Source organism: Paenirhizobium selenitireducens ATCC BAA-1503 (assembly GCF_000518785.1).
Taxonomy (GTDB): domain Bacteria; phylum Pseudomonadota; class Alphaproteobacteria; order Rhizobiales; family Rhizobiaceae; genus Allorhizobium; species Allorhizobium selenitireducens.
In genome coordinates this window covers 57414-112102 of sequence record NZ_JAEG01000007.1, presented here as the reverse complement: position 1 = coordinate 112102, position 54689 = coordinate 57414, and the positions used below count along the sequence as shown (strand labels likewise).

The 54689-nt window shown below is 64.0% G+C and carries 58 protein-coding genes (2 of these 58 cut by a window edge); 22 read left to right on the top strand and 36 right to left on the bottom strand.

Annotated elements, in window-relative coordinates; translation table 11 throughout:
• Together L867_RS0110255 and L867_RS0110250 are read right to left on the bottom strand one after the other, a co-directional pair.
• Positions 1 to 237: the beginning of a potassium transporter Kup gene (locus L867_RS0110255; RefSeq protein WP_028736798.1), read on the bottom strand. The gene continues 1665 nt to the left of window position 1, outside the view; 237 of the gene's 1902 nt are visible here — the first part of the coding sequence; its start codon is at positions 235 to 237; its stop codon lies beyond the left edge, outside the window.
• Positions 238 to 252: 15 nt separating this feature from the next.
• Entirely contained in the window at positions 253 to 1230 is a 978-nt protein-coding gene (locus tag L867_RS0110250) for a magnesium transporter CorA family protein (RefSeq protein ID WP_084638515.1), read from the bottom strand.
• A gap of 259 nt (positions 1231 to 1489) precedes the next feature.
• Between L867_RS0110250 and L867_RS25005 the strand changes: the two genes are divergently transcribed.
• On the top strand, positions 1490 to 1963 hold the full coding sequence (locus L867_RS25005) for an Hsp20/alpha crystallin family protein (protein WP_037173087.1): 474 nt from the start codon (positions 1490 to 1492) through the stop codon (positions 1961 to 1963).
• A gap of 63 nt (positions 1964 to 2026) precedes the next feature.
• On the opposite strand, the gene L867_RS0110240 is transcribed toward L867_RS25005, so the two are convergent.
• Positions 2027 to 3184 carry an Mrp/NBP35 family ATP-binding protein gene (locus L867_RS0110240; protein WP_028736796.1) on the bottom strand — a complete coding sequence of 386 codons (1158 nt, stop codon included), beginning with the start codon at positions 3182 to 3184 and terminating at the stop codon, positions 2027 to 2029.
• A gap of 493 nt (positions 3185 to 3677) precedes the next feature.
• Entirely contained in the window at positions 3678 to 4415 is a 738-nt protein-coding gene (locus L867_RS0110235; protein WP_037173084.1) for a helix-turn-helix transcriptional regulator, read from the bottom strand.
• A gap of 398 nt (positions 4416 to 4813) precedes the next feature.
• Between L867_RS0110235 and L867_RS0110230 the strand changes: the two genes are divergently transcribed.
• Positions 4814 to 5701: an SMP-30/gluconolactonase/LRE family protein gene (locus L867_RS0110230; RefSeq protein WP_028736794.1), complete on the top strand. Its 888-nt coding sequence runs from the start codon at positions 4814 to 4816 to the stop codon at positions 5699 to 5701.
• A gap of 221 nt (positions 5702 to 5922) precedes the next feature.
• Positions 5923 to 6498, top strand: coding sequence for a PRC-barrel domain-containing protein (locus tag L867_RS0110225; protein ID WP_028736793.1), 576 nt, complete (start codon positions 5923 to 5925; stop codon positions 6496 to 6498).
• 93 nt (positions 6499 to 6591) lie between these two features.
• Here L867_RS0110225 and L867_RS0110220 read toward each other — a convergent pair whose 3' ends face one another.
• Positions 6592 to 7953, bottom strand: coding sequence for a putative bifunctional diguanylate cyclase/phosphodiesterase (locus L867_RS0110220; protein WP_028736792.1), 1362 nt, complete (start codon positions 7951 to 7953; stop codon positions 6592 to 6594).
• Positions 7954 to 8078: 125 nt separating this feature from the next.
• Positions 8079 to 9713, bottom strand: coding sequence for a response regulator (locus L867_RS0110215; RefSeq protein ID WP_232363917.1), 1635 nt, complete (start codon positions 9711 to 9713; stop codon positions 8079 to 8081).
• A 380-nt stretch (positions 9714 to 10093) separates the two neighbouring features.
• Between L867_RS0110215 and mutL the strand changes: the two genes are divergently transcribed.
• Together mutL and L867_RS0110205 are read left to right on the top strand one after the other, a co-directional pair.
• Positions 10094 to 11917: a DNA mismatch repair endonuclease MutL gene (gene mutL, locus L867_RS0110210; RefSeq protein WP_028736790.1), complete on the top strand. Its 1824-nt coding sequence runs from the start codon at positions 10094 to 10096 to the stop codon at positions 11915 to 11917.
• A gap of 75 nt (positions 11918 to 11992) precedes the next feature.
• Entirely contained in the window at positions 11993 to 12220 is a 228-nt protein-coding gene (locus tag L867_RS0110205; RefSeq protein WP_028736789.1) for a DUF2093 domain-containing protein, read from the top strand.
• Between the two features lie 16 nt (positions 12221 to 12236).
• Here L867_RS0110205 and lpxK read toward each other — a convergent pair whose 3' ends face one another.
• From lpxK to L867_RS0110175, 6 genes are all read right to left on the bottom strand, one after another.
• Positions 12237 to 13274: a tetraacyldisaccharide 4'-kinase gene (lpxK, locus tag L867_RS0110200; RefSeq protein ID WP_028736788.1), complete on the bottom strand. Its 1038-nt coding sequence runs from the start codon at positions 13272 to 13274 to the stop codon at positions 12237 to 12239.
• A 112-nt stretch (positions 13275 to 13386) separates the two neighbouring features.
• A complete protein-coding gene (locus tag L867_RS0110195; RefSeq protein ID WP_028736787.1) occupies positions 13387 to 14094 on the bottom strand; it encodes an HAD family hydrolase in 708 nt (235 codons plus the stop codon).
• Positions 14095 to 14119: 25 nt separating this feature from the next.
• Positions 14120 to 15445, bottom strand: coding sequence for a lipid IV(A) 3-deoxy-D-manno-octulosonic acid transferase (waaA, locus tag L867_RS0110190; protein WP_104368056.1), 1326 nt, complete (start codon positions 15443 to 15445; stop codon positions 14120 to 14122).
• A gap of 151 nt (positions 15446 to 15596) precedes the next feature.
• Positions 15597 to 15845 carry a DUF4170 domain-containing protein gene (locus tag L867_RS0110185; RefSeq protein WP_028736785.1) on the bottom strand — a complete coding sequence of 83 codons (249 nt, stop codon included), beginning with the start codon at positions 15843 to 15845 and terminating at the stop codon, positions 15597 to 15599.
• 61 nt (positions 15846 to 15906) lie between these two features.
• A complete protein-coding gene (locus tag L867_RS0110180; RefSeq protein WP_028736784.1) occupies positions 15907 to 16716 on the bottom strand; it encodes a 3'(2'),5'-bisphosphate nucleotidase CysQ in 810 nt (269 codons plus the stop codon).
• Positions 16717 to 16755: 39 nt separating this feature from the next.
• Positions 16756 to 18102, bottom strand: a complete 1347-nt coding sequence (locus L867_RS0110175; RefSeq protein ID WP_028736783.1) for a TldD/PmbA family protein — start codon at positions 18100 to 18102, stop codon at positions 16756 to 16758.
• A 108-nt stretch (positions 18103 to 18210) separates the two neighbouring features.
• Between L867_RS0110175 and L867_RS0110170 the strand changes: the two genes are divergently transcribed.
• Positions 18211 to 20022, top strand: a complete 1812-nt coding sequence (locus tag L867_RS0110170) for a monovalent cation:proton antiporter-2 (CPA2) family protein (protein WP_028736782.1) — start codon at positions 18211 to 18213, stop codon at positions 20020 to 20022.
• A gap of 8 nt (positions 20023 to 20030) precedes the next feature.
• On the opposite strand, the gene L867_RS0110165 is transcribed toward L867_RS0110170, so the two are convergent.
• From L867_RS0110165 to L867_RS0110155, 3 genes are read right to left on the bottom strand one after another with little or no spacing between them, the layout of a single operon-like run.
• Positions 20031 to 20915, bottom strand: a complete 885-nt coding sequence (locus L867_RS0110165; RefSeq protein ID WP_037173078.1) for a patatin-like phospholipase family protein — start codon at positions 20913 to 20915, stop codon at positions 20031 to 20033.
• A gap of 25 nt (positions 20916 to 20940) precedes the next feature.
• Positions 20941 to 21501: a 16S rRNA (guanine(966)-N(2))-methyltransferase RsmD gene (gene rsmD / locus L867_RS0110160; protein ID WP_028736780.1), complete on the bottom strand. Its 561-nt coding sequence runs from the start codon at positions 21499 to 21501 to the stop codon at positions 20941 to 20943.
• A 6-nt stretch (positions 21502 to 21507) separates the two neighbouring features.
• Entirely contained in the window at positions 21508 to 23592 is a 2085-nt protein-coding gene (locus L867_RS0110155) for a pseudouridine synthase (protein ID WP_028736779.1), read from the bottom strand.
• Positions 23593 to 23662: 70 nt separating this feature from the next.
• Between L867_RS0110155 and L867_RS0110150 the strand changes: the two genes are divergently transcribed.
• Positions 23663 to 24112: a nucleoside deaminase gene (locus L867_RS0110150; RefSeq protein ID WP_028736778.1), complete on the top strand. Its 450-nt coding sequence runs from the start codon at positions 23663 to 23665 to the stop codon at positions 24110 to 24112.
• 7 nt (positions 24113 to 24119) lie between these two features.
• On the opposite strand, the gene L867_RS0110145 is transcribed toward L867_RS0110150, so the two are convergent.
• The 12 genes from L867_RS0110145 to soxR all read right to left on the bottom strand — a co-directional run bounded on the left by L867_RS0110145 (position 24120) and on the right by soxR (position 35858).
• On the bottom strand, positions 24120 to 24920 hold the full coding sequence (locus tag L867_RS0110145) for a GGDEF domain-containing protein (protein WP_028736777.1): 801 nt from the start codon (positions 24918 to 24920) through the stop codon (positions 24120 to 24122).
• Positions 24921 to 24993: 73 nt separating this feature from the next.
• Positions 24994 to 25473, bottom strand: a complete 480-nt coding sequence (locus tag L867_RS0110140; protein WP_028736776.1) for a GNAT family N-acetyltransferase — start codon at positions 25471 to 25473, stop codon at positions 24994 to 24996.
• An 87-nt stretch (positions 25474 to 25560) separates the two neighbouring features.
• On the bottom strand, positions 25561 to 26187 hold the full coding sequence (locus tag L867_RS0110135; protein ID WP_028736775.1) for a hypothetical protein: 627 nt from the start codon (positions 26185 to 26187) through the stop codon (positions 25561 to 25563).
• Positions 26188 to 26322: 135 nt separating this feature from the next.
• Entirely contained in the window at positions 26323 to 29283 is a 2961-nt protein-coding gene (gene ileS / locus L867_RS0110130) for an isoleucine--tRNA ligase (RefSeq protein ID WP_028736774.1), read from the bottom strand.
• Positions 29284 to 29522: 239 nt separating this feature from the next.
• Entirely contained in the window at positions 29523 to 29762 is a 240-nt protein-coding gene (locus tag L867_RS0110125; protein WP_028736773.1) for a BrnA antitoxin family protein, read from the bottom strand.
• A gap of 102 nt (positions 29763 to 29864) precedes the next feature.
• The gene (locus tag L867_RS25000) at positions 29865 to 30152 is read right to left on the bottom strand and encodes a hypothetical protein (RefSeq protein WP_051438917.1); all 288 of its coding nucleotides are present in this window, start codon (positions 30150 to 30152) and stop codon (positions 29865 to 29867) included.
• A gap of 41 nt (positions 30153 to 30193) precedes the next feature.
• Positions 30194 to 31108 (bottom strand): 4-hydroxy-tetrahydrodipicolinate synthase, encoded by a 915-nt coding sequence (dapA, locus tag L867_RS0110115; RefSeq protein ID WP_028736772.1) that lies wholly within the window; start codon positions 31106 to 31108, stop codon positions 30194 to 30196.
• Positions 31101 to 31526 (bottom strand): hypothetical protein, encoded by a 426-nt coding sequence (locus tag L867_RS0110110; protein WP_028736771.1) that lies wholly within the window; start codon positions 31524 to 31526, stop codon positions 31101 to 31103. The genes dapA and L867_RS0110110 overlap by 8 nt, the downstream gene beginning before the upstream one ends.
• Before the next feature lie 246 nt (positions 31527 to 31772).
• Positions 31773 to 32753, bottom strand: coding sequence for a bifunctional riboflavin kinase/FAD synthetase (locus tag L867_RS0110105; RefSeq protein WP_028736770.1), 981 nt, complete (start codon positions 32751 to 32753; stop codon positions 31773 to 31775).
• A gap of 243 nt (positions 32754 to 32996) precedes the next feature.
• The gene (locus L867_RS0110100) at positions 32997 to 33848 is read right to left on the bottom strand and encodes a TIGR01459 family HAD-type hydrolase (RefSeq protein ID WP_028736769.1); all 852 of its coding nucleotides are present in this window, start codon (positions 33846 to 33848) and stop codon (positions 32997 to 32999) included.
• Positions 33849 to 33954: 106 nt separating this feature from the next.
• Positions 33955 to 35328, bottom strand: coding sequence for a chromate efflux transporter (chrA, locus tag L867_RS0110095; protein WP_028736768.1), 1374 nt, complete (start codon positions 35326 to 35328; stop codon positions 33955 to 33957).
• A gap of 50 nt (positions 35329 to 35378) precedes the next feature.
• Entirely contained in the window at positions 35379 to 35858 is a 480-nt protein-coding gene (gene soxR / locus L867_RS0110090; protein WP_051438916.1) for a redox-sensitive transcriptional activator SoxR, read from the bottom strand.
• Between the two features lie 55 nt (positions 35859 to 35913).
• Between soxR and L867_RS24995 the strand changes: the two genes are divergently transcribed.
• The 5 genes from L867_RS24995 to L867_RS0110065 all read left to right on the top strand — a co-directional run bounded on the left by L867_RS24995 (position 35914) and on the right by L867_RS0110065 (position 40615).
• Positions 35914 to 36294, top strand: coding sequence for an antibiotic biosynthesis monooxygenase (locus L867_RS24995; protein ID WP_037173073.1), 381 nt, complete (start codon positions 35914 to 35916; stop codon positions 36292 to 36294).
• Between the two features lie 212 nt (positions 36295 to 36506).
• A complete protein-coding gene (gene groES, locus L867_RS0110080; RefSeq protein WP_028736766.1) occupies positions 36507 to 36803 on the top strand; it encodes a co-chaperone GroES in 297 nt (98 codons plus the stop codon).
• Positions 36804 to 36869: 66 nt separating this feature from the next.
• The gene (gene groL, locus L867_RS0110075; protein ID WP_028736765.1) at positions 36870 to 38510 is read left to right on the top strand and encodes a chaperonin GroEL; all 1641 of its coding nucleotides are present in this window, start codon (positions 36870 to 36872) and stop codon (positions 38508 to 38510) included.
• 1018 nt (positions 38511 to 39528) lie between these two features.
• Complete coding sequence (locus tag L867_RS0110070; RefSeq protein WP_028736764.1) at positions 39529 to 39975, top strand: hypothetical protein; 447 nt, start codon at positions 39529 to 39531, stop codon at positions 39973 to 39975.
• A gap of 196 nt (positions 39976 to 40171) precedes the next feature.
• Positions 40172 to 40615, top strand: coding sequence for a DoxX family protein (locus L867_RS0110065; protein WP_028736763.1), 444 nt, complete (start codon positions 40172 to 40174; stop codon positions 40613 to 40615).
• A gap of 62 nt (positions 40616 to 40677) precedes the next feature.
• Here L867_RS0110065 and L867_RS0110060 read toward each other — a convergent pair whose 3' ends face one another.
• From L867_RS0110060 to L867_RS0110045, 4 genes are all read right to left on the bottom strand, one after another.
• Positions 40678 to 41277, bottom strand: coding sequence for a class I SAM-dependent DNA methyltransferase (locus L867_RS0110060; protein ID WP_028736762.1), 600 nt, complete (start codon positions 41275 to 41277; stop codon positions 40678 to 40680).
• Positions 41278 to 41284: 7 nt separating this feature from the next.
• Positions 41285 to 41977 carry an ATP phosphoribosyltransferase gene (hisG, locus tag L867_RS0110055; RefSeq protein ID WP_028736761.1) on the bottom strand — a complete coding sequence of 231 codons (693 nt, stop codon included), beginning with the start codon at positions 41975 to 41977 and terminating at the stop codon, positions 41285 to 41287.
• Positions 41974 to 43095 (bottom strand): ATP phosphoribosyltransferase regulatory subunit, encoded by a 1122-nt coding sequence (locus L867_RS0110050; protein ID WP_028736760.1) that lies wholly within the window; start codon positions 43093 to 43095, stop codon positions 41974 to 41976. The genes hisG and L867_RS0110050 overlap by 4 nt, the downstream gene beginning before the upstream one ends.
• Positions 43096 to 43512: 417 nt before the next feature.
• Complete coding sequence (locus L867_RS0110045; protein WP_028736759.1) at positions 43513 to 45183, bottom strand: histidine--tRNA ligase; 1671 nt, start codon at positions 45181 to 45183, stop codon at positions 43513 to 43515.
• A 144-nt stretch (positions 45184 to 45327) separates the two neighbouring features.
• Here L867_RS0110045 and L867_RS0110040 point away from each other — a divergent pair, with 144 nt between their 5' ends.
• The 6 genes from L867_RS0110040 (at position 45328) to L867_RS0110015 (ending at position 48831) form a co-directional block, all read left to right on the top strand.
• Entirely contained in the window at positions 45328 to 45510 is a 183-nt protein-coding gene (locus L867_RS0110040) for a hypothetical protein (protein WP_156951559.1), read from the top strand.
• A gap of 33 nt (positions 45511 to 45543) precedes the next feature.
• Positions 45544 to 46299 carry a hypothetical protein gene (locus L867_RS0110035; protein ID WP_028736757.1) on the top strand — a complete coding sequence of 252 codons (756 nt, stop codon included), beginning with the start codon at positions 45544 to 45546 and terminating at the stop codon, positions 46297 to 46299.
• A gap of 78 nt (positions 46300 to 46377) precedes the next feature.
• The gene (locus tag L867_RS26400; protein WP_051438915.1) at positions 46378 to 46767 is read left to right on the top strand and encodes a hypothetical protein; all 390 of its coding nucleotides are present in this window, start codon (positions 46378 to 46380) and stop codon (positions 46765 to 46767) included.
• A gap of 71 nt (positions 46768 to 46838) precedes the next feature.
• Positions 46839 to 47219, top strand: coding sequence for a CopM family metallochaperone (gene copM, locus L867_RS0110025; RefSeq protein ID WP_028736756.1), 381 nt, complete (start codon positions 46839 to 46841; stop codon positions 47217 to 47219).
• A gap of 221 nt (positions 47220 to 47440) precedes the next feature.
• Entirely contained in the window at positions 47441 to 48148 is a 708-nt protein-coding gene (locus L867_RS0110020; RefSeq protein WP_028736755.1) for an HAD family hydrolase, read from the top strand.
• Between the two features lie 14 nt (positions 48149 to 48162).
• Complete coding sequence (locus L867_RS0110015; protein ID WP_028736754.1) at positions 48163 to 48831, top strand: DNA-3-methyladenine glycosylase I; 669 nt, start codon at positions 48163 to 48165, stop codon at positions 48829 to 48831.
• Positions 48832 to 48842: 11 nt separating this feature from the next.
• On the opposite strand, the gene L867_RS0110010 is transcribed toward L867_RS0110015, so the two are convergent.
• Positions 48843 to 49472, bottom strand: a complete 630-nt coding sequence (locus tag L867_RS0110010; protein WP_028736753.1) for a DNA-3-methyladenine glycosylase I — start codon at positions 49470 to 49472, stop codon at positions 48843 to 48845.
• 206 nt (positions 49473 to 49678) lie between these two features.
• Between L867_RS0110010 and L867_RS0110005 the strand changes: the two genes are divergently transcribed.
• The 4 genes from L867_RS0110005 (at position 49679) to L867_RS0109995 (ending at position 52180) form a co-directional block, all read left to right on the top strand.
• Entirely contained in the window at positions 49679 to 50434 is a 756-nt protein-coding gene (locus tag L867_RS0110005) for a L,D-transpeptidase (protein WP_028736752.1), read from the top strand.
• 133 nt (positions 50435 to 50567) lie between these two features.
• The gene (locus tag L867_RS0110000; RefSeq protein ID WP_028736751.1) at positions 50568 to 51251 is read left to right on the top strand and encodes a L,D-transpeptidase; all 684 of its coding nucleotides are present in this window, start codon (positions 50568 to 50570) and stop codon (positions 51249 to 51251) included.
• On the top strand, positions 51252 to 51515 hold the full coding sequence (locus L867_RS27335; protein WP_146086605.1) for a hypothetical protein: 264 nt from the start codon (positions 51252 to 51254) through the stop codon (positions 51513 to 51515).
• The gene (locus tag L867_RS0109995; RefSeq protein WP_037173069.1) at positions 51512 to 52180 is read left to right on the top strand and encodes an outer membrane protein; all 669 of its coding nucleotides are present in this window, start codon (positions 51512 to 51514) and stop codon (positions 52178 to 52180) included. Before L867_RS27335 ends, L867_RS0109995 begins: the two co-directional genes overlap by 4 nt.
• Positions 52181 to 52204: 24 nt before the next feature.
• On the opposite strand, the gene L867_RS0109990 is transcribed toward L867_RS0109995, so the two are convergent.
• The 4 genes from L867_RS0109990 to glcE form a co-directional block, all read right to left on the bottom strand.
• Positions 52205 to 52672: a hypothetical protein gene (locus L867_RS0109990; RefSeq protein ID WP_028736749.1), complete on the bottom strand. Its 468-nt coding sequence runs from the start codon at positions 52670 to 52672 to the stop codon at positions 52205 to 52207.
• Positions 52673 to 52811: 139 nt separating this feature from the next.
• Positions 52812 to 54113 carry a glycolate oxidase subunit GlcF gene (gene glcF, locus L867_RS0109985; protein WP_028736748.1) on the bottom strand — a complete coding sequence of 434 codons (1302 nt, stop codon included), beginning with the start codon at positions 54111 to 54113 and terminating at the stop codon, positions 52812 to 52814.
• 68 nt (positions 54114 to 54181) lie between these two features.
• Positions 54182 to 54559, bottom strand: a complete 378-nt coding sequence (locus L867_RS0109980; protein WP_028736747.1) for a DUF4870 family protein — start codon at positions 54557 to 54559, stop codon at positions 54182 to 54184.
• Positions 54556 to 54689: the final stretch of a glycolate oxidase subunit GlcE gene (gene glcE, locus L867_RS0109975; protein ID WP_028736746.1), read on the bottom strand. The gene runs 1078 nt beyond the window's last position; the window shows 134 of its 1212 coding nt (coding positions 1079-1212); the start codon falls outside the window, past its right edge; its stop codon occupies positions 54556 to 54558. The genes L867_RS0109980 and glcE overlap by 4 nt, the downstream gene beginning before the upstream one ends.

Sequence of the window (54689 nt, the reverse complement as noted above, 5' to 3'; positions counted from 1 at the left end):
GAGCACATATTTGAGCGTCACGATGATGGTGAGCGTCCAGATGATCAGCGAGATCAGGCCGATGATCTCCTCGCGCTCGATGCCGCCGTCGGCGATCGGCTTCAGCGCCTCGCGGAAGGCGTAGAGCGGGCTGGTGCCGATGTCGCCGTAGACGACGCCGACCGAGCCGAGGCTCAGCCAGACGAGGCTGCGGAAATCCTTGGGTGCTTCCGGAATTTCAGAGGTTTCTTGGGCCATGGGACATCTGGCTTCTCAGAGCCAGCCTTTCCAGCGAAAGAAGAGGAATGGGATGATCGCCGACAGCAGCATCGCGCCAATGGCAAGCGCGTAGCCGAACTGCCAGTGCAGTTCCGGCATGAACTCGAAGTTCATCCCGTAGATCGACGCGACCAGGGTCGGCGGCAGGAAGACGACGGACGCGATCGAGAAGATCTTGATGATGGCATTCTGCTCGACATTGATTAGCCCCAGCGAGGCGTCGAGCAGGAATGTGATGTTGTTCGAAACGAAGCTGGCATGCTCCGACAGCGACTGGATGTCGTGGGCAACGATCCGGCACAGTTCGTCGGCCTCGTGATCCTTGCGGATCAGCGGCAGCGAGCGGAGGAACGTGGCCAGACGCGACAGCGACATCAGGCTGTCGCGCGCCTTGCTCACCAGGCGATGGTGGCTCGCAATGTCGAGCAGCTTGTCCTCGAGGAAACGGGGAGGTCGGCGCTTCGCCGCCTTGCTGTCGACGAAGACCTCGGCCGACAGGGCGTCGAGACGGGCAACCGCGATCTCCAGCACTTCCGCCGTCCGGTCGACGACGGTCTCGAGCAGGCGGGCCATCATTTCCGCGCCGGTCTGGTACTTGCCGGGGACCCGCAGAAGTGCTGCACTGAACAAGGCGAATGCCCGTGGTTCGGCATAGCGGATGGTGATGAGACGGTTGTCGCTGAGGATGAAAGCCACGTCGGTCAGTTCCGGAAGGTCGGTCTCGACGTGGTAGACCAGAGAGCCGGTCATGAATACGACAGAATCCTCGACATAAAGTCGGCTGGACGGTTCGATGTCCTTCAGGTCGTCGCGGGTCGGCAACGGGATTCCGAGAAGCCGCTCTGCGAGTGCTTCCTCGGCGCGGTCGGGATTGACGAGATCGAGCCAAAGGATAGCGGAATCGAGCGAGGCGCGCGGATCACTCGCGAGGATGAGTTCCACCGTTCCGTCGGGTCGGTAGGCCTTGATCAAATTCGAAACACTCTCATGGCGCCCCGTGTCACGGCCGCTGCTGGTCACAGCGGGCGACCAAACACCTCGCCGCCGAAAAATGCAAGAGCCTTGTTACGGCGGCGGCAGGGCACAGGGGCGTGTTATCGCCTTCTCTCCGGGCGCATGTAGATGGCTCCGACCAAATGCCAGGGTTGACTCCAATCAAGGCGAGGCTAGCCAACGACACTAGTATCCTGGCTGTTCCGGCCATCGGGACATCAACACCTGTGAGGATATCATGGCAAACAAGTCACCAAATATTCTTCCCAGCCTGTGGTCCGACAATCCCTTCGCCGATTTGCGCAAGGAAATGGATCAGGTTGTTGAGAACTTCTTCGGCAAGAACAAGCTGCTCTCCGCATCCGAAGGCGATGGCTTCCTTGCGCCGTCAATCGACGTTGTCGAGAAGGACGACCAGATCCTGTTGACCGCCGAGCTTCCCGGAATTGCCGAAGACGATATCGACATCTCGATCCAGAAGGGCGTGCTGAGCCTCAAGGGCGAGAAGAAGATGGAAAAGAAGGACGACAAGGACAATTTCCATGTCGTCGAGCGGCGCTATGGCAGCTTCCAGCGCTCGATGAGCCTGCCGGCGAGCGTCGACGACGCTGCAGTCACCGCCACGTTCGACAAGGGCGTGTTGACCATCACCATGCCGAAAAAGCCGGGCACTGTTCCGGCGGAACGCAAGGTCGCGATCGAAAAACAATAAAGGATCGCGCTATCCCGCCGCCCTTTCCGCCCGGGGCGGCGGTCGATTCTTTCGCTGTCGCGCCTACTCGAAGACGATCGAAGGGGCTGCCCGCCCGGAGCGCGCCTGCACCTGCGCCCATACCTTCTCGGCAATTTCGCGATAAACTCTGGCCTGCGGCCCCTGCGGATCGGAAACCACGACCGGGGTTCCCGCATCCGACGTCTCGCGAATGGCGATGGTCAGCGGCACCTCGCCGAGGAAGGGCACGCCGATCCGTTCGGCCTCCGCCCGCGCCCCGCCATGACCGAAGATGTCGTAGCGCGCGCCCGTGTCCGGGGCGATGAAATAGCTCATGTTCTCGACGATGCCGAGGACGGGTACCTCGACCTTGTTGAACATATTGAGTCCCTTGCGCGCATCGATCAGCGCCAGATCCTGCGGCGTCGAGACGATCACGGCGCCGGACAGCGGCACCTGCTGGGCCATGGTCAACTGCGCATCGCCGGTTCCCGGCGGCATGTCGACCACCAGCACGTCGAGATCGCCCCAGGCGACTTCGCGCAGCATCTGCATCAGCGCCGACTGGACCATCGGACCGCGCCAGATCATCGCCGTGCCCTCGTCGACCAGGAAGCCCATCGACATGACCTTGATGCCGTAATTTTCCATCGGCACGATGATGCGGTTCTCGATCTGCTGCGGCCGGCCGGAGATGCCCATCAGGCGCGGCATGGACGGGCCGTAGACGTCGGCATCGAGAATGCCGACCTTGAGGCCGTTGGCCTTCATGGCCAGTGCAAGGTTCACCGCCGTCGTCGACTTGCCGACGCCGCCCTTGCCGGAGGCAACCGCAATGATCGCCCCGATGCCGGGAATGTTCTGCTTGGCCGGGCGCTGGCCCGAAGGCGCCTGGGCCGGCGCATGGGAATGGGAATGCGAATGGCCCTGCGCTGCCGGCTGCGGCTTTGCCGCGGGTGCGGCCCCTGCCTTGCGTTCGGCGGTCAGGCTGACCAGAGCGCCCTTGACGCCGGGCATCGCCTTGACCGCCCGTTCGGCGGCTTGGCGCAGCGGCTCGAGTTCGTTGGCGCGCTCGGCGGGAACGGTGATGGAAAAATACACCTTTCCGTCGGAGATGAAGACATCGGAGACCATGCCGAGAGCTATGATATCGCCCTCGAAATCGGGACCGCGAACGGCCTTCAGCGTCTCCAGAACCTGCTCTCTCGTGACTGCGCTCATTCCACCCTCTCAGAGTTCCGCTCCGCTGGGGAGCCGACTGAGCCCTAGATAGTGGACCGGGACGGGTTCGCCAACCGGAAAAGCGCGCGCAGGGACTGCCCGACCTGCGGCGGAAAGACCGGGCGGCAGCGGTCGCTGCCCGTTGGATATCAGTGAAAGAAAAGAAAACCGCCGCCAATAATGTCCGGAGTGGCAGACATTTTCGACGACGGCTTCCCTTGCCGCACCTTTTTCAGGTGACTTGCAACGTCCCCTCTGGACTTGTTTCTATCAATGCAGAAACCGTGCCAGACTCGCCTTTCCGACGTTTTTCTTATTATTTCAACGGGATATCATGCCGATGGGTCAAAGCCTGTTGAAGGCCCGGAATCCTCTGCCCTTGTTTTGGGCGCAGCAACAGCCGGAAGAACAAATTTGAGGCAGACGCTGCCGCGGACGGCCCGCAGGAAAACAGGCGAAAATCTGAAAAGCCTGTTGAATTCGGGAACCGGTCTTACTTGATCAGCCCGAGCCGCAGTGCCTTCGCGACCGCCTGCGTGCGGTTCACGGTATCGAGCTTCTTGGTGGCGCGGTTGAGGTAGTGGTTGATGGTGTGCTCGGACAGCCCCAGGATCTCGGCGATCTCGACGCTGGTCTTGCCGGCGGCGGTCCAGTTCAGGCAATCGATTTCCCGCTCGGTCAGCATGTCGGTCGCGCGGTTGTCGAGTTCGCGGATCTCGGCCAGCCGATTGTAGACATGGATCGACAGGTACATCAGCTCCATCATCTCGGTGGGCGAAAACGTCGCCCGGTCGCCGGCAAAGGACACGGCGCCCCGCATGCCCGAGGCGTCATGGACCGGGAAATAGGCACCGCGCGGCATGCGGTAACGCTCGAACATCGACTTAGAGATCTCGGTCGTGCGGGCATCACGCTGCTTGGCGACATGCTCGATGTCAAAGGTAAACGGTGCCGTCGCCGTCCGCAGGCGGATCAGGATGGGGCTGGAGGACAAGAGGGCGACCTGGTCATACTCGGCGATGAGGTCGGCCGGCCAGTTGGTGATGATCGAGTTGCTCGACAGATCGAGCGACGTCGCCGACGGCAGGTTCAGCACCATGAACGCACGCGCGCCATAGTGCTCTGTCAGCCGCTTCATGAAACGGAAGACATCGAACTGGGTCTTGAATCCACCAATGTCGGCGACGTAGTCCGCAATGCGGTTGGTGCCGTCAGTCTCAATCACGCTCATCGTATAGTTTTTTCTTCGCAAAGCCCCAGAATCGACAAGCGGCAAATTCTACCGACAGCAGGCCAGGACCTCGACTTCAATCGAAGGCGTGTCCGTCGCCGCTGGGCCGCTTCCCCCTGAAACACAATCGAACCACAAATGACAATCGTCAGACAACTCTTCCGCATGTCGCGTGAAACGTCGCGACCAAACTTTGTTGACACACAATGGAAGAGTCATATCGATTGCGGTAGACCAACATGCCGGATCGCCCGCGAATCCAGCCTGCCGACGCTTCGGACCATAGCCGCAGAAACATGGTGCAGTCCAGCAACTAACTTTATTTTACGGTAAACCCCTGTCAACAAGGGGGCGGATGCCGGCTTGCCCCGGGGCAAGATCAACGGGAAGGAGACCACATGCCGTCACACCATTCGTTTGCTGGATCGATCCTCGATGAAACCCGGCTGGAACTCGGGGAGGGGCCTGTCTACGATCCCGACCTCGATTGCCTCTGGTGGTTCGACATTCTCGGCCGGAGCCTGCGTCGGCTCGACCTCGCGTCCGGGGCAACGAGCGCCCATGCGCTGCCGTTCCTGGGCAGCGTGATCGCACGCATCGACGGCAGTCGCCACCTCATCGCTTCCGACCAGGGCCTGTTCCTGCGCGACCTCGCCTCGGGCGACCTCAGCCACCATTGCGAACTGGAGCCGGAGAGCCGCGGCAACCGCTCCAATGACGGTCGGGTGCATCCTTGCGGCGCGCTGTGGATCGGCACGATGGGCAAGACGGCGGCAACCGGCGCCGGCGCGATCTACCATGTGGCCGGCAAGACGGTAACGACGCTGTTCGACAAGGTCAGCATTCCCAACGCCATCTGCTTCTCGCCTGACGGTGCCACCGGCTACTTCGTCGATTCCAGGGTCAACACGCTGATGCGCGTACCGCTGGACCCTGCGACGGGCCTTCCGACCGGTGCGGCCAGCGTCCTCGTCGACGGGCGTGACCGGCCGGGGGATTTCGACGGCTCGGTCTGCGACGCCAAGGGCGACATCTGGAATGCACGCTGGGGCGGCGGCGGGGTGGATCGATATGATGCGCAGGGTCGCCACCTTGCCCGCTACGACATGCCGGCACAGCGCGTGACCTGCCCCGCGTTCTTCGGACGCGATGCCGACCGGCTGATGGTGACGTCCTGCTGGGAGGGGCTCGATGCCGCCGGACGGGCTGCGGATCCCTTGGCTGGCGCCACCTTCGAACTCGGCGTGGCGGTCGAAGGCCGCATCGAACCGGCCTTCAAACTCTGACGGAATGGGCCGGCGCCAACAGCCGGCCAATGCCGCCATAGGACCACCAAACGCAAAATTGTTCCCTGCAAAGGAAAAAATTTACCCGACAAGGCCACGGGAACGAATAGCGGCGACATGCATTTTCCTCTCGAACCGACGCGATCGGCTCCGCCCAATCCAAGACGGGCCAAGCCGACCGCGTCTTTCGCAAGACCATCTCGAGGAAAGGTAGGTCCACCATGAAGAAGACCCTCAACGCTTTCGCCGCCGCTGTGCTGCTCGGCTCCACCGCAATCGCACCGTTTGCCCATGCACAGGATGCGACCGCTCCTGCCGCGGGTACCCAGGCTCCAGCCACGGGCACCGAAGCTCCGGCCGTCGCTCCGATGACCGACACCGCGCCGGCTGCCACCAATTCGACCATGGCTGCCACGACCGACACTTATCTGACCGAGCAGAGCGCAAGCCAGATCAGCGCCAACAACTTCATCGGCCAGTCGGTCTACACCTCGGGCGATGACTCGATCGGCGAGATCAACGACCTGATCATCGAAGAAAAGGGCGGCATCGTCGCTGCCGTGATCGGTGTCGGCGGTTTCCTCGGCATCGGCGAAAAGGATGTCGCGGTTCCGATGAGCAAGATCACCGTGACCCGTGATGCCGACGATGCGGACGAACTCCGCCTGACGACCATGGAAACGGCCGAAACGCTGAAGGCCGCTCCGGAGTTCAAGAAGCTGGACGCCCGGGCCGATGCGAGCTCGACCATGGTGCCGACCGACAACACCACCACCTCGTCGACGGTTACCAAGTAACCCGGAACGCGGGACGTGTTTAAACCATCGAGGGCGATGCTTCGGCATCGCCCTTCTTGCGTTGTTTATGGTGGTGAACCGACCTGAAACGTTTCAGGCGATAGCCCGTTCAACCAGGGCGAACTCATGATGATGTTCGTCGAGATAACGCAGCGTGGCTGCCGCATCGGCAGGCTTGCCGAAATAGTAGCCCTGCCCCATGCCGCAGCCGAGGCGACGGAGTTTTTCGGCCTCGGAAGCCGTCTCGATACCCTCGGCCACCACTTCGAGATCCAGCCCTTCGCACATCGTAACGATCGCCTTGATGATGTGCTCGGAGGTGCGGTCGGTGGTGATGGCGGAGACGAAGGCACGGTCAATCTTTACCTTGTCGAAGGTGAAGTCGCGCAGGCGACCGAGACTGGACTGGCCCGTGCCGAAGTCGTCGAGCGAAATGCGGATACCCGCCTCACGCAGCTCGCCGATGATCCGGCGCGCCGTGTCGGCCGAAGTCATGACCGCGGTCTCGGTGATCTCGAGCTCGAGGCGGCGCGGATCGAAGCCGACCGCCGACAGGATCGACAGCGTGTTGAAGGTCGTGCGCGGGTCCATCAGCTGGGCCGAGGACAGATTGAACGACAGGAAAAGTTCGTGCGGCCAGGCGAGCGTCGCTTCCGCCGCCTTGCGCAGCAGGGTTTCCGACAGCATGTCGATGAAACCGCGCTCCTCGGCCAGCGGCACGAAGATCGCCGGCGAGACGAAGCCGAGATCGGGGTCGTTCCAGCGGGCCAGAGCCTCGAAGCCGACGACGCGGTTGTCGGCGAGCGAGACGATCGGCTGGAAGTGCACATCGACATTGTCGGTGATGATGGCGTGGCGCAGCGCCTGCTCAAGCTGCGTGGCGCGCTTCATCTCCTGCGCGATCTCCCGCGAGTAGACGGTGATCTGGCCACGGCCGCGACGCTTGGAGCGGTAGAGCGCGGTCTCTGCGCTTTTCATCAGCTCCTCGAAATCGGCACCGGCAAAGGGATAGACGGCAAAGCCAAGCGAGGCGGACAGGCGCACGTTGCGATCGCCGAGGTCATAGGGCGCCGATAGCACGTCCTTGATCATCTGCCCGGTGCGCTCGGCGCCGAGCCGTTCGAAAACCAGCGGCAGGATGATGGCGAATTCGTCGCCGTCGTGGCGCGTGACGGTGGCGCCGTCGGGCACGCAGGCCTTCAGCCGATGCGCGACCTGGCAGAGTATTTCGTCACCGGCAACCGAACCGAAAAGGTCGTTGATCGGCTTGAATCCATCGAGATTGACGATGCCCACGGTGAAGGGTGCCGGATCCGCGGCCCGCTCGCCCGCCAGCAGCCGCACCTTGTCGCGCAGCCGGTACCGGTTGCCGAGGCCGGTCAACTGGTCGGTATAGGCCATCGCCTGAAGCTCGTTCTGGCTTACCTGAGGCAATGTGGTTCCGGCAGAGCCCATCGGCGCATCCTGGATAGAATCCTCTCACAGGCCTACAGGATGAGATCCAAACATTAAAAAATAATAGAAATTTCTGAGCGTTGGCTATGGATTGTAACCCGTTATTTAGGGGGTTGACAGGACCTTCAGCCAGCCGAAACGCCCTTCAGCTGCGGCGCTACACGCTCCAGAACGGCCTCGATGGCGTCCGGGCTCAGGGGTTTCAGGATCACATCGTTCATCCCGGCGGCAAAGCACTCGTCACGATCGCGCTCGAAAGCCTGGACCAGCACGCCGACCACCGGCGTATTCCGTCCCGTGCCGCGTTCCTCTTCGCGAATGCGACGGCACGCCTCGAAACCGTTGAGAAGGGGGAGCGTGACGTCCATCAGGACGATGTCGGGCCGAAGCTCCCGGCATAGCCGCACGATCGCCTCGCCGTCCGCAGCGATGCGGTAGCCGTAGCCCAGACCTTCCAGGATCTGCGAGAAGACGATCTGGTTGATGTCATTGTCCTCGGCGACCAGCACCAACGGCGCTACGGCACGCGGGGGCTTGGCACGCGGCTCCGCCTCCCCGGTACTGATCTCCCAGTCGTCCGGTGTTACCGGCGGTTCGTAATCGGCCAGCTTCTCCATGACCAGGAAGGCAAGCTCGGTATCGAGCTGGAATCCGTCGAGCGTGATGGTGCCGATGTCGTAGTCATCGGCCACTTCCAGGCATTTGACGTCCATTTCGGTGTCGACCACGATCAGGTCGATCACGACACCGACCGAGCGGGCGACGCTCAGGAAAGCTTCCTGCTCAACGGCATCGCGCACGCAGCAGGCGTCGAGACCGAGTTTCTGCAGCGTCTTCAGGCTCTTGGCCTCGAAATCCGTATCGGAGGTGACAAGCAGCGTCTTGCGCCCCTGATGGACTGCAGGGGCATGGGTCTCGGCCCGGGCCAAATCCTTGTTCCGCAGCAGCGGCGTGTAGTCCGCGGACGCTGATGTGGCGATGGCGGCGCCTTCGGATGCCGAGCCCACGGCATCGGCAAAACTGGTGACGATGAAATAGCGGCCCGGCTTGCCGACCCGCTGGCTCCGAAGGACGACCCGACGGGAACCGGTGGGAGCGGCCGGAAGCTCCACCGCCATGGCCGATGAGGTGCCTGTCTCCAGCACGTGGCGAGTGACGCCCATCAGTTGCCCGGCAATCTCGTCTGGGAAAGCGCTGGCAAGCGCGCCGCCCAGAACGCTTTCGGGCGGAATGTCCATGAAACTGCAAAAGGCCTTGTTGACCGCCACCATGCCGAGATTGCGGTCCTGGACGAAGACCGGCTGCGGCAGGTTGTCGAGGATCTCCTCGGTCAGTTGCACGCGCTCCATGTCGGCGCGCCACTGCTCCTCGCGCTTCTTCTGGTCGGTGATGTCGGTAATGACGCAGATGCCGTGACCGGAGGGAAGCCGGCGCTTGTTCAGCCGGGTCCAGCGGTTCTGCCCGTCGCATTGCTGCACTTCGGAACGTTCGCGCCAATGGGCGGAGATATGCTCGGCGATCCACTCTTCCCGGCTCTGGGCCGTGTCGCCGCTGCCGCCCGTTGCGACCCCGCGCCAACCGGTGTCGTAGAGCGCGCCCAGATAGTCGCGCAATCGCGTGCCGGGCGTCAGGAACTGGGGAGGGACGGGAAAATAGTTGCGGATCAGACGGCTGGCATAGATCAACTCGTCGTTGCGGTCGTAGACGAAGAATGCCACCGACAGCACTTCGGAGACGGCGTCAAGCATGGTCGTCTGCATCGTTGCATCCGATACCTCGCTGACCATCCGCCATTCCTCTTCAGCCTGTCCACCGGGGACTGGTGCACACTCGTTCACGCTGGCGTCTTGAAACACTGGGCGTTAGGCGACCAGCCGAAAATCACTCGTATTTCTCAACGCAACTGGACATGCCGAAGGAAAAACCTTGATTCGACGAAAGGGGCGGAATGAAAGACGCTTCGGCACCGTCTTTCCCCCTGCTGGCAGGCCAGCTTTGCCGGGAAAACATTTCAAGTCTGCGATGAAACTATCGGGCTAAGCTTAAGGCGAGCTTAATATCCAGTGCAAGTTGTACCGCATTCGCGCAACCGGCGCACTTCCCGCTTCCCTCGGAGCGACGAATCCACGAAAATGAAAAGATGAACATCAAGCAGCTCTCCGAAACGCTCGTCAACCAGATCGCCGCCGGCGAGGTCATCGAACGGCCGGCCAGCGCCGCCAAGGAATTGATCGAGAACGCCATCGACGCGGGTGCCACGCGTATCGAGATCGCCACCGCCGGCGGCGGCAAAAGCTTGCTCCGGGTCGCCGACAACGGCTCCGGCATGGAAGCGGAAGATCTCGAACTGGCCATCCGCCGCCACTGTACCTCGAAGATCAGCGACACGCTGTTCGACATCCGCACGCTCGGCTTTCGCGGCGAGGCATTGCCGTCGATCGGCTCGGTCGCAAAGCTCAGCATTGCCAGCCGAAGGGCCGGCAGCCCGGAAGGAGCGGAGATCGTCGTGGCCGGCGGAAAGGTCTCGCCCGTCAGGCCGGCCGCTGCCAACCCCGGCACGACGGTCGAGGTGCGCGACCTGTTCTTCGCCACGCCCGCCCGGCTGAAGTTCCTCAAGACCGAGAAGGCGGAAGCAGCCGCAATCACCGAGGTGGTGAAGCGCATGGCGATCGCCTTCCCGGCGATCCGCTTCGTGCTGTCGGGCAGCGACCGCTCGACGCTGGAACTGCCGGCGACCGGCGACGACCATCTGGCGCGCATCGCCCAGGTGCTCGGCACCGACTTCCGCGACAATGCGATCGCGCTGGATGCCGAGCGCGAGGACGTGCATCTCGGCGGCTTTGCCGGCCTGCCGACCTTCCATCGCGGCAACTCCGCCCATCAATACGCCTTCGTCAACGGCCGCCCGGTGCAGGACAAGCAGATCCTCTCGGCGATCCGCGGCGCCTATGCCGAGACCATGCCGCAAGGGCGCTACCCGGTCGCGGTGCTGTCGCTGACGCTCGATCCGGCCCTGGTCGACGTCAACGTGCATCCGGCGAAATCGGATGTGCGCTTCCGCGATCCGGGCCTGGTGCGCGGGCTGATCGTCGGGGCCATTCGCGAGGCGCTGAAGCGCGAGGGCGACCGCGCCTCGACCACCGGGGCCGGCGGCATGCTGCGCGCCTTCCGGCCCGGCTTTCGCCCGACGCCCTCCCCCGCCCCCGGCGGCAACTGGAGTTTCCAATCCTCGCCCTATCGGCCGTTCGAAAGCCCTGCCGCCCCCGCCGCTTCGGCAAGGGGTTTCGCCGAAACGGCGCAGGCGGCCTTCGGCGAGACCGAAATGCCGACCGCCCGCGCCGAAAGCTTCGCACCGCGCGAGACCACCGTGCAGGAGCCAGCCTCCTTCCCGCTCGGGGCGGCCCGCGCGCAGGTCCATGCCAACTACATCGTGTCGCAGACCAGGGATGGGCTCGTCATCGTCGACCAGCATGCCGCCCATGAGCGGCTGGTGTTCGAGCAGATGCGCAAGGCGCTTTCCGGTCGCCGCCTGCCGTCGCAGGGCCTGCTCATCCCGGAGATCGTCGACATGCCCGAGGAGGACTGCGACCGCCTGATGGTGCATGCGGAGGCGCTGGAGCAGCTGGGGCTTGCCATCGAGCGGTTCGGACCAGGCGCGATCGCGGTTCGCGAGACACCGGCCATGCTGGGCGAGATGGACGTTCCGGGACTGGTGCGCGAACTCGCCGACGAGATTGCCGAATGGGACACGGCACAGGGGCTTTCGGCGAAGCTGGAGCATGTCGCCGCCACCATGGCGTGCCACGGATCGGTGCGCTCGGGGCGCCAGCTGAGGGTCGAGGAAATGAACGCGCTGCTGCGCCAGATGGAGGAGACGCCGGGCTCCGGTCAGTGCAATCACGGCCGGCCGACCTATGTCGAATTGAAGCTCTCCGACATCGAACGCCTGTTCGGCCGAAGCTGACACCCACTGAAAAGGCTGGAAATCGCGACGATGGCGCGTTATGGCAGTTTTGTTACTCGCAGGAGACCGAGCCGCATGAACCGTTTCGAAGGTGGAAGCCGGGAAGCCAAGATCCGTTACCTCGACGCGGACTTCCAGATCCTGTCGCCTGGCTCCTACGTGACCTGTGCGATCACCGGCCAGCCGATCATGATCGACGAGCTGAAATACTGGAGCGTTGCGCGGCAGGAGCCCTATGTCGACGCCACGGCCTCGCTGGAAGCCGAAAAGCGCGCCGGCGCCCTTCCCAACCAGAAGCGCTGATTGCGCAAATTGCCCTTCAGGGCGCGGACTTCTTCAGCCGCCGCGTCCGACAGGCCTCCACGGCCCGATCGATGACGAGCCCCGGGGCATGGGGATCATCGAACGCCATCTCCACATCGACGACGCTGACTCGGCCGAGCAGTTCCTCCGAGCGGCCATGGCCGCCGATCAGCCGAACCATGTCCTTGGCGGTGGTCGCAAGGGTCAGGCCGCCGGCTTTGGCATGGGCAATCAGGTCATCGATCTCGTCGTCGCTCAGGTGATGGTGATCGGGGAAATCGCGCGTCTCGACGACCTCCGCGCCGATCGTCTCCAGCGTGCGGTAGAATTTTCCCGGATCGGCGATGCCGGCAAAGGCGAGCACGCGGCTCCCGGACAGGCCTGAATCACCGCGCGGCCTGAGCGTGGCCACCAGGACCTGCTTGCCGGCCCTTGCCGCCTGCCGCACCAGCCGATCGGCGGCGTTGCCGTCACCGACCTTGAGGATGGCATCGAGCTGGCGCATCTGCACGGCGATCGGCGCACGCACCGGGCCGCCGGGAACGATGTGGCCATTGCCGATGCCGCGCTGGGTGTCGACGACGACGAGGGCGAAATCGACCATGAGGCGGGCACTCTGGAAGCCGTCATCCATGATGATGAGGTCCACGCCCTCCTTGACCAGGCGCTCGGCACCGGCGACGCGGCGCCTTGAAATGACGGTCAGCGCCTCGCGGGCCAGCAGCAGCGGCTCGTCGCCGACATCGACGGCGCGATGATGCTCGGGATCGACCACCGTGGTGACATCCAGCGAACCGCCATAACCACGGCTGAGGAAGCCGGGCTTCATTCCCTTGGCCTTGGCGGCACGCGCGATCATCAGCGCGGTCGGGGTCTTTCCGGCGCCGCCCACGGTGAAATTGCCGACGCAGATAACCGGGACGGGAGGTGCGTGGCGCCGCTTGCGGCCCATGCGGTAGCCCGCGACCTTACCGTAGAGGAAGGACAAGGGCGCCAGACTCCAGGCGCGCCAGTCGGCCTTCAACCACCAGAACGGCGGCGCTTCCGATACCATTGAGCAGTCTTCCCTATTGCCGCGGGTCCTGCCCCGCAATCTCGCGTGACGAACAGAGAGCCGAAGAGCCGGGCATTCGTCAAGTCGGCTGTCCCATTGCGGGACGGACCGCTCAACCCAGGACGGCTTCGAGCTCGGTGATGTCGTTGAGAATGATATCGCAGGCTTCTTCGAGCGACTGGCGCGAGCCGGTGCCCGACAGGACCGCGACCTTGAGGCCGGCGCCGGCGTTGTGGCCCATGTGCAGGTCGTGATTGCTGTCGCCGACGACCGCCACCTGATGCGGCGCGAGCCCCGTCTCGGCGCAGAAACCCAGCACCATGCCCGGACCCGGCTTGGCGCCGTGGCCGCTGTCATAGCCGGCGACGAAGTCGACATAGTCGTCGATGCCGAAACGCCGCACGGTCACGCGGATCGACCGTTCGTTGTCGCTCGAAGCGATGCCTAACCTGAGGCCCCGTTGACGCAGGCGCGCAAAGAGCGGCTGGAGTTCGGTCACCGGCACCGACATCTCCGCCGCACCGGCGAAGAGATCGTCGATCAGGGGAACGAGCGTTTCCGGATCAAAGGGGGCACCGGCGGCAATCAGTCCCTCGGCGATTTCGCGCGTATTGCCGGCGGCGAGCAGGCTGTCCGGCACGATATGGCCCGAAACCGGGTCCATGCCGCAGGCGACAAGCAGCCGGTCGGCCAGTTCCGCATCACCGGCGGCGGCGACCAGCGACACCTGACGGTTCACCGGCTCCCAGCTCGCGTCGAAATCGAGCAGCGTGCCGTCCTTGTCGAACAGAATGCCGGCAATCTGCGATGGCACAGACATGAACCACTCCCCCTGGAAACGATTTTCAGCCGCGGCGCGCCGCGCGCGGCTCAAGCTTGGCCTTGACGGTCAGCGGATTGATGTAGGGCTCCAGGCCCTTGACCGTGGCCATCAGCGCACCGCGCATTTCCTGCATGCTCTCCATGCCGGCATCGATCATCTTGTGGCGGGCGAGGTCGTTGGTCATCAGGAAATGCACGGCCTTGGCCAGCATTTCGGCGTCGCGCACGATGCGGGCGCTGCCGCTGCGCACCAGCCGCTGGTAACTCTCGCGGAAATTTCCGACCTTGGGGCCTGCGAGCACCGCGCAGCCCAGCATGGCCGGCTCCAGCGGGTTCTGCCCACCCTCGCCGGTCAGCGAGCGGCCGACGAAGGCGATCTCGGTCAGGCGGAGATAGAGGCCCATTTCGCCGATCGTGTCGCCGAGCAGCACGTCGACGTCCGGCGTGACAACATCGTCGCGGGTGCGCCGCGCGACCTTCATGCCTCTTTCCACCATCATCGCCTCGATCTCGTCGGCGCGTTCCGGGTGGCGCGGCACGACGATCGACAAGAGACCGGTATGCGCCTTGAGCGCCCGGTGCACCATGGTGGCGATCTTCTCTTCGCCATCGAAAGTCGAGATGGCGGCCCAGGTCTTGCGATCGCCGATCTGCTGGCGATAGCGCTCCAGGACCGCGTCGTCGCAAGGGGGCGCATCGCCGTCGACCTTGATGTTGCCGGAGACGTTGACCGGCCAGGCGCCGAGATCGCGGAACCGCTCCGCATCAAGGTCAGACTGGGCGATTACCAGCGCGAGGCGCGAGAACAGCGCCTCAGCAATGGACGAATGTCGACGCCAGCGGGCAAAGGAGCGATCGGAGATGCGCGCGTTGACCAGGATTTGCGGAATATGCCGCTTGTGAAGTTCCATCAGCGTGGTCGGCCAGATCTCGGATTCCACCGAGATCGCGACATCCGGCTGCCAGTAGCTGAGGAAGCGCCGCACCGCCGGTTTCACGTCGAGCGGCACGTATTGGTGCAGGATCTCGCCGTCCAGCCGGAAGCGGGCTAGCTCGGCGGAGGTGACGGTACCGGTGGTGAGCAGGACATTGATATCGCGGCGGCGCAGTTCCCGCATCAAGGGCACGATGGCGAGCGTCTCGCCGACGCTGGCGGCATGCATCCACACCAGTGGACCGGACGGCCGGTCGATGGCCGGGTAACCGAAGCGCTCGAGGCGGCGGGTGCGGTCTTCCTTGCCCTTGGCCGCGCGCAAGGCCAAGAGCGGCCCCGTCAGCGGATAGGCAGCAATGCCCGCCCAGCCGTAGGCGGCAATGACCAACGATGCCAGACCGTCGCTCAGCGCCATTGTTCGGAACCGTTTCTGTTCACCATGAACGCCATTTCGCCCTTTCCGGGGGTGGCTACGCAAAAACTCTGATGCTTCAAAACTACGTTTTAAAAGTGACATGCGGCAACGACCCGGGACCTCTTCCACAGGCCGTTACCGAAAAAAGTCCTCAGCTCTCGATCGTTTTGCCACCTGGGGTAAGCAGGCGATGCATATGCACGATGAAATACCGCATATGGGCGTTGTCGACGGTCTGCTGGGCCTTGGCCTTCCAGGCTGCGAGGGCGCTCGCGTAGTCGGGGAACATGCCGACGATGTCGAGTGCATTGAGGTCGCGGAACTGAACGTCTTCCAGGCTCGACAATTCGCCGCCGAAGACGAGGTGAAGAAGCTGCTTGTTATCGCTGGATTCCGTCATTTTCGGTTTCTTTCCATTCGGATTTTCTCCCTCCTTCCTCTGCTCGATTTCGCAGAAAAGGTCAACCGCGCGGCAGAAGCAGGAGATGTTTCAAGAGGTCAGGCAGTTCGGCGTCGGTGGCGGCGCAAAGCTCGCCGTGGCTCACGTCGGCACGGTTGTAGCACAGCGGTTCGCCGGCAAGATCGACAAGCCGCCCGCCGGCACGCTCGAGGATGAGGTCGGCGGCGGCGAGATCCCAGTCATGCGAATTGCGCTTGACCAGGGTGGCGTCGATCCGACCTTCGGCGACCATGGCCAGGCGATAGGCGAGCGACGGGATATGCTCGACCCGCTCGATACGCGCGCGGATCTCGGCGTCGAAGGCAGAGACGATGTCCTGCGGGGTGGCGACGCGCAGGCGCTCGTCCGGCCGGTGCGGCGCAACCGTGATCGGCTGGCCGTTCTTCAAAGCAGGCCCGCCGAAGCAGGCCGCAAATTCCTCATCGAGCGCGGGCGCGACCAGCACGCCGGCGACCGGCCTGCCCTGATGCACGACCGCGACGCTGACGCACCAGGTCTTGCGGCCATTGATGAAGGCGCGCGTGCCGTCGATCGGATCGACCACGAACAGCGTTTTGCAGGCGAGCCGCGCCGGGTCGTCGTCGGTTTCCTCCGACAGCCAGCCATAGCGCGGGCGGGCCTTGCGCAGTTTCTCCTCAAGGCAGCGGTTGGCCGCATAGTCGGCGGCGCTGACCGGCGAATGGCCCTCGTTCTTCCACCACACTTCCGGCGACTGACCGAAATAGCTGAGCGCCACCGCGCCCGCTTCGCGCGCAGCGGTGACGATCAGTGTCATATCCGCCTGCCAATCAAAAGTCGTCTTGCCCGTCATATCCGCCTCTTTCGGCCCGCCGCTTCGTTCGTCCGACATTCAGCGTCCGGCAAGGGTCATGCCCTCGATGGCGAGCGTCGGAGCGGCGACACCGAACTTGCGGTCGATGTCGCTTGCCGGTGTGACGCGCATGAACATGTCCTTGAGGTTCGAGGCGATCGTCACCTCGGAAACCGCATAGGTGAGCTCGCCGTTCTCGATCCAGAAGCCGGTGGCGCCGCGGCTGTACTCACCGGTGATCATGTCGACGCCCTGGCCGATCAGTTCGGTCACGTAGAAACCGTTGCCGACCTGGCGGATCAGATCCTCGGGCGAGATCGTCCCGGGCTCGAGCGCGAGGTTGGTCGAAGTCGGAGAAACGGAGGTTCCTCCACGCGCGCCTCGGCCGTTGGTGTGCAGCCCGAGTTCGCGGGCTGCCGAAGAGGAGAGGAACCAGTGCTTGAGCACGCCGTCCTCGATCATCGTCAGTTTCTCGCCGCGCACGCCCTCGCCGTCGAACGGACGCGAGGCCGAGCCGCGCACCTTCAGCGGATCGTCGGTGATGTTCAGTCCGGCTTTCAGCACCTGCTCGCCCATGCGGTCGCGCAGGAAGGAGGTCTTGCGGGCAACCGAGGCGCCGTTGATGGCACCGGCGATGTGACCGACGAAACCGCGCGCGACGCGCGGGTCGAACACCACGGTCACGTCTTTATCCGTCGGCACCTGGCGCGGGTTGATCCGTTTCACCACGCGCTCGCCTGCGCGACGGCCGATTGCCTCCGGCGTATCGAGTTCGCGGAAATACAGGCGGCTGTCGAAGTCATGGTCGCGCTCCATGCGCGTGCCCTCGCCGGCGATCACGCCGACCGAACGGCTGAAGCGGGAGGCCATGTAGCTGCCGGAAAAGCCGTGCGAGGTGACCAGCACCATGCCGCCCATGCCGGCGGAGGCACCTGCCCCGGCCGAATTGCTGACACCCTCTACGCCAAGAGCTGCGGCTTCCATCGAAAGGGCCGCCTCGCGCAGCATGTCGCTCGACACTTCAGTCGGGTCGAACAGGTCGAGATCGATCATCGTGTGGGCAAGATCGGCCGCGTCGGCAAGGCCCGCATAGGGATCTTCCGGCGAGACCCTCGCCATGGCGACGGCGCGTTCGGCCAGCACCTTGAGGTCGAAGCCGGGATTGGCCGAGACGCTGGCAACCTGCTTGCCGATGAAGACCCGGAGCGAGAAATCGTCGCCTTCCGAGGCGTCCGTCTGCTCGACCTTGCCGAGGCGGACGCTCACCGAGGTGGAGCGGGAGCGCACGACCACGGCGTCGGCACTGTCGGCGCCGGCTTTGAGGGCAAGCGCGACAAGTTCCTCGGCACGGGAGAGGAGGCTGGCGGAATCGATCTGGCTGGACATGATTTGGCCTTTCATTCCCGCTCCATTTATTGTGCATTACGAAAGGCATCAAGGGTCCGCGGCGATTCACCGGCCCTATAGCGATCACAAACACAGGAGAGCATGCGATTGTCGACCGGAGCCGAGGCGCTTTTCGCGGAAACGCTGCTGTTGCTGGGCGGCGCCATCGTCGCGGCCCCGGTCTTCCGCAAGCTCGGACTGGGCACCGTGCTCGGCTATCTGGCCGCCGGCGTGATGATCGGCCCGATCGCCCATCTGATTACCGGCACGGAGGATATCCTCTCCGTGGCGGAACTGGGCGTAGTCTTCCTGCTGTTCATCATCGGGCTCGAACTCAAACCGACGCGCCTCTGGCACATGCGCCACGACATATTCGGGCTCGGCACGGCGCAGGTCGTGCTGACGGGCCTCGCGCTGACCGCGGCCTGCGTCGTGACCGGGCTTGCGGACTGGCGCGGCGCGATGGTGGCCGGCTTCGGACTTGCCCTTTCCTCGACCGCCTTTGCGCTGCAGATACTCAACGACAATGGCGAGGTGAACAGCCGGCACGGCCAGCGCGCCTTCTCGATCCTGCTGCTGCAGGACATCGCCATCGTGCCATTGCTCGCCATGGTCTCGATCCTCGACGGCGATAGCGGTGGCGACGGACAGTCCGCGCTCGTCGACATCGCCGTCTCGATCGGCGCAATCATAGCGACGGTCGTGGCCGGGCGTTTCCTGCTGACGCCGCTGTTCCAGGTCATCGCCCGCACCGGCGCCCGCGAGGTGATGATCGCCGCCGCCCTGTTCGTCGTCATGGGGTCGGCCATGCTGATGCAGGCGGCCGGGCTGTCGATGGCCATGGGCGCCTTCCTTTCGGGCGTGATGCTGGCGGAATCGTCCTACCGGCATGAACTCGAGGCCGATATCGAACCGTTCCGCGGCCTGCTGCTGGCGCTGTTCTTCATGGCCGTCGGGCTGTCGATGCAGCTCGACGTCATCTGGGGCAATCTGGCCCTCGTGCTGATCGCCGTGCCCGCGCTGATGGCGATCAAGGCCGCCGTGCTCTACGGGCTCTGCCGGATGACCGGCTCCGGCCCCGCCGACGCAATCCGCATCGCGCTGCTCCTGCCGCAGGGCGGCGAGTTCGGCTTCGTGCTCTTCACCACCGCTGCCGTCGGTGGGCTGATCAGTGCCAGCACCTCGTCGCTGCTGATTGCCATCGTCACGCTCTCCATGGCGCTGATGCCGTTCGGCTCGCTGATTACCCGCCGCCTCACCAGCGAGACGGAGCGTGAAGAGATGGAGGAGGACTTCGAGGGCGCCGGGTCCGACGTTCTGATCATCGGCTTTTCGCGCTTCGCCCAGATCTCGGCGCAGATCCTACTCGCCAGCGGCCGGGACGTGACGATCATCGACGATTCGGCAGACCGTATCCGCCAGGCCGCAGCCTTCGGCTTCCGCATCTATTTCGGCGACGGCACGCGGCTCGACGTGCTTCGCGCCGCCGGCATCGAACGGGCAAAGATCGTCGCGGTCTGCACCCAGAAACGCGAGATCACCGACCGGATCGTCGAGATGATCCGCGCCGAATATCCCGAAGCGCGGCTGTTTGTGCGCGCCTATGACCGGGTACACAGCATCTGGCTCAGAAAGCAGGATGTCGAATACGAGCTGCGCGAGACGCTGGAATCGGGCCTGCTTTTCGGCCGGCGCGCGATCGAGGCGCTCGGCGTCAGCGAGGATGAGGCCTATGCGATCGGCGAGGACATTCGCCGCCGCGACGAGGAGCGGCTGAAGATCCAGGCCACCGAGGGATTGCAGGCGGGTCGCCACATGCTGCACAACCGTCCGGTCCGGCCGGAGCCGCTGGTCAAGCCGAAGCGTGCGGCGCGACTGCCGGAGGCCGAGACGGTCGCGCCCGACGACCACGCCGCCTGAGCCAAACGTCAGCGGCGGTTGAAATCCTCGATCCGCGCTTCGAGATCGCGCTTGAACTGATCCTTGATCACCTCGTTGACCTCGATGATCTGGCGGGCCTTCAGGAGATCGAGCACGCGAAAGGCGTTGACCTCGGGCCGCAGGTAGATGTCCGGCTGGCAGAGTTTCATCTTCAGCGCGACATTCGACTGCATGAGCAGTTGGGTCGCGCCGAGCAGGCTGTCGATCCGGTTCGGCACGAAGCTGCCCGCCGTGTCCGGCCCGCCGATGACGTCGACGCCGACGATGATGTCCGCGAGACCGCTCAGGTGGTCATAGGGCACGGGATTGAAGATGCCGCCGTCGACCATCAGCCGCCCGTCGCGGTGAATCGGCATGAACAGCGCCGGAATGGCGGCCGAGGCCGCGAGCGCCTCGTAGAGGTCGCCGCTGTCGCAGACCACCTCGCACTGCCCGTAATAGTCCGTGGCAATCGCCTTGAACGGGATCTTCAGCTCGACGAAGTCGCCCGGGATTTCCTTGGGAAGAAACGCCTTGAGAATGCGCTCCAGGTTGAACTGGCCGAGCTTGAAGCCCCCCAGCGCGTCGCGCATGGTCGAGGGTCCCAGACCCCACAGCCGGCTGACCACCGTGGCGCGGTGGCCGATGGTTTCCACCGTGTAGTCGCGGATTTCCCGGCCCGTCATGCCCGCCGCCATGCCGGCGCCCAGGATGGCGCCCATGGAGGAACCAACGATCACTGCCGGCTTGAGGCCCAGTTCGTCGAATGCTTCGATGACCGGGATCTGCGCGAAGCCCCGCGCCCCGCCGGCGCCGAGCGCCAGTCCGATCGACGGCCCGCCTGCCGCCCGCACGGGCGGTACGGCGACGGTCAGAGCATTCTCTTCTTGCATGGCGAACTTTTCCCCGGGTGACGTGTCAGGCTGGCCTATAGGAAAAGAAGTACATTTTCGTGTCGCCGAAACTGCGTTCCTCGATGAATTTGAACACGGGATCGACGATGACCTCGGCGTCTGCCCGCTCCTCGAGAATGGCGATGCCGCCCGGCGCCAGCCAGCCGCCGGCATGGGCGGCGAAAAGCGCCTTTTCGCCGAGCCCCTTGCCATAGGGCGGGTCGGCGAAAACCAGATGGAACGGCTCGATGTTGGAGGCGGGGCCGAGATCAGTCGCGTCGCGGCGCAGGATGCGGGCACGGCCATGCAGGCCGAGCGCGTCGATGTTCTCCCACAGCAGGCTGCGGCCCTCGACGCTGTTCTCCACGAACAGGGCGGACTTGGCGCCGCGCGACAGGGCCTCTATGCCGACAGCGCCGGTGCCGGCGAAAAGATCGAGGACCCGGGTTGCGTCGAGCACGCCCGGATGGGCGTGCGCGAGAATGTTGAACAGGCTCTCGCGCGTCCGGTCCGTGGTGGGCCGGATCGCATTGGATTTCGGCGCCGCCAGGACACGGCCGCGAAACTCACCGCCGACGATCCGCACCGCGCCTTACCTCTTGCCCTTGGCGGGGCCACGGCCACCGGCGGGCTTGCCGCCGCCCGGACGATCGCCGCGCGGCTTGCCGGAGAACGGCTTCGGACCACCGGGCTTTCCGCCGGGCTTGCCACCGAATGGCTTGCTGCCCCTCGGCTTGTCACCGAACGGACGGTCGCCGGCCGGACGGCTGTCGCTGCGGGGGCCCCGCGGCTTGTCGCCGAAGGGACGGTCGCCCGCCGGGCGGCTGTCGGCACTGCGCGGTGCGCGGGGCTTGTCACCATAGGGGCGGTCGCCAGCCGGACGGCTGTCGGCGCTGCGAGGGCCACGCGGCTTGTCGCCGAACGGCCGATCGCCGCGGGGACGGTCGTCATTGCTGCGGGGACCACGCGGCTTGTCGCCAAAGGGTCTGTCGCCGCGCGGGCGGTCGTCACGCGCGCGTGCCTCATAGGGCCGGCCCTCGCGGGGGCCATCGCCACGCGGGCGGTCGCTGCGGGGACGATCACCGGTGCGCGCCGGACGCTCGGAACGGTCGCCACGATCGGGACGGCCGCCAAAATCGCGCTTTCCGCCAAAACCCGCGTCGTCCTTGCCGCGCGCGGGCTCCTCGGAGCGGATCCATTCGCCCTCTTCGTCGCGGGTACGGCTGACCAGCACGCGCGGACCCGGATCGGGACGGCCGTAGTCGGACTTACCCTTGCGGTCAGGATCGAAACGATTGAGCGACTTGGTCGGCTTGCCGTCCTTGTTGCGGCCGTAGCGCTTGTCGACCGAGCCATCGGGACGGGCGCGGGGCGGACGCTTTTCGGCGGCAGCAGCCTCGCCGGCCTTCTTTTCGGAAACAGGACGGGCACCAGGCGCCATCCAGACATTGGCGGTGCGGGACGAACCCGGCGTGCGGCGCGGCTTGTCGGCGAAATCGCCGCGGCTGTCGCTGCGATCGGCACGCGGGCCGAAGCCGCGCTTGTCGCCGAAGTCACCCTTGCCGCGGTCGTCGCCGGCGCGCTTGCCCTGCGGCTTGCCGCGCGGTTCGTCGCGGCGCGTGTCGAGACGGCCGAGCGCCTGTTCACGGCGGTCTTCGGGCTTGCCCTCACGCCGGCCCTCGCCGCGTGGCTTTTCCTCGCGGGCCCATTCGGACTTTGCCGGCCGCGCCTTGGCGGGAGCGGCCTCCTCTTCCTCATCGGCACCGCCGTGATCGAAGATCGGCGCATCGAAATTGGCCTTGGCCTCCTCGATCAGGCGGGGGCCGAGCTGGTCGCGCAGCATGCGGCCGCGCACCTCGACCACCTTGCCCTCGGGCAAGTCGCCGAGCTGGAACGGGCCGTAGGAAATGCGGATCAGGCGGTTGACCTCGAGGCCGAGCGCGCCGAGCACGTTCTTGATCTCACGGTTCTTGCCTTCGCGAAGACCCATGGTGATCCAGACATTGTGGCCCTGCTTGCGGTCGAGCGTGGCATCGATCGCGCCGTAGAGCACGCCGTCCACGGCAATGCCTTCCTTCAGCTTGTCGAGCGCCGGCTGGTCGATCTCGCCATAGGCGCGCACGCGGTAGCGGCGCAGCCAGCCGGTGGTCGGCAGCTCCAGGACGCGGGCAAGCCCGCCGTCATTGGTCAGCAGCAACAGGCCCTCGGTGTTGATGTCGAGGCGGCCGATGGACATGACGCGCGGCAGGTCTTCCGGCAGGTTTTCGAAGACCGTCGAGCGGCCTTCCGGATCGGCATTGGTGGTCACCAGGCCGGCCGGCTTGTGATAGAGCCAGAGGCGCGTGCGCTCGATGCCGCGGATCGGCTGGCCGTCGACCTCGATCGTATCGGCGAAGGTCGCGTTGACGACCGGCGTGTCGAGGACCTTGCCGTTCAGGGTGACGCGGCCTTCCATGACCATGCGCTCGATGTCTCGACGCGAGGCGACGCCGGCGCGTGCGAGCAGCTTGGAAATGCGCTCCGGCTTGACGCCGTCTTCGGCATCGACCGAGGCCTGCGCCTTGGCTGCCTTGGGCGCGGGCTTGTCGGATGCCGTGCTCGGCTTACGGGTGAGCGGCTTGCCGCCGCGTTCGGACGTTTTCGGTCCGGGGCGCCTGGACTTGTCTTTGAATGTCATTTGCTGTTTGCCTGTGGTTTGGGCTGTCCTAGCAGGTCAGGGCGCCTTGGTTAAGAGGAAAGTTGTGGACGTGGCGCAGACGGACGGATTCATGGTTGCGGCGCTTGATGAGGCGAAAAGGGCCGGCGAACGCGGCGAGGTGCCGATCGGCGCCGTCGTGGTGGCGGATGGCCGGATCGTTGCGCGGGCCGGAAACGAGACGCGGGCGCTCAACGACATCACCGCCCATGCCGAGATTCTCGCGATCCGCCGTGCCGCCGAAGCGGTCGGCGACGAACGGCTTTCGGGCGCCGATCTCTATGTCACGCTCGAACCCTGCACCATGTGCGCGGCCGCCATTTCCTTCGCCCGCATCCGCCGGCTCTACTACGGCGCGGAGGATCCGAAGGGCGGCGGGGTGGACAATGGCGTGCGCTTTTACGCCCAGCCGACCTGCCACCATGCACCGGAAGTCTATTCCGGCCTCGGGGAAACGGAATCCGCCACATTGCTGAGAGAGTTCTTCCAGAACAGGCGGTGAAGGGGGCTCAGGCGGCGAGCGGGTCGAGTTCCGCGCCGTCGAAGACGATGCGATCGCGGCCGCCGTCCTTGGCCTGATAGAGATATTCGTCCGCCCGGCGGAACAGATCGACCGGATCGAAGGCGTCGACGACGGACGCTACGCCGATGCTGACGCTGACCGGCACCCGGCTGCCTGCGGCCACGAGATCCACCGCCGCCACGGCGCGGCGGATAGTGTCGGCGGCGGCCCGCGCCCGTGTTACGTCGGCCGGATGCAGGAAGACGACAAACTCCTCGCCGCCGATCCGTCCCCAGACATCGGCGCCGGTGGTCGCTTCCGCGATGCAGGACGCGATCCGGCGCAGGGCCTCGTCGCCGACGAGATGGCCGAAGGCATCGTTGATGCGCTTGAAATGATCGGCATCGGCGACCAACAGGGCCGCAGGACCGCGATGTCCGGCAGCACGCAAAGCAAGGGCGGCAAACAAGGCCTCGCGATTAAGGCCGCCGGTCAGCGCGTCGCGACGCGCCTTGAAACGCAGGTCCTCATGCAGGCGTCTCAACTCGCCATGCATGTCCTCCAGTTCGACATGCATGCGGGCGAGTTCGTCGCGCTGGCGCAGGATGACATCCTTCTGGTGGAACTGCCACAGGCTGGCCGGTCCGCCGATCACCAGCGGGCAAAGCACGCTCATCCAGAAGCCCGGCCCGTCGGGGTGACCGCCCAGCAGGGGCACGAGAGCCAAGACGATGGAGACGGAAACGAGCACGGAGGCTACCGTGGCGACCGCCGACTTGATCCATGTGTTTTTGCTGACGCCGAACATGGCGCCACGCTAGCCGATTTGGAGTTAACGTAGCGTAATTCTCAAGGCCCGGACCGACAGATCGGGGCGGCAGTCATTCCGCCGCGAATTCCTTCAGCCTGTCGCCGGACAGGCGATAGCGGATCCACTCGTTCTGCGGCTCGGCGCCGATCGCGTCATAGACGCGGATGGCCGGCTCGTTCCAGTCGAGCACGCTCCATTCGAACCGGCCGCAACCCTTTTCGACGGCGGTCCGGGCCAGGTGCTTCAGCAGCAGCTTGCCGGCGCCGGAGCCTCGGTAATCGGGCGAGACATAGAGATCTTCGAGATAGAGGCCGTTCTTCGCCTGCCATGTGGAATAGTTGAAGAACCACACGGCAAAGCCGGCCGGCACGCCGTCGGCCTCGAGGATTGCCGCCCCCGTCACGGCACCCGGGCCGAACAGCGATGCGGCAAGGCTCTCCTCGGTCGCCTCGACCTCGTGGCCGGCCTTCTCGAAGACCGCCAGCTCGGTGATGAAGCGCAGGATGGTGCCGACATCGTCCGGCGTGGCGTCGCGAATGGCGAAGTTCATCGGGTTCCCCCTCGAGATGGGCGGGCAAGGAAAAGGGCAGGTCGTTTCCGGCCTGCCCTTGTGGTGAAATCATCAAAGCCGGAAGGCTTATTGGAAAGGCAGCCACCACTGGTTGGTCTGGTTGGCGGCCTTGGCCATCTTCTTGCGACGCTTTTCCTTCTTCGCTTCCGGCTCGCCGAGATCGGTCAGAGCCGCCTCGTCCGCCTTGCGGTACTGAGTCGGCGGATCGGACAGGAAGCGGCGCTGGTCGAGATAGGCACCCTTCTGCAGCTGGCGCGCGTCGCGGAAGGCCTGCCACTTCTGGCTTTCGGTCATGGTGCCGTTGGTGCCGTAACCGGCGAGCAGCGGCGAGCGGTAGCGCGGGTTGTCGGCATTGGCGTCCGCCTCGGCCACGAGACGCTCACGCGCCTCTTCGGGGCTTTCCAGCCATTCCGGGTTTTCCTTGCCGGCCAGCGACTGCTGCGGCGCGGCGAGATTGGCCTTCGCGGTTTCAGGCGGCATGACCAGAGCCGGGCGCGGATTGTACTTCGTACCCTTGTTCTTGTTCGGATCGGTACCGAGCGAAACGGCCGAGCCGACGTCGTCCACCAACTGCTCCATCGCTGTCTTGTCGGTGCCGTAGGTCGGGCTACCGACGCAGCCGGTCAATGCGGAGCATGCGAGCAAAAGGCCGGCCATCCCGGCGCCAACTCTGAACAAATCTGCCGATTTCATGAATGCCTTCGAGCCTCGCCCCTGGTTATGCTTTCGCCGAATGTCTTCTCTCTTCGCCTGAGCGAAGATTTCGGCCAATTTCAGGCACATTTACCGGATGACCGCCGAAAGCGCAAATCATCCGGTAACATTTCGTTAATGGCGGGCGGCCAATTCACGCAAGGCCGCCGCATCGCGGGCCGAGACCTCCGGATAGTCCGGGTCGGACCCCACGTCCCGGGTGATCTTCCACGAGCGGGCGCATTTGGTGCCCTCGGCCGGCTTCGGCTCGACCGCGACCTTGGTGCCGTCGTCGAGGCGGAAGGCCTCGGCCGGGCCTTCTCCGCCCACGACCGTGATGTCGGACGTGATGCAGATCTCGGCGAAGTCGAGACCGTCGAGCGCCGCGAGCAGCTCCGGATCGCCGACATGCACGACGGGGGCTGCTTCCAGCGACGAGCCGATGCGCTTGTCCTTGCGCTCGATTTCGAGCGCGCCGGTGACCGCACGGCGGACGGTGCGAACCTTTTTCCACTTTTCGGCCAGCGCTTCGTTCGACCAGTCGGCCGGGATTGCCGGGAACTGTTCGAGATGGACCGACTCGGCGTTCGGATCGCGCGACAGCCAGGCTTCCTCGGTGGTGAACGGCATCATCGGCGCAAACCACAGGACGAGGCAGTCGAACAGCTTGCGGATGACGAACAGAGCCGAGCGGCGCTTCAGGCTCGACGGCGCGTCGCAATAAAGGGTGTCCTTGCGGATGTCGAAGTAGAAGGCCGAGAGCTCGACATTGGCGAAATCGGTCAAGGCGCGGGTGATGCGCTTGAAGTCGAAATCGTCATAGGCCTTGCGCACCAGCTGGTCGAGTTCGGCCAGGCGATGCAGCATGAGCTTTTCGAGCTCCGGCAGCTCGGCATAGGCGATCTCCTCGCCGGTGTCGTGGGCGAGCGTACCGAGCATCCAGCGGATCGTGTTGCGGATCTTGCGGTAGGCGTCGATATTGGTCTGGATGATGGTCTTGCCGACGCGCAGGTCTTCCGCATAATCCGACGACATGACCCAGAGGCGAAGGATGTCGGCGCCGGCATCCTTCATGATGTCCTGGGGCGCGGTGACATTGCCCTTGGACTTCGACATCTTCTCGCCCTTCTCGTCCATGATGAAACCATGGGTGACGACGGCGTTATACGGCGCGCGGCCGCGCGTGGCGCAGCTTTCCAGCAGCGAGGAATGGAACCAGCCGCGATGCTGGTCTGAACCTTCGAGATAGACGTCGGCCGGCCATTTCAGGTCCGGGCGGTCCTCCAGCGTAAAGGTGTGGGTCGAGCCACTGTCGAACCAGACGTCGAGAATGTCGGTGACCATCAGCCACTTTTCGGCATCATGGGCATTGCCGAGGAAGCGCTCCTTGGCGCCTTCGGCAAACCAGGCATCGGCGCCTTCCTTCTCGAAGGCTTCGAGGATGCGGTCGTTGACTTGCTTGTCCTGAAGCACATTGCCGGCGGCATCGGCGAAGACGCAGATCGGCACACCCCAGGCACGCTGGCGCGACAGAACCCAGTCCGGACGGCCTTCGATCATGGCGCGCAGGCGGTTCTGGCCGGCGGCGGGCACGAAGCGCGTGTCATCGATGGCCGAGAGGGCTCGGCTGCGCAGCGTCGTGCCGTCGCCAAGCTCCTTGTCCATGTAGACGAACCATTGCGGCGTGTTGCGGAAGATGACCGGCTTCTTGGAGCGCCAGGAATGCGGATAGTCATGCTTGACGCGGCCGCGGGCAAACAGGTTGTTGGCGGCGATCAGGGCGTCCATGACGCGCTTGTTGGCATCGCCCTTCTTGCCGTTGTCGTCGATGACGCGAGCGGCACCGCCCTCGGCCGACGGACCGAAGCCCGGCGCATCCTCGGTGTAGAAGCCGGCATCGTCGACGGTGAAGGGGATTTTCGACGAGATACCGCGCGCCTCGAGCTCGCGGGCATGATGCATCCAGATGTCAAAGTCCTCGCGACCATGGCCGGGCGCCGTGTGCACGAAGCCGGTACCGGCATCGTCGGTGACATGGTCGCCGTCGAGCAGGGGGACGGGGAAGGTGTAGCCGAGGGAGGCGAGCGGGTGGGCACAAACGATTGCCGACAAAGCCAACGGATTAAGCTCAGAAATCAACTTGAGCTGGAGCTTAGCTTTGGTAGCACATTCTTCATGCAGTCGATTGGCAAGAATGAGCTTTTCACCGGGCTGCGGCCCAAAATCATTCGACGCCTCAGTTACCTCATAGAGGCCGTACTTGATCTTTGAAGAAAACGAGATAGCCCGGTTGCCTGGGATGGTCCAGGGCGTTGTCGTCCAGATCACAACTGACGCACCCACAAGTGGCGACTGATTCAGATCCATTCGACCGCTAGGAGTTCCATCACCCCACCACAAATCAGCCTGAGCAAAAGACTCCACCGGGAACTTCACCCAGATCGTGTCGCTCTCGACCTCGTGATACTCCACCTCGGCTTCCGCCAGCGCGGTGCGCTCGACGACCGACCACATGATCGGCTTGGAGCCACGATAGAGCTGGCCGGACATGGCGAGCTTCAGGAGTTCGCCGGCGATGCGGCTTTCGGCGTGGAAGTTCATCGTGGTGTAGGGACGGTCGAAATCGCCCTCGATGCCGAGGCGGCGGAATTCCTCCGACTGGATGTCGATCCAGCCTTGGGCGAATTCGCGGCATTCCTTGCGGAATTCGTTGACCGGAACCTCGTTCTTGTCCTTGCCCTTGGCGCGGTAGGCTTCCTCGATCTTCCATTCGATCGGCAGGCCGTGGCAGTCCCAGCCGGGCACATAGTTGGCGTCATAACCGCGCATCTGGAACGAGCGGGTGATGACGTCCTTCAGCACCTTGTTCAGCGCATGGCCGATATGGATGTTGCCGTTGGCATAGGGCGGGCCGTCATGCAGGACGAATTTCTCGCGGCCGGCGGCGGAGGCGCGAAGTCTCTTGTAGAGCTCCATCGACTTCCACTTGGCCGCCATTTCCGGCTCCTTCTGCGGCAGTCCGGCGCGCATCGGGAATTCGGTCTGGGGCAGGTAGAGGGTGGAGGAATAGTCTACTTTGTCATTGGTATCGGTCATGATCTTGCCATCGAGGGGCGCCCGATTAGGGTCGCGCATTGGTCTTGGAAGTCGCGGTGACGGAGAGCGTCTGGAGAAACGCCGAAAACCCGGACCCTCCGGCAGCTTTCACAGCGCGCGGAAGGCCGGGCCCATAATTCGAAGGGATATGGTCAGCCGAACCCTGGTCATTGTGGGCGTTGTTTAAGGGTTTTTACCGGGAAAAGGAAGAGGCTTGGTGGCAGGCGCACACGGGTCGCCTATTCGGCGCCGTCGGCCTTCACGACGGCGCGCAGCGCGTCATTGATGCGATCCTGCCAGCCCGGTCCGTCCTTCTGGAAATATTCGAGGACGGCGCTGTCGATCTTGATCGACACAATTTCCCTGGTTTCCGGCAGGGCGCGCCGCTCCACGGCGGCAGCGACCGGCTTCGGGGCCGGCTTGAACAATGCCTCGGCGGCATCCTTGGGACTGACGGGGCGACGCGGCGGGCTGGCCATGCGATTTCGGTTCCTGCTCTTTTTCGATCTTCGGCTCTCGGCTGCGCACTAGGCGTGAATTCTGCCGCAGGGTCAACCACCCGAGACGGCTGGGAGCCGATCTTATCTGTGACCGGGATCGGGCCTGAACTGACGCTGCGTCAGTGGGCCAGCGGTATCGCTGGTGAAGCTGCCCAGTTCGACGACTTCCGAGCGCGCCGCACGCCGGACCCTGCAGGCGGAACGTGCGCATTCGCCCATGGCGAAATGCATCGCGGCATCTTCACTCGCGAAGATGCCGCCGACAAGGCCCGCGCCATCATGCACGACCCACCAGCCGTGATGGTCGCGACCCACCGTAAACCGCGGGGTGCGGTGAGATTGCGAGGCACGCCTGACATATCTGGTCATAGGTCTGTCCTTTCAGAATGTGTTTCCGATTTGCTTGAGCTTCACGCCCGAAGCCTGAGGGGGCGATGCTGGTCACCGACCATCGACAAGGCATTGCGCACGGCCTCCTCTGTCGCAGGATCGAGTGGTAACAGCGGCAGGCGAACCTCCGTGGTCAGGCCCAACAGGCAAGACAAGGCAAGCTTGGCAGCGACAACGGCGTGTTCTCGTTCCAAGGCCAGGACGAGCGGCATCAGCCGTCGGTTCAATGTGGTGGCGGCCGATACATTGCCGTTCTGCTGGGCGTGGTACATGGATGCGAACAATCGCGGGGCTGCATTGGCCGCGATCGAGAGGACACCGCGTCCGCCCATGAGGCAAAACGGCAGCGCGGTCAGGTCATGTCCGGAGTAGTGCCGGATCTGCTGGCTGCACGCGGCCGGGAAAGTCCCGCGCCGCGAAAGATCCCCGGTGCAGTCTACGATACCCGCGATATTCGCCAGGTCCGCGAGCCGTTCCATCAAGTCCGGGCCAAGATCGATCGCGGTTCGACCGGGCGCATTGGCGATCAGGAGCGGCATGTCCACGGCATCACTGACACTCCGGAAATGGTGCAAGACCCCCTCCTGCGTCGGTTTGCTGTAATAGGGCAGGACCGCCACGACGGCGTGCGCGCCCAGGGTCCTCGCTTCCAGCGCCAACTCGACGGTGGTGCGCGTGCAATTCGTTCCGACGCCGACGAGAACGGGCACCTCGTTCGCTGCGACATCGACCGCGATGCGGATGATTTCCGCCCGCTCCTGGCGGCTGAGCGTCGGCGCTTCGCCCGCCTCGCCACATACGACGATGCCGCTGACGCCGCCGCGCATGTGCCATTCGATCAGACCTGCAAACCCGACGCCATCGAAGGCGCCGTCGCGAAACGGGGTGACGAGATCGCTGTAGAGGCCATCTGGCAGGGCTTTGGCGTCAGGCATCGTCGTGCCCCCCGGAGAAAGCCGAGCTACCCGCGGCACGGATCAAGGCGAGCAAGATCGCCGCGTTGCGATCAGGATGAACTGCGGCACCGCACAGGGACCGGTCCGCCGACCCGACGATCAACCGGCAACTCCACACGCCGTCGGACAGGCTGAGATGGTGCAGCTCGAGCGCGGGTCTCGAGCGCGCCAACAGGAACAGCAGCGCTTCCAGGTGTGCCGACGCATCCATCAGGTCCCGGAAATAGCGGCGGTCGCGGTCGTCGTGCCGGCAGGCGGACAGACATTCGAGCAGAGTATAGGCTTCCCAGATATGATGCTCGGACGCCTTGGGCAGAGCGGCCAATCGGTCCGTGAGCTGGTCGATCCTCTGGCTCGCAGTCAAAGGGAGGCCGTCGATGAAAATCGAGGTATGCATGGGTTGATCCGTTCCGGCGGAACGAATGAGCCTTGCCGATCCGGGTGTGCCCGGTCACCGCACAGCGACGCTCGACGCAGATGCATCCCGCCATGTGCTTCTTCGGTAAGGACCACTCTCGCCAACTTCATTGAAAGACGAGAGTAAAATAAGCTCGGGGATGTCAGGTATCGATTATGAAGGGCGCATCACGTCGTCAGGATTCCATAAGCGCCTCAGGAGACGCGCCGGGCCGCCCTCCGGTCGTCAAAACGCGATCTTGGCATCCAGTTCGCCGAGCGGCCTGACGCCTGCGAGAAGCGCCCTCGCCTCTTCCTCGTCCTTGCGGATCTGTTCGACCAGCGGTTCCAGCCCGGTGAACTTCAGCTCGTCGCGCAGATGGCCGAAGAAAGAGACGCGACAGTGCTCGCCATAGAGATCGCCGGAAAAATCGAAGAGGAAGGTTTCCAGCAGCGGCGCGCCATTGTCGGTGACCGTCGGGCGATAGCCGAAGCTGGCGACGCCATCGTGCAGGCTGCCGTTAGCCCGGCGCAGGCGGACCGCATAGATGCCGGCCTTAAGCTCGGCCTCAGGCGCGAGCGCCATGTTGGCCGTCGGATAGCCCAGCGTGCGGCCGAGCTGCTGGCCCTTGATGACCTCGGCCTCGACGGTGAAGCGATAGCCAAGCAGGCCGGCGGCCTCGGACACATTGCCCTCGGCGAGCAGGCGGCGGATGCGGCTCGACGAGACGACCTCGGCGCCTTCATCGCGGAAGGCATCGACCAGCGTCACGCCGAAACCGTTGCGCTTGCCGGCCTCCATCAGGAAGGCGGGGCCGCCCTCGCGCCCCTTGCCGAAATGGAAGTCGAAGCCGGTCACGACCTCGGTGGCGCCGAGCCAGTCGACCAGGATCGAGCGGACGAACTCCTCGGCCGAGCGCGAGGCGAATTCACGGTCGAAGGGATATTCGATGACCGAGTGGAAGCCCATGGCCTCGAGCACCTGGGCGCGGACCGGCGCCGGGGACAGCCGGAACACAGGCTTGTCGGGATTGAAGACGGTGCGCGGATGCGGCTCGAAGGTCAGCACCAGGGCCGGAACGCCGCGGCTCTTCGCCAGTTCCAGAGCCCGGTTGAGCACGGTCTGGTGGCCGCGATGCACGCCGTCGAAATTGCCGATGGCGATCACCCCGCCCTTCAGCTTTTCCGGCAGGGGCTTCTTCTTCTCGTTGCGGTGAAAGACGGTCATGAATTGCCTCCGCGAGACGGCAGACCGGGAGACGTCCGGTTACCCCCCTCTGGCCTGCCGGCCATCGCTCCCTCAAGGGGGGAAATCGGCTGGAGCTGCCGACGTCTTGCATGAAATGCCGAACGGGTCGCGGCCCGGTGGGCTTGGGACGCCACCGCGGATCGATCTCCCCCCTTGTGGGGGAGATGCCCGGCAGGGCAGAGGGGGGTGGCTTGCGACAGGTTCATCATGTCGGCCCTCGCGTCAGGCGAGCCTCTGCATCCAGTAACTCGGTGCGGCATTCTCGCGCTTCAGCCAGGCATTGAGGATCGCCTCGTCCGGCTTGCCGTTGACCGTGTATTCGGCCGCATGGATGCCGCCGGAGATATAGAGAAGGTCGAGACCGGCATCGAGCGCACCGCGCACGTCGGTCGGCATGCCGTCGCCGATCGCCAGGACGCGGCGCTTGTCGACCGGGCCCCTGTGGGCTTCGGCGGCGGCCACGAGGGAGGCCTCGTAGATCGGGCTGTGCGGCTTGCCGGCGATGCGGGTCGCGCCGCCGAGCTGTTCGTAATAGGCGGCAACCGCACCGGCGCAGGGGATCATGCGATGGCCGCGCTCGACGATCAGGTCGGGATTGGCGCAGATCAGCGGCGCCTTTCGGGCGGCAAAGGCGACCAGCATGTCGTGATAGTCTTCCGGCGTCTCGGTCTCGTCGTCGAAAAAGCCGGTGCAGACGATGGCCTCGGCCTGTTCGGCGGGCACGCGAACGACGTCGAGGCCGTCGAGCAGGTTGAGGTCGCGGTCGGGGCCGAGGAAGAAGATCTTCTTCGGGCCGGCGGCGATCAGCGTGCGGGTCACGTCGCCCGAGGTGACGATCCGGTCATAGGCGGTGTCGGCGACGCCGATCATGCGTAGCTGGTTGATGACGTCCTGCGAACGGCGCGGCGAATTGGTGATGAGAACGACGGAGACACCGGCGGCACGGGCCTCGGTCAGCACCTCGGAGGCGGCCGGAAAGGCGTCGATACCGTTGTGCAGCACGCCCCAGACGTCGCAAAGGATGACGTCGTAACGTTCGGTGACATCGCTCAAGGTGGAAATGCGCTCGGCCATTCGCTGTTCCTGACTGTAAAAATGCAAGGGCTGACATTGCAAAGGAATGCCCGGAAGGCAAGGGCCTTTGCCGGGGCGGACGGAAATTTGCCGGGGATGCGCGCGCTCAGATCCACAAGCGATAGAGGAGGCCGAGAGCGGCGGCGACCAATAGGGTGCGGCCCATGCCCTGCTTCAGAACGAAGATCATCACCGCCGACAGGAGGGCCAGGACCAGGGCCGCCGGATCGAGAGTCGCCGGGTCCGGCAGTGGCAGGGAGACGGAGAAGGCGGGGGCTGCCTGACCCGGAGCCTGAGTGGCGACCGGCCAGATGGACCAGCGCCCGACCTCGGCGAACAGAACATGCAGGGCGAACCAGACGGCGAGGTTGAGGATGACGCCGACCACGGCCGCCGTGATCGCCGACAGTGCTGCCGTGATCATGCGATTGCCGCGCAGCCGCTCGACATAGGGCGCGCCGGCGAAGATCCAGACGAAGCTCGGCACGAAGGTCGCCCAGGCGGCGAGCAACCCGCCAAGCATTCCGCCGAGGAAAGGCGGCAGGCCGCCGGCGTCACGAAAGCCGGCGAGGAAGCCGACATAGGAGAGCACCAGCACCAGGGGACCGGGCGTCGTTTCGGCGAGCGCCAGGCCGTCCAGCATTTCGCCCGGTTTCAGCCAGTGATACTGGTCGACTGCCACCTGCGCGACATAGGCGAGAACCGCGTAGGCGCCGCCGAAGGTGACGAGCGCCATGCGGGAAAAGAAGGCGAAGACCTCGGCAAGGCCGCTTTCGCCGGAGAGCAGCCAGAGCGGAAGTAGCGGCGCCTGCCAGACGATGAGCCAGAAGGCGAGCGTGGCGAGCGAGCGCCCAAGCGGTCGGGGCGGCGCCGAGGTCGGGCCATCGAGGTCGGCGACGTGCCGCGCGCCGCCGTCCCGCGCAACCATCCGCGCCTCGGCCAGACCGGCGAGCCCGGCCATCAGCACGACGAGCGGAAAGGGCAGAGCGAAGGCGAACAGGGCGAGGAATGCGGAAAGCGCGACGAGGCGATGGAACCGCGTCTTGAGCGCCCGGCGGCCGATGCGCACCACGGCCTCGACGACGATGGCAAGGATCGCGGCCTTCAGGCCGAAGAACAGACCGGCGACCCAGCCGACGTCGTGATAATAGGCATAGAGCGTCGACAGGCCGAGGATGACGGCGAGACCCGGCAGGACGAAGAGCAGGCCGGCAACCATGCCGCCGCGCACGCCGTGCGTCAGCCAGCCGATATAGGTCGCAAGCTGCTGGGCTTCCGGCCCTGGCAGCAGCATGCAGAAGTTCAGCGCATGCAGGAAGCGGTCCTCGGATACCCAGCGTTTTTCATCGACGCAGATGCGGTGCATCAGGGCGATCTGGGCCGCCGGGCCGCCGAAGCTCATCAGACCGATGCGCAGGAATGCGGACAGGAATTCGCCGAATGTCGGCTGCGGGATGGTTTCCTGTTCAACGGTCGTCACATGCTGCTCCCTGATCCGGCGCGTCACCAAAGCGGCATTGCCCTGACGAATCAAGGCAGAAGGTGCGCTCCGGCGCCACTATTGCGCAACTCGTCGTCAGGATTGCGAAGGGGACAGGCATCGAGAGAAAGGCAGCCGCAGCCGATGCAGGTGTCGAGCTGGTCGCGCAGCGCCTCCATGGTTGCGATCCGCGCATTGAGATCGTCGCGCCAAGAGGCGGACAGCCGCCGCCAGTCGGCCGCGGTCGGCGGCCGGTCGGCGGGCAGTTCCGCAAGCGCCTCGGCGATCCGCGCCAGCGGCAGGCCCAGGCGCTGCGCGGTCTTGATGAGGGCGACCCGGCGCAGCACACCGCGCGGATAACGCCGCTGGTTGCCGGCGCTGCGCCAGCTGCGGATCAGCCCCTCGCGCTCGTAGAAATGCAGGGCCGAAACCGCCACGCCGGCGCGTGCCGCGACCTCGCCGACGCTGAGCGACACGATTGCACCCGTTCGGCCCGAGCTTTCCGAATCTTTGCGCTTGATCTCAACCATTGTTGAGGTCGTACATTGCCGGGCGTCCATCGGCAACCAGCAAAGGAATTCCCGGATGAGCGCAACATCACCGCACCAGATCGACATCGCCGCCAGCGAGGCCGCGGCACCACCGGTTTCCAGCATCTTCAGGATAGACACCTTCGCGTGCCCCACAGTGCACCAGTCCGCCTTCGAGGACCGGCTGGCTATCATTCACGGCTATTTCGACACGCTGCCCGGCTGCCTCTACAATCGCGTGGTCCTGTCGGCGAGTGAAAATGACGACATGGTTAAGATCGCTACCATCGTCGAGTGGCGCGACCGGCAGGCGCTGGACGCGGCAAAATCCGCCGTCGGCGCCTTCTACGCGAAGTCGGGTTTCGATCCCGCCGCCTTCATGGCGGAGCGCGGCATAACAGGTGTTTTCGGGGTCTTTCGTCCGGTGGAGGGGTGAGCCAGAAGCCTCCGATCCACTGACCGCCTGCCCGTCTCGCCGAGACGATCGCCAACCGTCAGAAGTGGCGATCTTTTTTCGAGCCCACGCTTGACTCGCTCAAGGCCCGTCCTTATCTCCAGCTCGCTAGCACTCGCCATAAGGGAGTGCTAACAATATCCACGCGGGTCTCTTGAGGACCTGCCCATGTCATTTGATCGAGGGATTAGACAATGGCAAGCACAACTTTCCGTCCGCTTCACGACCGCGTTGTAGTCAAGCGCGTCGAGTCCGAAGAAAAGACCAAGGGCGGCATCATCATTCCTGACACTGCCAAGGAAAAGCCGGCTGAAGGCGAAATCATTGCTGTCGGTTCGGGCGTCCGCGACGACCACGGCAAGATCGTTCCGCTCGACGTCAAGGTCGGCGACCGCGTCCTGTTCGGCAAGTGGTCGGGCACCGAAGTCAAGCTCGACGGCGTAGACCTTCTGATCATGAAGGAAGCCGACATCATGGGCGTCATCGGCTGATTTAGCCGGTCACCTCTTCCCAAAATCAACAATTCACCAATGGGCTGATGCCCGGGAGTTTTGAAAATGGCTGCTAAAGAAATCAAATTCGGCCGCACTGCGCGCGAAAAAATGCTGCGCGGCGTCGATATCCTCGCTGACGCCGTCAAGGTAACGCTCGGCCCCAAGGGTCGTAACGTCATCATCGACAAGTCCTTCGGCGCTCCGCGCATCACCAAGGACGGCGTATCGGTTGCCAAGGAAATCGAACTTGAAGACAAGTTCGAAAACATGGGCGCCCAGATGGTCCGCGAAGTTGCTTCGAAGACCAACGACATCGCCGGCGACGGCACCACGACCGCGACCGTTCTGGCCCAGGCCATCGTTCGCGAAGGCAACAAGGCCGTTGCTGCCGGCATGAACCCGATGGACCTGAAGCGCGGTATCGATCTGGCCGTGACGGAAGTCGTCAAGGACCTGCAGAGCAAGGCCAAGAAGATCTCGACTTCGGAAGAAGTCGCACAGGTCGGCACGATCTCGGCAAACGGCGACGTACAGGTCGGCCGCGATATCGCTGAAGCCATGCAGAAGGTCGGCAACGAAGGTGTCATCACCGTCGAAGAAGCCAAGACCGCTGAAACCGAACTCGAAGTCGTCGAAGGCATGCAGTTCGACCGCGGCTACCTGTCGCCCTACTTCGTGACCAACCCGGAAAAGATGATCGCCGATCTCGACGACGCTTACATTCTCCTCCACGAGAAGAAGCTCTCGAACCTCCAGGCCATGCTGCCGGTTCTCGAAGCCGTCGTACAGTCGGGCAAGCCGCTCGTCATCATCGCTGAAGACGTCGAAGGCGAAGCTCTTGCAACGCTCGTCGTCAACAAGCTGCGTGGCGGCCTGAAGATCGCTGCCGTCAAGGCTCCGGGCTTCGGCGATCGCCGCAAGGCCATGCTGGAAGACATCGCCATCCTGTCGGGCGGCACTGTCATTTCCGAAGACCTCGGCATCAAGCTCGAAAATGTCACGCTCGACATGCTCGGCCGCGCCAAGAAGATCTCGATCACCAAGGAAAACACCACGATCGTCGATGGTGCCGGCCAGAAGTCGGACATCGAAGGCCGCGTTTCCCAGATCAAGGCTCAGATCGAAGAAACCACCTCTGACTACGACCGCGAAAAGCTGCAGGAACGTCTTGCCAAGCTCGCTGGCGGCGTTGCCGTGATCCGCGTTGGCGGCTCGACGGAAATCGAAGTCAAGGAACGCAAGGACCGCATCGACGACGCTCTGAACGCGACGCGCGCTGCTGTTCAGGAAGGCATCGTCCCCGGCGGCGGTACCGCTCTCCTGCGCTCTTCCGTCAAGATCACCGTCAAGGGTGCAAACGACGATCAGGAAGCCGGCATCAACATCGTTCGCAAGGCTCTTCAGTCGCTGGTTCGCCAGATCGCTGAAAACGCTGGCGACGAAGGTTCGATCATTGTTGGCAAGATCCTCGAGAGCGACACCGACAACTTCGGCTACAACGCCCAGACTGGCGAATTCGGCGACATGATCGCCATGGGTATCGTCGATCCGCTCAAGGTTGTCCGCACCGCCCTGCAGAACGCAGCTTCGGTTGCTTCGCTGCTGATCACCACCGAAGCCATGATTGCCGAACTTCCGAAGAAGGAATCGGCCGGCGGCATGCCGGGCGGTATGGGCGGCATGGGCGGCATGGACATGATGTGATAGGCGAAAAGCCTATCGCAGCCATGGCCATAAAGCTTCGCCCATGCACTTAGAGCAGTTCGGCGCGTCAAGCGCGCCGAACGGGCGGCATGGACATGATGTGATAGGCGAGAAGCCTATCGCAGCCATGGCCATAAAGCTTCGCCCATGCACTTAGAGCAGTTCGGCGCGTCAAGCGCGCCGAACGGGCGGCATGGACATGATGTGATAGGCGAGAAGCCTGTCGCACTGATCCAACCGGTTCAGTCTGACGAAAGGGCGGTCTTCGGATCGCCCTTTTTTCCGTTTGCAGCGCAGGTGGTCCGGCCCTTGTTCCACTCCGGCAGCGAATCGGGACAAAGCACAAGCGAAGCCTTATGCAACTGCACGTCACTTCCGGCTATGCGTTTGTATTCACATTCGGAGGTGATAATGAAACCTCCGATTTATCCCGGCATTTCAGAATCTTTGTCGCGTCTGCCTCCGCAAACGCGCGCGGCAGAGTGCACGGGCACGGGTCTTTTTCGCCTGGGTTGCATCGCGCGCCCAAAAATATGAACCCATAGATGAAAATGAGGCATTCTCGCATTTCAAGAACCGTGCTATCTGCAAAGATGCCCCTATGTCGCTAGGGGGCGGATGCGGTGATCGCGTGGATATTCGCGTTATTTAAAAAATACTCGCGAACGCGAAAAATCGCATTGCGGACCACGTGAAATATTTATAACGCTTCGGCGGATGATTGAAATGCCAGGGTGATCGCTACGGGGGTGGCACCACCATTGGTAAATGGCCGCTTGGCCGGACATCGACGGGGGAACGGGGTGGTTGTAACCTATGCGCGAAGCGCCTACTCTACAGCATGCGTTTATGATTAGTTGACATACTTCGCGTCCTTTTGCTGACGGTGCGCTTGACGCGGGCCTTCAGGCAAGAGAAGCGCGAAGGCAGAAGACGACGACGGGCGCCCCGCTGCGCCCGCAACTGAAACTGATCCGAGAACAATAACGCGTAAATCGGCACATGCCTGGGGACAGCCTTGTTTAAGATTGCCAGAGCCAGTCTTGCAGTATCGTTCAGCACGGGATTTCCCGAACCTGAGAATGGCGAAAGTGACGCCTTAGCCCAGTTCACCGTTTCGGAGGGCTGGGTCGGCGACCTGTCGAATGGCGTCATCAAGCTCGGCGAGCGGGCGACCTTGCTGCACGGACTGAACACACCCGAATGCGGACTGCTCAGCATGATGCGCTGCTACGACCCGAATGATCGGGCCCATATTCTCGAGCTCTTCGAACAGGCGGCAACGACGTCCTCGCATTTCTGCTATTCGACGACGATTGGCCTGCCCAACGGCCATCGCCAGCCGGTCTTCTGCGTCGGCGAGTCCGATGGACTCGAGCAAACGAGTGCGGGCAGCATGCTCGGCATGTTCGTCTTCCCGCGCTTCAAGCTGGCCGCCTCAGCCCCGCTGCGCGTACTTTCCTGATCCATTTCATTGACGCCAGTCGCACCTCGCCTGTGGCCGGTCGCCGCCGGAGGACCGCGTTGATCGTTTCGTTTTATTGAACGAATAGTCAAGGATCGTCTATCTATCGCCGACAGCGAAGAGGTGAGACAACCGCTCCAGGAAATTCAACCAGCAGCGCACCGGCCCATACACAAGCCGCGCCCAGGAGCCTCACATGTCCAGCAGCAACAATGCCATCATCCTCATCGCCCGCATCCTCCTCTCCTTCATCTTCATCTATTCCGGCTTCGGCAAGCTGATCGACCCGGCCGGCACCGCCGGCATGATCACCGGCGCCGGCCTGCCCGCGGCAACCGCGCTCGCCTATCTCGCCGGTCTCTTCGAACTGGTTGCCGGCCTGTTCGTCCTCGTCGGCTTCCAGACCAAGGTCACCGGCTGGCTGCTCGCTCTGTTCTGCGTATTCACCGGCGTCGTCTTCCACGGCTCGGCGATCAACGTTCCGGACTTTCCGGCTGCCGCAAACGGCTGGCTGACCGTGCTCAACCAGATCATGATGATGAAGAACATCACGCTGGCCGGCGCCTATATCCTGCTCGCCACCTTCGGCCCGGGCGCCTATTCGCTCGACGCCCGCCGCGGCGTGGCCGTCGCCGCCTGAACGAACTCAGTTCCCTGCCCCAGAACCGCCGGAGCGATCCGGCGGTTTTTTTTGCGTCCCGTTCAGTCCTTGCGGGCCAGCCAGACCGTGGCGCCGCCGCAGCCCGGATCCTCGGCCACGTGGTCGACCACCGTGAAACCGTTCTCCCCAAGATGCCGCCGGTATTCCTCAGGGCCAAGGCTCGCGTGATAGAGCGGCTCGCCCTCGAAGCTGCCGACCGCCACGCCCTCGCGAGGCCCCGAGGTGAACATCAGCATGGCACCACCCGCCGAATGGGCGGCGAAGAGCGGAAACATCGCCCGCTGCTCGTCGGGCATCAGGTGGAAGAAGCTGTGCCAGGCGAGAAGCGCATCGAAGGTCCGGCCGAGCGCAAGGCTCCGCATGTCGGCCACGCGCCAGTCGGCGGAGGGAAATCGTTCACGGCAAAGGCCGATCAGCGTTTCGGAGGAATCGACGCCCGTAACGGCAAGGCCGCGGGCCAGGAGTTCGGCCGCCATCGGCTCGCCGGAGCCGCAGCCGATGTCGAGCACGGCAGCCCCTCTGGGTAGGTTTGCGGCAAAGCGGTCGAGCCACGGCTTTTCAAACAGGTGTTTCGAGCGGATGTCGTCGAAGGCGCGGGCGTGGCGCTCGTAGAGACCGATCACCCGCTCCGCTTCGCTCATGGCCGCCTCACAAGACCGCGCGGACCGCCGCGACGATCTCGGCCACCCGGGTGTCGCCCTCGTGTTCGGGCTTGCGGGCCCGGACCAGGCAGGCCTCGGATTTCAGGATGACGCCGTCGGACAGGATCTTCAGGTGATTGGCCTTGAGCGTCGAGCCGGTCGAGGTGATGTCGACGATGATGTCGGCCTGGCCGGCGGCAGGTGCCCCTTCCGTCGCGCCGAGGCTTTCGACGATGCGGTAGAGCTGGATGCCGTGCTGGCTCGAGAAGAACTGCTGGGTCAGGCGCCAGTATTTGGTGGCGATCGCCAGGCGGCGGCCGTGGCGGGTGCGGAACTCGGCAGCAACGTCGCCAAGGTCGGCCATGGTGTCGACGTCGAGCCAGATTTCCGGGACGGCGACGACCACGTCGGCATGGCCAAAGCCCAGGCGCGCGCAGATCTCGACCCGCTTGTCGGCTTCCGCCAGCCCTTCGCGGATCAGGTCTTCGCCGGTCACGCCGAAATCGACCGTGCCGGCGCCGATCTCGCGGGCGATTTCCGAGGCCGAAAGAAAGGCGATCTCGATATCGTCCATGCCTTCGACACGACCGCGATAGGAGCGGTCATTGCCGACGGCGACGATCCTCATGCCGGCACGCTCGAAGATCGCCTGGCAGTCGTCCTTCATCCGGCCCTTGGAGGGCAGCCCGATGGTGATCATGTGCGCGCCCTTTCCGTTTCGATGCGGTCGAGCCAGAGCGAGAAGCCGACGGCCGGGATATGGTTTTCCGCGCCAAGCAGGGTCAGCAGACGATCGAAACGACCGCCGCCGGCCAGCACTGCCGGCTCACCCTTGACCCCGATCTCGTAGACCAGGCCGGTATAGTAGTCGAGCGGACGGCCGAAGGCGGCGCGATAATTGATCCGGGTAAGATCAAGGCCGATATTGGCAAGGGCGGCGACGCGCTCGTCGAAGCGCGACAGGGCCGAACCGAGCTTCAGGCCGGCGGCATCGGCAAAGCCGGCCAGCGCGGCGGAGGCTTCCGACAGCGGCAGTTCGAGCGAGAGAAACTCGCGCAGCAGCAGCAGGGCCGCGCCGTCGAGCCGGGTCTCGGCCAGTTCCAGTTTTTCCTTCAGGCGCCTGGCGATTTCGGTCGGCGAGCGGCTGGCATTGGTGGAATAGCCGGTCGCCTGCATGGTCTCGTCGATCCGGGCGATCAGCGCCCAGTCGCGGCCGCTCGACACCATCTCGACGATCTCCGGATCGAGGCCCTGCACAGGATTGGGGCTGCCGAGCTTCCTCAGCAGCTGGTCGATCTGTTCGGGATTGCCGAAGGCCTGGATCAGCCGCTTCTGCCAGCCGGCGGGCAGGCCGAGCGCCTTGACCACCGCCTCGAACACCGCCTGATCGCCGAGCGTCACGACGAGCGTGCGGCCGGGGAGCAGTCGGGCAAGGATGGCATGGGCGTCACCGATGGCGCGGGCGTCGGCGCTGGCAATGCCGGTATCGCCGAGATCCTCGATGCCGGCCTGGTAGAATTCATCGGCACCGTCGCGGCGCTGGCGAAACACTTCGCCGAGATAGGCATAGCGCTTCGGCGTGCCGGTCGCGGTCTCGATGTGGCGCAGGCAGACGGGAATGGTGAATTCCGGACGCAGGCACAGGCTTGCCCCCCGCTCGTTCTCGGTCATGAAGATGCGGCGGCGCAGATCCTCGCCGGCCATGTCGAGAAAAGGCTCGGCGGGCTGAATCACCGGCGTGTCGACCCTCTCCGTCGCGCGGGCGGCGAATTCGTCGAGAAGGGTTCCGGCGAAGTCGGGCATGTTGATCAGCGGCATGGGACGGCTCTCGTCTTCGAGGCAAAGCTTTTCGTCGCCTCGACCCTTGGCACAACAGGAGAGATTGACGCGAAGGCACGAGACCGCCCCCCTCTGCCCTGCCGGGCATCTCCCCCACAAGGGGGGAGATCGGCCAAAACCGACCCCTCGGCGCAAGGAAGAGACCCACCGTCAATCGCACCGTCGCTGAAGGCAGAAGTAGCGACCAAGCCGGCACCGGGTCTAGCGAGGACCGAGCGGCAGGCGGCAACCGATCTCCCCCCTTGTGGGAGAGATGCCCGGCAGGGCAGAGGGGGGTAGCGGCTCGGCATGCCGCCAGACACTCCTCGCGCGCAGGAAATCCCCGACATTCGCGGCAAGCGCCGACCGGCCCCCTCCCCCCTGTGGGGAGGGTTGGGGAGGGGAAAAGCCGCGATCTCAGACATCGGCCTGCTTTGCCCGACGACGATCTTCCGCCTGGGCCTCGAGGATTTCCATGACCTTGGCGACGAGGTCGGCTTCCGGCACGACGTCCTGCGCGACGCGGGCCTCGCGCCATTCGGCATTGTCGGTGATCTCGCCCGACAGGCGCTTGCCCTCGATCAGGTCCTTGATCTGCACCACGCCTTGCGCACGCTCGTCGCCGCCCTGAATGATGGCGATCGGCGAGCCGCGGCGGTCGGCATATTTCAGCTGGTTGCCGAACTTCTTCCAGTTGCCCTGGTACATTTCGGCGCGGATGCCTTCGTTGCGCAGCGCCTGGGTGAAGCGCTGATAGCGGCCCATGCTCTCGACGTCGCCGTCCATGACGGTGACGAGTACCGGCGCCAGGACCTCGTCCGCGCCGAGCTTGCCGAGGTTCTTCAGCGCCGTCATCAGGCGCGAGACGCCGATGGAGAAGCCCGTGGCCGGAACCGGCTGCCCCATGAAACGCGAGACGAGCCCGTCATAACGCCCGCCGCCACCGACCGAGCCGAAGACGACCTTTTCGCCCTTCTCGTTGGTGACGTCGAAGGTCAGTTCGGCTTCGTAGACCGGGCCGGTGTAGTATTCGAGGCCGCGGACACATGAGGGGTCAAGCTTCACTCGATCGTCATAGCCAGATCCGATAACTAGATCAGCAATTAGCTCCAGCTCTGTCAGAGCCTCTACAAGACTGTCATTCAGCTCATAGAGGAGCGCGACCAAGCCCAAATAGTACCAGAATGGGTGAGGAGACCGAGCCCTACCACTTTTGTTTAATTCTATTAACCTACCGCATTCAGATTTCTGTTGTTCCGACCAACCTCGCGGCGGGTAATAGTAAGGGTTTGGGAAATCGACCGAATCTGCTCCGACCATAGGTTCGGTTAGTTCTTCAAACGCAATAGTCTCAACTAGGATATCAATCGTATCGGCATCAAGCCCCGCACCTTTGGTGAAGTCGCCAGACTCGTCTTTGCGGCCTTCGCCAAGCAGCAGCTTCACGCCTTCCGGGCCAAACTTGTCCAGCTTGTCGATCGCCCGCAGCACATTCAGCCGACGGCCGGCGTTCTCCTCGCCGCCGAGGCCGATTGCCTCCATCACGCCGTCGAGAACCTTGCGGTTGTTCACCCGGATGACGTAGTCGCCGCGCTTGATGCCGAGCGCTTCCATGGTGTCGGCCATCATCATGCACATCTCGGCGTCCGACTGGACGCCCGGCGCGCCGACCGAATCCGCGTCGAACTGCATGAACTGGCGGAAGCGGCCGGGGCCGGGCTTTTCGTTGCGGAAGACATAGCCGGCGCGATAGGTGCGGTAGGGCAGCTGGATCTCGTTGAAATTTTCCGCGACATGGCGGGCGAGCGGCGCGGTGAGGTCATAGCGCAGCGACATCCACTGCTCGTCGTCGTCCATCAGCGAGAAGACGCCCTCGTTCGGCCGGTCGGCATCGGGCAGGAACTTGCCGAGCGCATCGGTATATTCGAACAGCGGCGTCTCGACCGGGTCGAAACCATAGCGCTCGTAGACTTCGCGGATCTTCGCCGTCATCTCGTTGACCGCACGAATGTCGGCCGCCTCGCGATCGACGAAGCCGCGCGGCAGGCGGGCTCTCAGTTTCTGCGGCTTCTTGGTCTTTTCGCTCATGATGCGGGCACCGGATTTCTTCGTTTTGAAATGTGTCGGTGTCTTAGAGGATCAAGGTTTTGGCGGCAAGGGCGAAGGCTGGAAGGCAGGGCGAACGGGTGGTATATTCTTGGCCAAACGAGGGGTCGGCCGATGAACAGGCAGATGACGATCGACATGCCGGACGAAATGCATGCCGGGCATGAGCGGCATGCGGCCGCGGCGGGCATGAGCCTTGAGGCTTATCTGGTTGACGTCCTCATCGCCCGGATTTCGCGCGAAGAAAGTTTGCGACAGGAAAACGCGGGCAAGGCTGAGGAAACATTACTCGGCGAAGGACCGCTATGAATGCGCCACCGCTCGCAAATCTATCGGTAACCCATGATCCTCGAAGCCCTGAACTATGCCGCGACCTGGCCGCTGACCGCGCCCAGCCACCGTCCCTTCATCCGATATTCCGTCAATCTCTGGTCGCGCGCCGGGCGTTGTGCCGCCGATTGGCGGGAGCATGAGGAAAACAGCAAGGCGGCGATCCTTGCGGCGATGGCCAAACTCAGGCAGCGCCGCACCGCCGTGGTGCTCGGCTCCGGCCTGTTGCGCGACGTACCGATCATCGCGCTTTCCCGTGCCTTCGACACGGTCGTGCTGGTCGATCTCGTCCATCTGGCGAGCGTGCGGATGTGGCTCGCGTCGAAGGGCCTGAAGAATGTCCGGCTGATCGAGCGCGATCTTTCCGGCTATGACGCGCTGGCGGCCGGCGGCGAGCCCGATCCCCTCGGCTTCCTGCGGCAGGTGCCCTATCTCGATTTCGTGGTCTCGGCCAATCTTCTGTCGCAGATCGGCATAGGCGCCAAGAAGCGGCTGGAACGGGAGATGGAGGGGCGGATGCCGGCAGACGCGCTGCCGCGACTGATCCGCGCCCATCTCGACGGGCTGGCCGGCTTGCCGGCACCGACCTGTCTGCTCACCGACATCGCCTATGAGCTGATCGACAGGACCGGGCACCTTCACGAACGGATCGACCTGCTGCATGGGGTCGCGGTTCCCCCGCATGGCGCCGAATGGGACTGGCCGGTCGTGCCGCTCGGCGAGGAAAACCGGAACTACCGGATCGTGCACAAGGTCATTGCCGCCTGAGCCCCTTGAGAAGGGTAGGCCATCACGAAATCTGGACCGGCCTTGCTTTCGACGAAATCACGCTTAACCTTCGGCGCCATGAGATCGCTGATCCGCACCCTGCTTGTCCTTGCCGCCCTGGCCTATGGCGCCATGCCGTTCACCGGCATGGCGTGGGCGATGCCGGCCGGTGCGGATGTTGTCGTCGCAAGCGTCGCCGTCGAACCGGCCGCCGGCGGTCATGCCATGCATGGCGCCGCGATGCAGTCCGAAGCGAAGATGATCGCTGTTGCCGATCAGGCGAATACCGATTGTCCGCATCCCGGCAAGACGGATCACACCCCGCATTGCGCCGCCTGCCTGACCTTGCCGGCCGATCTCAGGATTGCGGCTTCCGGCGAGCAGCCCCGCGCTGCCGAAGCGCCGACGGTCACCATCGCCTTTTCCTCCTGGCCAGCCGCGCCGCTCGATCCCCCTCCCCGCGTCTGACAATCCCGGTTACGCATACACGGCGCCTGTCGCCGAAACCTGAATTCCGTCTCAAAGACAAAGGAAAACCCATGCTTATCAAAGCACTCTTCACCGCATCCGCCGTTCTTCTCGCCACTGTTGCTTCCGCCCAGGACAGCACCAGCCACGAAGGCCACACCGCAACCATGGACATGAGCCAGCCGGTCGGCGACCAGGGTCCGTCCAGCGTCGCCTTCGCTAAGGCCAACGGCAAGATGCACTCCGACATGGCGATCGAATTTTCCGGCAATGCCGATGTCGACTTCGTTCGCGGCATGATCCCCCATCACCAGGGGGCGATCGACATGGCCAAGATCCAGCTGCAATACGGCAAGGATGCGGAAATCCGCAAGCTCGCCGAAGGGGTGATCAAGGCCCAGGAGGGCGAGATCGCCATGATGAAGGAATGGTTGGCCAAGCACGGCCAGTGATCCACTGCCAAGGGCAAGCCTGACGCATTGTCGGGCGTCCATCCGGCTCGATTTTTCGGCATGGACGCCGCCCCCTCGGGCGGCGTTCTTGTAACGCGAGTGGAAGATCCAGCCCGAAATGCGAAGTCTGAGGCGGCGGCTTTCCGGCCTGCTCCATGGCCTCGCCTTCGGCGAACGAAGGCGCTATTTTGCCAGCGTCCGGTCCCAACAGAGAGACGTGCATGAATACCCGCCCCCTCACCGTGATCGGCTTCGACGCCGACGACACGCTCTGGCAGAACGAACAGTTCTATCGGCTGACGGAAGAGCATTTCCGCGGCCTGCTCGCCGACTTCGCCGAAGGCGAGCACATTTCTCAGCGCCTGCTCGAGGCGGAAAAGCGCAACCTTTCGCATTATGGTTTCGGCATCAAGGGCTTCACCCTGTCGATGATCGAGACGGCACTGGAGGTGACCGAGGGCCGCGTGCCGACGCAGATCATCGGCGAGATCCTGTCGATCGGCCGCGACCTGCTCAGTCATCCCGTCGAGACCATGCCGCATGCGCGCGAGACGCTGGAAGCGCTTGCCGGCGACTATTATCTGGTGCTGATCACCAAGGGCGACCTGTTCGACCAGGAGCGCAAGCTTGCCCAGTCGGGGCTCGGCGACTATTTCGACGCGGTGGAGATCGTCTCGGACAAATCGGCGACTACCTATCGCCGCATCTTCGGCAAGACCGCCGACGGACCGGAACGGGCGATGATGATCGGCAATTCGCTGAAATCGGACATCGTTCCGGCGATCGCCACCGGCGCCTGGGGCGTGTTCGTGCCGCATGAACTGACCTGGATCCTGGAGCGCGTGGAAAAACCGACGGAGGCGCCGCGCTTTCGCGAAATCGCCCATCTCGGCGAACTGCTCCCGCTCATCCAGGAAATCGGCAGATAAAGGTGGAGTGAGAGATGCGTTCGTTCGACGAGATCTGGAAAATTGCCGCCGATCGCAAGGGCGGGGATGCGGCGGTGGAAGCGGCGCTGCAATATCCGAAGACACGAGACGAGATCGCCGCCACGCCGGATGATCGATTCCTCGCCACCATGACCCGGTGCATCTTTCAGTCCGGCTTCAACTGGAAGGTCGTCGAGGCCATGTGGCCCGGTTTCGAGGCGGCCTTCGGCGGCTTCGACATCGGCCGCTCTGCCATGCTGCACGACGAGGATTTCGAACGGCTGGTTTCCGATACCCGCATCGTTCGGCACGGACAAAAGATCCGCTCGGTACAGGAGAACGCCGTCTTTCTGTCGGACCTGGCCCGAGAGCACGGCAGCGCCGCGCGTTTCTTCGCCGATTGGCCGACCGAAAATTACATGGCGCTTCTCGACCTGCTGAAAAAGCGCGGCTCGCGGCTCGGCGGCAATACCGGCCAGTACTTCCTCCGTTTTGCCGGAATTGACAGTTTTATCCTGTCGCAAAGCGTGGTGAACCGGCTGATCGCCGAGGGCGTGGTCGACAAGGCGCCCTCCTCGGCCAAGGACAAGGTCGCCGTGCAGGCGGCCTTCAACACCTGGCGGGCGCAATCCGGCCGTTCGCTGACGGAAATCAGCCGGGTGCTGGGCATCAGCATCGACTGAGGGTCCCGCGCCTATGGCCGGACGAACTGCGTCCGCATCGTCTCGACCCGGCTGCGGCAGCAACAGCCTTCGATATGGTCGTTGACCAGGCCCATGGCCTGCATGAAGGCGTAGACGGTGGTCGGCCCGACGAAGGACCAGCCACGCTTCTTCAGGTCCTTGGACAGGCGCGCCGAGGTCGGCGAGGTCGGGTTGGCCCTGAGCGTCGCATAGTCCATGCGCGCCGGCCGCTCTTCAGGCGTCGGTTCGAAGCTCCAGAAATAGCGCGAAAGCGATCCGAATTCCGTCTTTAGATCGACCGCATGGCGGGCATTGTTGATGGTCGAGACGATCTTGCCGCGGTGGCGCACGATGCCGGTATCGGCAAGGCAGCGGGCAATGTCGTCGTCATCGAACAGGGCGACCCGGTGGAAATCGAAGCCGGCAAAGGCCGCGCGGAAATTCTCGCGTTTGCGGAGGATCGTCAGCCATGAGAGGCCCGACTGGAAACCTTCGAGGCAGATCTTCTCGAAGAGCCTGATGTCATCGGTGACCGGACGACCCCATTCCTCGTTGTGGTAGCGGCGGTAGTCCTCGAGCCCCCCGTGCCAGAAGCAGCGGTCCAGTCCATCCTCGCCGGTGATCAGCCCCGTCTTTTCCATGCACATCGATTCCCTTTGCTGTCCGCGTCTCGTTTACCATTTGTTCACTGTTTTTCCAAACGGACCGCTAACCCTGATGAAAGGTTTACGCGCACGGCGGCATTTTCATGAACAGGCATTTACCAATTGTCGCGACGGCACTGGCACGATCGGACCCCAGAGCCAATCCAGGCTTGCCTCCTCGGTCCCATGTAGCGAGTCGTCCGATGTTCGAGAAATCCGTCTTCCTGGCCGCCCTTGTCGGCCTTTCCGTCGCCCTTCCCGCCACTCAGCCGGCCTTTGCCGGCGAGCGCTATCAGTCGCGCCCGCCGGTGATCGTCAGCCCTGACCTTTCGGCCCCCTGGGTCATGCAGCTCGGCGGTGCGGCGCGTCCGGTGGTCTACGCGCCGCGTGCCGTGCAGCCGCAGGTACGAACCTATCAGCGCCAGGTTCAGCGCCGTGCGCCGCAGGCAAGCCTGATCCAGCCCGTCGCCGCCCGGGCGAACAAGCCGATCCGCACGCAGATCGATCCGATCTTCCTGCCGCAGACAGTCTCCTACGAGAGCGGGCACAAGCCGGGCACCATCGTCATCGACACCAACAACCGCTTCCTCTACCTGGTGACCGGCAACGGCCAGGCGCGACGCTATGGCGTCGGCGTCGGAAAGCCGGGCTTCGAATGGGCCGGCAAGCACAAGATCACCGCCAAGAAGGAATGGCCGGACTGGACGCCGCCGAGCGAGATGATCTCCCGCGAGGCGGCCAAGGGACACTACCTGCCCGCCCGCATGGACGGCGGCCCGGAAAATCCGCTCGGCGCGCGCGCCATGTATCTCGGCTCCACGCTCTACCGCATCCACGGGACCAATGCCCCCTGGACGATCGGCAGCGGTGTATCCTCGGGCTGCATCCGCATGCGCAACGAGGACGTCGTCGATCTCTATGAACGCGTCGGCGTCGGCACGACCGTGATCGTCATGTAGAGAATCTCCCTGTTCTTGCCGCAGCAAGTGTCGCCCGGGCATCTGTCAATTTTTGATGAGACAATGCTCGGGGACTTGCATCGGCACGAGAGTCGGCTAGTCTCCCAGCCCTTATGATTTGGGGGATTTCACCATGAAGAAGTACTTGGTCGCCTTGGCGGCCGCATCGATCGCCATCGGCAGCTTCGCCGTTCCGGCTTCCGCCGGCACCTTGAGCGCCAACCATCCGGCCGCCCCCGGCGACGTCACGCTCGTCGTCCAGCAGAAGAAGCCGGCCGAAAAGTTCAAGCGCCGCGTCGTGCGACTGCTGACCGACGAAAAGCCCGGCACGATCATCATCGATACGAACAACAAGTTCCTCTACTACATCGAGGGCAACAACCGCGCGACCCGCTACGGCGTCGGTGTCGGTCGCGAAGGCTTCGGCTGGTCCGGCGTGGTCAAGATCGGCCGCAAGGAAGAATGGCCGACCTGGCGCCCGCCGGCCGAGATGCGCCGCCGCGAAGCCGCCAAGGGTCACAAGCTTCCGGTGGTGCAGGAAGGCGGCATCGACAATCCGCTCGGCGCACGTGCCATGTATCTCTACAAGGGCGGCCGCGACACGATCTTCCGCATCCACGGCACCAACCAGCCCTGGACCATCGGCCTCAACATGTCGTCCGGCTGCATCCGCATGATGAACAAGGACGTCGAGCATCTTTACGAGCGCGCCGGCGTCGGCAGCAAGGTCATCGTCATCGGCCCCGGCAACCGTCAGGGCGACGTGAGCTTCGAGGACAAGGGCATCGACATCCTGCGGACCATGTTCGGCGGCTGATTGCAGAGCCACGCATTTCATGAGGCGCGGGAAGCCATAGCTCCCGCGCTTTTTTTTGACCAACCCGGCCTGGCCACCCACCTCGTCGGCCAACCGATCGGCAATTGCGGCGCACACAACGGCCACCAATTTGACGAACGCCAGGAAATTAACCCCAGTTTCGGTCGTTCCGAAAACGGTGATGCAAATTGGGAACAGACTTGGCGCGGAAAATCGATTATCAAACATATCGAACATCACCAGATTCGCGGATCGCACTCATGAACACCAAGCTTCGCACCCTGCTCGGCGCCACTGTCGCGGCAAGCGTCCTCGCCCTGTCCGCCCCGCTGGCCAATGCCGAGATGGCGATCTCCGCCTATGGTGGCTTCCAGTCGGCTCCGCACAGCGACGTCGATGTCTCCGACGGACCCGATTTTACCGCCGGCTGGGAAGGCCGTTCGTTCGAGATGCCGCCCTATTACGGCGTGCGCGGCACCTGGTGGATGGAAGAGATCGGCCAGCCGAACCTCGGCGTTTCGCTCGATTTCACCCATGCCAAGGTCTATGCCGACGACGACACGCTCGCCGAAACCGGCTGGGACCACTTCGAATTTTCCGACGGCATCAACCTTCTGACGCTGAACGCGCTCTATCGCATGCCGATCGAAGGCACCAAGTTCGTGCCCTATGCCGGCATCGGCGCCGGTATCAACGTTCCGCATGTCGAAGTGACGCGCGCCTCGGGCACGACCTTCGAATACCAGCTCGGTGGCGCAACCGTGCAGGCACAGGCGGGCATCGCCTACCAGTTCAACGACAACTGGTCGACCTTCGTGGAATACAAGGGCAACTATTCCTGGGTTGACGTCGACATCGACAGCGGCGCGACGCTCAAGACCGACATCATGACCAACGCCATCAACGCCGGCATCAGCTTCCACTGGTAAGCCCGGCGGCCTTCGGCGGCCTGCCTACTTGATCTCGCAGAATATCGCGGCCTCGTGCGACACCGGAACGGTGCGCGGGGCCGCTTTCTTTTTGTCGGCACTGCTGACGGTCAGCATGTAGCGCCCGCTGAAGCGATCGGGGTCCTTGACCGTGGATTTCGTCACCACCGACAGTTCGAAGGTCTCGAAGGGGTTGGCGTCACGGGTGTCGGTGTAGATCTGCAGGCGCAGGTCGTTGCCGTCCATCCACGCCTGCTTCAGCATGGCCGAATTGAGCTTGAGATTGCGAAAGGCGGCGGGCGCCTCGGGGCTCTTGATGTCGGTGATCCCGCGGAAATGCACCAGCCTCTTGCCGTCGCGCGCAGCAAATGCGCTTTCGATCGACATTTTCACAACGTCGTCGGCCGCGGCGCAGTAGATCCGCGTCGCCCCGACTGCCGGCAGCGCGCTTGCCAGCAGCAGCATACCGCCAATGATAGCCTTCATGGACATCAGATTCTTCCTCCCGGAACCTTTCGGCCCCATTTCAGAATGCACTCTATCAGCATCGCCTTAATGGATTCCGACCCGCTGACCGGAGTCGGCACAGGTTCGCTGCTCCATTTTGAGCCATGCTCACGTTTCCGGGAAGTCAGGCGCCAAGCTTTGCCGGCCTTTCGCCGCCATAGGCCCAGTCGAGCAGCTCGATCGTGTGGACGATCGGCACGGCGGTGCCCGAACCGATCTGCGTCATGCAGCCGATATTGCCGGCGGCAATCACGTCGGGCTTGGTCGCCTCGAGGTTCTTGACCTTGCGCGCCTTCAACGTGGCGGAAATCTCCGGCTGCATGATGTTGTAGGTGCCGGCAGAACCGCAGCAGAGATGGCCCTCCGCCGGATCGCGGACGGTGAAACCGGCATTCTTCAGCAGCGTCTTCGGCACCATGGTGATCTTCTGGCCATGCTGCATCGAGCAGGCCGAGTGATAGGTCACGGTCAGGTTCTTTTTCTCCTGCACCGGCAGGTCGAGCGTCGACAGATATTCCGTCACGTCCTTGGCGAGCGCCGAGACGCGCCTCGCCTTCTCGGCATAGGCCGGATCGAGCCGCAGCATGTGGCCATAATCCTTGATCGTCGTGCCGCAGCCGGAGGCGGTGATGACGATTGCGTCGAGCCCGCCCCTGTCGATCTCGCGGGTCCAGACGTCGACATTGCGCCTTGCGCTGTCGAGCGCCTGGGTCTCGCGGCCCATATGATGGACCAGCGCGCCGCAGCAGCCCTCGCCTTCCGGCACGACGACCTCGACGCCGAGGCGGGTCAAGAGCCGAATGGTCGCAGCGTTGATGCCCGGATCGAGCACGGGCTGGGCGCAACCGGTGAGGATCGCCACGCGGCCGCGCTTCGCAGCCTTCGGGGCATGGGTCGCCGGCCGGGCACTGTCGCCGGCGGCCGGAATGCTGCGCGGCGCGAGATCGAGCATGGCGCCCATCGGCCGCAAGGCCGGGATGCGCTTGAACAGGCCGGCGAAGGGACGCCCCAGGCGGGCAAGGCCGAGCGCCGCGCGGAAACGGGCCGGATAGGGCAGCGTCATCGCCAGGATGCCGCGCGTCAACCGGTTGATCAGCGGCCGCTTGTAGGTCTTCTCGATATGGATGCGGGCATGGTCGACCAGATGCATGTAGTCGACGCCGGACGGACAGGTGGTCGTGCAGGCGAGGCAGGAGAGACAGCGGTCGATATGGGTGACGACCTGCTTGTCGGCCGCCCGGCCGTTCTCCAGCATGTCCTTGATGAGATAGATGCGGCCGCGCGGGCTGTCGAGCTCGTTGCCGAGGGTCACATAGGTCGGACAGGTGGCCGTGCAGAAGCCGCAATGCACGCATTTGCGCAAAATGCCCTCGGCCTCCGCGACATGCGGATCGGCGAGCTGTTCGGCGGTGAAATTGGTCTGCATCAATAAGCTCCTTGCGAGGCCCGCAGCCCCTCACCCTGACCCTCTCCCCGCAAGCGGGGCGAGGGAATTCATACCCACCACGTCTCGGGCTTGGCGATCGGTTCGCCGGCGGTTGCCTTCTGCAGGCCGATGATGCAGCGGACGACGATCCAGACCGCCGTGCCGATGGCCAGCAGGACGCCGATGACGGCCAGCGAGAGGATGGCTGAGACCACACCGTAGAGCAGGCCGATCCAGAAGGTGCGGATGGCATAGGTGTAGTGGCTGTCGATCCAGCCGCCCGCCTTGCCACGGTTGAGATAGGCGAAGACGAGGCCGATGATGCCGGAAATGCCGATCAGAAAGCTGAGGAGATAGAGCGCGTAGACCAGTTGCACGTTCAGCTTGCCCGGCTCCAGCCAGCTGTCCGGCTGGCGCGGATCAGGCGAGATCATCGGATCACTCATGCGATTTCTCCTTTTGCCATGCGGCCCGGGTTGAAGATGCCGCGCGGATCGAACTTCTCCTTCACCCGCTCAGAAAGCAAGGCGACGGCCGGCGATTGCGGTTCGAAGGCCGGAACCTGGGCTCGCACGG

What these genes read in the sequence shown, in the direction of transcription:
- L867_RS0110155 (WP_028736779.1), bottom strand. Translation starts at nt 23,592, where the DNA reads ATGACATTCAAAGACAAGTCCAGGCGCCCCGGACCGAAAACGTCCGAA.
- L867_RS0110175 (WP_028736783.1), bottom strand. Translation starts at nt 18,102, where the DNA reads ATGTCCAGCCAGATCGATTCCGCCAGCCTCCTCTCCCGTGCCGAGGAA.
- L867_RS0110100 (WP_028736769.1), bottom strand. Translation starts at nt 33,848, where the DNA reads ATGGCCGAGCGCATTTCCACCTTGAGCGATGTCACCGAACGTTACGAC.
- L867_RS0110135 (WP_028736775.1), bottom strand. Translation starts at nt 26,187, where the DNA reads ATGAAATCGGCAGATTTGTTCAGAGTTGGCGCCGGGATGGCCGGCCTT.
- ileS (WP_028736774.1), bottom strand. Translation starts at nt 29,283, where the DNA reads ATGACCGATACCAATGACAAAGTAGACTATTCCTCCACCCTCTACCTG.
- L867_RS0110040 (WP_156951559.1), top strand. Translation starts at nt 45,328, where the DNA reads ATGACGATCGACATGCCGGACGAAATGCATGCCGGGCATGAGCGGCAT.
- L867_RS0110185 (WP_028736785.1), bottom strand. Translation starts at nt 15,845, where the DNA reads ATGACGGAATCCAGCGATAACAAGCAGCTTCTTCACCTCGTCTTCGGC.
- L867_RS0109995 (WP_037173069.1), top strand. Translation starts at nt 51,512, where the DNA reads ATGAACACCAAGCTTCGCACCCTGCTCGGCGCCACTGTCGCGGCAAGC.
- lpxK (WP_028736788.1), bottom strand. Translation starts at nt 13,274, where the DNA reads ATGGTATCGGAAGCGCCGCCGTTCTGGTGGTTGAAGGCCGACTGGCGC.
- hisG (WP_028736761.1), bottom strand. Translation starts at nt 41,977, where the DNA reads ATGATCACCATCGGGCTGCCCTCCAAGGGCCGGATGAAGGACGACTGC.
- L867_RS25000 (WP_051438917.1), bottom strand. Translation starts at nt 30,152, where the DNA reads ATGACCAGATATGTCAGGCGTGCCTCGCAATCTCACCGCACCCCGCGG.
- L867_RS0110140 (WP_028736776.1), bottom strand. Translation starts at nt 25,473, where the DNA reads ATGAACTTCGCCATTCGCGACGCCACGCCGGACGATGTCGGCACCATC.
- L867_RS0109990 (WP_028736749.1), bottom strand. Translation starts at nt 52,672, where the DNA reads ATGTCCATGAAGGCTATCATTGGCGGTATGCTGCTGCTGGCAAGCGCG.
- groES (WP_028736766.1), top strand. Translation starts at nt 36,507, where the DNA reads ATGGCAAGCACAACTTTCCGTCCGCTTCACGACCGCGTTGTAGTCAAG.
- L867_RS0110045 (WP_028736759.1), bottom strand. Translation starts at nt 45,183, where the DNA reads ATGAGCGAAAAGACCAAGAAGCCGCAGAAACTGAGAGCCCGCCTGCCG.
- L867_RS0110240 (WP_028736796.1), bottom strand. Translation starts at nt 3,184, where the DNA reads ATGAGCGCAGTCACGAGAGAGCAGGTTCTGGAGACGCTGAAGGCCGTT.
- L867_RS0110180 (WP_028736784.1), bottom strand. Translation starts at nt 16,716, where the DNA reads ATGACGGGCAAGACGACTTTTGATTGGCAGGCGGATATGACACTGATC.
- L867_RS0110235 (WP_037173084.1), bottom strand. Translation starts at nt 4,415, where the DNA reads ATGAGCGTGATTGAGACTGACGGCACCAACCGCATTGCGGACTACGTC.
- L867_RS26400 (WP_051438915.1), top strand. Translation starts at nt 46,378, where the DNA reads ATGAGATCGCTGATCCGCACCCTGCTTGTCCTTGCCGCCCTGGCCTAT.
- waaA (WP_104368056.1), bottom strand. Translation starts at nt 15,445, where the DNA reads ATGGCGCTGAGCGACGGTCTGGCATCGTTGGTCATTGCCGCCTACGGC.
- L867_RS0110145 (WP_028736777.1), bottom strand. Translation starts at nt 24,920, where the DNA reads ATGTTCGGCGTCAGCAAAAACACATGGATCAAGTCGGCGGTCGCCACG.
- L867_RS0110195 (WP_028736787.1), bottom strand. Translation starts at nt 14,094, where the DNA reads ATGTCTGTGCCATCGCAGATTGCCGGCATTCTGTTCGACAAGGACGGC.
- L867_RS0110215 (WP_232363917.1), bottom strand. Translation starts at nt 9,713, where the DNA reads ATGCAGACGACCATGCTTGACGCCGTCTCCGAAGTGCTGTCGGTGGCA.
- L867_RS0110165 (WP_037173078.1), bottom strand. Translation starts at nt 20,915, where the DNA reads ATGCAAGAAGAGAATGCTCTGACCGTCGCCGTACCGCCCGTGCGGGCG.
- L867_RS0109980 (WP_028736747.1), bottom strand. Translation starts at nt 54,559, where the DNA reads ATGAGTGATCCGATGATCTCGCCTGATCCGCGCCAGCCGGACAGCTGG.
- glcF (WP_028736748.1), bottom strand. Translation starts at nt 54,113, where the DNA reads ATGCAGACCAATTTCACCGCCGAACAGCTCGCCGATCCGCATGTCGCG.
- L867_RS0110220 (WP_028736792.1), bottom strand. Translation starts at nt 7,953, where the DNA reads ATGGGCTCTGCCGGAACCACATTGCCTCAGGTAAGCCAGAACGAGCTT.
- L867_RS24995 (WP_037173073.1), top strand. Translation starts at nt 35,914, where the DNA reads ATGAGCGCAACATCACCGCACCAGATCGACATCGCCGCCAGCGAGGCC.
- L867_RS0110205 (WP_028736789.1), top strand. Translation starts at nt 11,993, where the DNA reads ATGAACCGTTTCGAAGGTGGAAGCCGGGAAGCCAAGATCCGTTACCTC.
- L867_RS0110125 (WP_028736773.1), bottom strand. Translation starts at nt 29,762, where the DNA reads ATGGCCAGCCCGCCGCGTCGCCCCGTCAGTCCCAAGGATGCCGCCGAG.
- dapA (WP_028736772.1), bottom strand. Translation starts at nt 31,108, where the DNA reads ATGCCTGACGCCAAAGCCCTGCCAGATGGCCTCTACAGCGATCTCGTC.
- L867_RS0110230 (WP_028736794.1), top strand. Translation starts at nt 4,814, where the DNA reads ATGCCGTCACACCATTCGTTTGCTGGATCGATCCTCGATGAAACCCGG.
- L867_RS0110050 (WP_028736760.1), bottom strand. Translation starts at nt 43,095, where the DNA reads ATGCCGCTGATCAACATGCCCGACTTCGCCGGAACCCTTCTCGACGAA.
- mutL (WP_028736790.1), top strand. Translation starts at nt 10,094, where the DNA reads ATGAACATCAAGCAGCTCTCCGAAACGCTCGTCAACCAGATCGCCGCC.
- L867_RS0110015 (WP_028736754.1), top strand. Translation starts at nt 48,163, where the DNA reads ATGCGTTCGTTCGACGAGATCTGGAAAATTGCCGCCGATCGCAAGGGC.
- L867_RS0110225 (WP_028736793.1), top strand. Translation starts at nt 5,923, where the DNA reads ATGAAGAAGACCCTCAACGCTTTCGCCGCCGCTGTGCTGCTCGGCTCC.
- soxR (WP_051438916.1), bottom strand. Translation starts at nt 35,858, where the DNA reads ATGGTTGAGATCAAGCGCAAAGATTCGGAAAGCTCGGGCCGAACGGGT.
- L867_RS25005 (WP_037173087.1), top strand. Translation starts at nt 1,490, where the DNA reads ATGGCAAACAAGTCACCAAATATTCTTCCCAGCCTGTGGTCCGACAAT.
- L867_RS0110105 (WP_028736770.1), bottom strand. Translation starts at nt 32,753, where the DNA reads ATGACCGTCTTTCACCGCAACGAGAAGAAGAAGCCCCTGCCGGAAAAG.
- L867_RS0110010 (WP_028736753.1), bottom strand. Translation starts at nt 49,472, where the DNA reads ATGGAAAAGACGGGGCTGATCACCGGCGAGGATGGACTGGACCGCTGC.
- groL (WP_028736765.1), top strand. Translation starts at nt 36,870, where the DNA reads ATGGCTGCTAAAGAAATCAAATTCGGCCGCACTGCGCGCGAAAAAATG.
- L867_RS0110035 (WP_028736757.1), top strand. Translation starts at nt 45,544, where the DNA reads ATGATCCTCGAAGCCCTGAACTATGCCGCGACCTGGCCGCTGACCGCG.
- copM (WP_028736756.1), top strand. Translation starts at nt 46,839, where the DNA reads ATGCTTATCAAAGCACTCTTCACCGCATCCGCCGTTCTTCTCGCCACT.
- L867_RS0110060 (WP_028736762.1), bottom strand. Translation starts at nt 41,277, where the DNA reads ATGAGCGAAGCGGAGCGGGTGATCGGTCTCTACGAGCGCCACGCCCGC.
- L867_RS0110020 (WP_028736755.1), top strand. Translation starts at nt 47,441, where the DNA reads ATGAATACCCGCCCCCTCACCGTGATCGGCTTCGACGCCGACGACACG.
- L867_RS0110110 (WP_028736771.1), bottom strand. Translation starts at nt 31,526, where the DNA reads ATGCATACCTCGATTTTCATCGACGGCCTCCCTTTGACTGCGAGCCAG.
- L867_RS0110065 (WP_028736763.1), top strand. Translation starts at nt 40,172, where the DNA reads ATGTCCAGCAGCAACAATGCCATCATCCTCATCGCCCGCATCCTCCTC.
- L867_RS0110005 (WP_028736752.1), top strand. Translation starts at nt 49,679, where the DNA reads ATGTTCGAGAAATCCGTCTTCCTGGCCGCCCTTGTCGGCCTTTCCGTC.
- L867_RS0110000 (WP_028736751.1), top strand. Translation starts at nt 50,568, where the DNA reads ATGAAGAAGTACTTGGTCGCCTTGGCGGCCGCATCGATCGCCATCGGC.